Origin of the sequence: Actinopolymorpha rutila (assembly GCF_013407855.1) — a bacterium.
Classification (GTDB): domain Bacteria; phylum Actinomycetota; class Actinomycetes; order Propionibacteriales; family Actinopolymorphaceae; genus Actinopolymorpha; species Actinopolymorpha rutila.
Window position 1 is genome coordinate 4,072,589 of sequence record NZ_JACBZH010000001.1, and the last position, 57,249, is coordinate 4,129,837.

Sequence of the window (57,249 nt, forward strand, 5' to 3'; positions counted from 1 at the left end):
CGGTCCCCTGGTGGCAGGTCTGCCCGACGGACTGGACACCGTCGTCGGCGACCGCGGCTACCGCCTGTCCGGCGGCGAACGCCAGCGGCTCGCCATCGCCCGGCTGCTGCTGAAGGCGCCGTCGATCGTCATCCTGGACGAGGCCACCGCGCACCTGGACTCGGAGTCCGAGGCGGCCGTGCAGGCCGCACTGGCCACCGCCCTGACCGGGCGTACGTCCCTGGTGATCGCGCACCGGCTGTCCACCATCCGCGACGCCGACGAGATCCTGGTGCTCGACGAGGGGCGGGTGCGCGAGCGCGGAACGCACGAGCGGCTGCTGGCGGCCGGCGGGCTGTATGCCGAGCTGTACCGCACGCAGTTCGCCCGACAGGACGGCGAGGACGAACTCGCCGCCGTGCCCTCGGCCTAGCGACAGCCGGACAGCCGGACAGCTGACGCCCACGCCGCGCACACAGATGTGTCGCCGGCTTGGTCCACCGAGGGTGCCGATCACTACCCGGATCTGGGGCTTCTGCGCTCCTTGGCATTGAAGCGCGCCTTCTTCTGACGATTCCCGCACGTGTTCATGTCACACCATTTGCGGGTGCGACTTTGGCTGGTGTCGAAGAAGGCGGCTTGGCAGGTTGGCGATGCGCACAAGGCCATCTTTCCGTCTCGTTCCCCTGCGATGATGCTGATCGCGTCGGCGGCGATCACGCTCAGGGCATCTTCTACGAGGGAAGCCGAGCTGAGCCGCCATTGCCGGTTACTCTCGGGCGTCAGAACAGCCGCGGCCCGCCCCTGAACGCTGCAGTCATTGATGATGTGGACAGCAGACGCAGGAAGAGCGTCTTGGATCGCGGTCGCTGTCGCGGCGGCGTGAATCGCTTCCCTCAGTTCCCGAGCGCGTTCGAGGTCGGCGGTGGTGCAGGAGTCCACGGCGAGGCCGTTCACTGCCAGCCAGTCGACGAGTCGGTGCGGCGTGGGAATGCGCTCCACAGCGTCGCCATGACGCTCCGTCAGGGTCGCCGTGAAGCTGGTCGCCAGCACGCTACCGAGGCGAAAGTCAGGAAACCCAACAGCCATGGAACCACCTTAGCTGGTTGCACGCTGGCACGAGGGCCTGGTAGAACCGTCTTAGCCGGTTCGCCGAAGCTCAGAGCCGGTTCCGCGATGGCCAGGAGGTTTCATGTCCCGTCCAACCAGCGACGTGCAAGCATTCGAAGCCCCCGCAACTGACGCCGACCTCGACGATCTGCGCGCACGACTGGCCGCGGCGCGGCTACCGGAGGCCGAGACGGTCTGTCGCGCCGCGCCCGGCCCTCACCGATGGGAGCAGGGCGTTCCTCTCGCCGACATCGTCGATGTCGTGAACTACTGGCGCACCGGGTACGACTGGCGGTCGTTCGAAGCGCGCCTCGACCAGATCGGCCAGTTCCGCACGACTATTGATGATCTGGGAATCCACTTCCTGCACCGCCGATCCGCGCGCGCGGATGCCACTCCTCTGATCTTGACGCACGGCTGGCCAGGCAGCATTGCCGAGTTCATCGATGTGGTGGACGAGCTGGCAGATCCGAAAGATACGGACGCACCGGCGTTCCACGTCGTGGTTCCATCGCTACCAGGCTTTGGTTACAGCGACAGGCCGGCCACCACCGGGTGGGGAACCGAAAAGATCGCGGCCGCATGGGTGGAACTGATGGGAAGGCTCGGCTACCGCAAGTTCGCAGCCCACGGCGGTGACTGGGGAGGCAATATCACCACGGTCCTCGGCGGCAGGTTCCCGGCGCACATTCTCGGCATCCACACGACCTTCGCGGAGGGACCGCCCGGGTTGACAACCGACGGACTGACGGCGGTCGAGCGTCAATGGGCCGAGGAAACCCGTGATTTCTGGCGGCACCGCGCGGCGTACGCGAAGCAGCAGGCGACCCGACCGCAGACCATCGGCTACTCGCTCGTCGACTCACCGGTCGGGCTTCTTGCCTGGATCCTCGACAAGTTCGCCGAGTGGACCGATACCGAGGACAGCCCGTTCGAGACCATTTCCAGGGACCGCGTTCTGGACGACGTCACCCTGTACTGGCTGACGCGGACCGGCGCGTCGGCGGCCCGCCTTTACTACGAAAGCCACAACTCGCTGGACCCCGAACTCCGGGTCGACCTCCCGTCAGCAATCACCATGTATCCCCGCGACATCGAGAAGTGTCCGCGCGCCTGGGCACAGGAGCGGTACCGGCAGATCGTCCGATGGAGGTCCCCCGAAATCGGGGGACATTTCCCGTCGCTGGAGGTTCCCGAGTATTTCGTCAAGGACCTGCAAGAGGGCCTCGCAACAGTGCTGGCCGCCAATCGGTGAACGCGGCTGGGCGCCGCGAAAAGCAAGCCTAGGAACCACGCCGGGGATTCAACGCCAGGCCGAACTTCGCGGTGAAAGACTTTCCCCTTGCTGCGTTGACATCGACGGCAAGTTTGATGGTCGGACTCAGCTGGGTCACCGTGATGCGGGGATCGCGGGAGACGACCGACCGGGCCTGCCGATCGATCTCGAGGTCTATCGTCCCCGGGTTCTCCATGGTCGGGTCGTTCACCGCGATCTCGAACGTGTCGCCGGCCACCTCCCTCGTCATCACCGACGCCCGCCGGTCGCTGGTGACGTCGCCTGCCCTGGTGGCCTCGTCGGTCCAGAAGTTGTAGCCGGTGACTCCCAGGGTGTTCTCGCGTACGGCGTGCACCGCGGCGGTGTTGGCGAGCACGGCGATGTCCGGGTTCCTCGCGTACTCACGAGTCTGCGCCGGAGTCCGGTTCGGCAACAGCACATAGCTGTAGCCGGCGACGGTGGGATCCACACCATGGTCGATGGTCAGCGTCATGAAGTGATTGGTGTACGCGGGGCCGCCGGAGCCGTTGGCGGTGAGGTCGGACCACCTGCCGGTTCGGGTGTCCCGCAGGCCTTCCACCGTGGCGCCACCCGGAAAGTAGTACCCGATGCCGTCGCTGCCTTCGCTGCCGTCGCCGCTGTGATTGCCGCCGAGGTTGATCCAGCTGACGTCGGCGAGTTCCTTCGACCAGCCGGGCGTGCTCGCTTCGGCCACGCCGTCGACTGTCAGCCGGTTGGTCCCCTCCGCGTTCAGCTTGCGGTTCTCCACCACCGTCTCGACCCGACGACCGGCCGGGGAGGTGGTCTTGATGTCCGAGCCCAGTGCGACCACCTCGTCGTCGAACATGAACCACGACTTCCGCGCGCTCAGCGAGCCACCGAGTGCTCCGCCGACCGGACGCAGGTGAAGTCCGGAGGCGCCGTAGTTACCGAGGACGCTTCCTCCCGACCACGAGTTGGTCGGCCTCCCTTCGCCGTCACCGTTCTGCGGGTGTCCCTCGGGGTTGCCGCGGAAGCGGGGGCGTACCTCCGTGGTGGTCCCGGGCAGCCGCGTCAGGTCGACGGTCGGCCAGAAGTTTCCGGCGTACTGCCCGAGGTCGTCGTTGTAGAGGTACGTCATGCCGTCACCGGTGTACCAGGCCTTGGCGTTCTCGTTGTTCATCTGCTCGTAGTTCTGCACGCGCTTCGAACTCTTGGCGATCGCGAACGCGAAACCCCTTGCACGGTGGACGGTCCGGTCCATGGTGTTGTACGCGAAGTGGCCGATCGGCTCCGGTCGTGGCCTGACGGCCGGGTCGGCCATGATCTGCTTCACGGTCGACACCACGAAAAGCGAGATCCTGGGATCGCCCGAGGCGTAGAAGTTCCGGTAGGCGTCCGCACCCACCCAGGACTTGATCATCGCCCTGAACATCCGGGCCTGCTCGGGTGGCGCGACGGTCGAGATCGTGGCGAGGTTGGCGATGACGGCATGCCCGGCGACGTGATCCTGTTCGATCTCCCGCGCGATCGCCCGGCCGCGCACCAGGTCCATCCCGGCACCCTTGTAAATAAAGGGTTCGTAACCGTTGTGGATGGTGGCGTAGAACTTCCCGGTGTCCCGCGCGGTGAGGTCCCACGGTGATCCGCTGAGCAGATAGACGATGTTCGACAGGCTGTTGAGGTACTCCTTGCCGTACGACAGGTTGTACGCCACGGCGACGTGGTCGAGGTAGGAGCCGTCCTCGCGGAAGCCGACCCCGCTGGTCGCGTAGTCCAGCAACGGCGGGACCAGGTTTCGTGCGTGCGTGATGCGTTCGCCGCTCTTCTGCAGCACCCCGCTGACGAGCTGGTGAACGAGAACGTCCGTGGCGTTGGCTCCTCGCCACTTCCCGATGTCGGACGGCACGAAGTGGTCGAGGGCCGCGGTGTAGTTGTGGACCTGGGCCGGGCTCAGCTCGTCGTACAGCATCACCGTGATGTCCTTGAGCCGGTTGGGAGCGCCGATGTACCACTCCCACCAGTTGCCTCGCGGCACGGTCGTGTCGTTGTACCAGTGGGTGTTCACCCAGTCCAGGGCGGTGATGATGTCGTCTCGCAGGGTGGCGTCGCCGTGCAGGGGCGAACCCACCGTGGAGAAGGCCAACGTCATCGCACGGAGCCGGACGTACGTCGCGTCGATCGCGTAGCCGTTCGTCCTGACGTCGGCGAGGTCGCTCCAGACATAGGTCTGCGGAGTCGTGTCCATCGTCTCCCAGAAGCCCCGCGCCGCTCGGGTGACGGCGGCGATCCGGCGCGCGACGTCGGGGCCCTGGGTGTCCAGGTCCGGTCCGCCGTCCAGGGAGTCCTTCCAGCGTTGCCGCAGAGTGTCGAAGGAGTCGGACGGCCCGGAAGCCCCGGACGAGCTGGGGCCGGAGGGGCCAGAGGGGCCAGGCGGGCCGGAGGGGCCGGAGGGGCCCGACGAGCCGGGGCCGGACGGGCCGGACGCCCCGGTCGAGCCGTCGCCGGCCGAGCGAGGGGGAATGCCCAACCCCAGCAGAGAGAACAGCAGAACCACCATCAGACCGTAACGTGGTGCGCTTCTCCTCAAGGCGTCCTCCCCGTGACGGCCGCGCAGTGGTGGGACGGGGTGAGTACGCCCTAGACGCGGACCGCGCGCAGGACGATGGTGACGAGCGGAACGTCGAACTCGCCGGCGGACGTCTCCGGCCGGGCCCGCAGGTAGCCGCGAACGCGGCCGAGCACCTGCGCCCGGTCCACCTCGTCCATCACCAGGATCCGCGAGTGCGTGGCGAGCATCCCGACCACCTGCTCGCTGGTCCGGCGTTCGTGCGACCCGAACTCCGCGGTCGTCTGGTCGGCGAACGCCACGTGTTCGAACAGCGCCTGCCGCATGGGCGACTCGCGGGTCTCGCGTACCGAACCGAGCGCCTGCGCCACCTCGTTCAGCCCGGCCACCCAGGCGACGCCGTCGTCGTGCAGGTTCCACAACGCGGCGAGTACGCCGCCGGGACGCAGCACCCGGGCGATCTCCGCCAGCGCGCGGTCCCGGTCGAACCAGTGGAAGGCCTGGCCGACCACCACCGCGTCGAACGCGCCGTCGGGTGCGGGGATCGCCTCGGCGGTCCCGGTGAACGCGGGCACGTCAGGCAGCCGCCGGCTCAGCTCGGCCAGCATCGCGGCGTCGGGCTCGACCGCGACCGCATCCATGCCGAGGCCGCGGACCACCTCGGTCAGCTTGCCGGTCCCGGCGGCGAGGTCCAGCACTCGTACGACGTCGTCGCCGGCGACGGGCTCGAGTGCCCAGCGCACGGCGGTCTCGGGGTAGCTCGGCCGGAACTCCGCGTAGGCGGCGGCGCCGGCGCCGAACGACTCCGCGCGCCGTTCGCGTTCGGTCGGGTCGGCCGAGCCGATGTAGTCGCTGGGCGCCGTCGGTCCCGACCCGTTGGGTTCGGCGGACATCGGTTCAGCCCCTCCCATTCGTCGGCGCAGTCGTCGGCCCGGTCGTGGTCAGCCCGCGACGGACGAGTTCGAACGACACCACGGCGGCCGCACTGGCGACGTTGAGCGACTCCACGTCACCCGGCATCGGGATCCGGACCCAGGTGCCGACGTAGGGCCGGATCGCCGGGCTCACCCCGGCCGTCTCGCTGCCCAGCACGAACGCGGCGAACGGCGGCACCTCCGCGTCGAACACCGTCTCCGGCGCGTCCGCGGCCAGCCCGAACACCGCGTATCCCGCCTCGACCAGCAGCTCGACCGCGTCCTGCGCGGTCTCCGCCCGCAGCACCGGCGCCCGGAACGCCACGCCCGCCGACGCCTTCACCACCAGCGGGTCGATGCCGGCCACGCCGTGGTGGGGTACGACGACTCCGGCCAGGCCCGCCGCGGTGGCCGATCGCAGGATCATCCCGACGTTCGACGGCGTGGTGATCCCGTCCAGGACGAGCACCGTGGGCGGCCGCTCATGGTGGCGTACGTCGAGCGCACCGGCGAGGGTGCGCATCCGCGGCGCCACCACGTCGGCCAGTACGCCGTTGTCGTGGCGCCCGTTGCCGGACAGCAGGGTGATCCGGTGGGAAGGCTCCCGACGCACCGGCACTCCCCTGGCGTCGGCGGCGGCGACGATCTCGCGTACCGACGGTCCGCGGGACCCCTCGGCCACCAGCACCTTGTCGATCTGCAGCGCCTCGTCGGCGAGCGCGGCCAGCACCGGCCGGAAGCCGTAGACGGTCACGAACCGGTCCTTGGGCGACACCTCTTCCCGCACGCCGCCCAGTCTTCCACCGCGCGGTTTCCGGCCTGCTTCGGCCACCGCGTGAAACGGCGACGGATCCCACCGCGCGGTGGGATCCGTCGCCGACAACCTGACTGCTCGAATGAGGCGAAGCCCTACGCGAGGCCCTGGGCGATCTCGAGCGGCAGCTTCACCGGCTGGCCGGTCTCTGCCGACTTGTACGCCGCGAACGCGATCTCGGTCGCGCGGTAGCCGTCCCAGCCGTTCGGGTGCGGTGCGGTGCCTTCCCGGATCCCGGTCACGAACGCCTCGACCAGGCCCGCGTCGGCGTTGCCGCCCCACGGCGTCCACGACGCACTCTGCGGACCCTGCCGCCCCGGCCCGTCGGAGTAGACGTTGATGGTCTGGGCGAACGCGTCCGCGGAGGCGACGCCGTCCTCCCCCACGAGTTCCATGGTGACCGCGCCCCACGTCGGGTAGGACTTCGGCTTGCTCCAGCTGCAGTCGATGGTGGCGACGGTGCCGTCGGCGAAGGTGACCGCGATCGTGCCGGCGGTCTCCACCGGCAGGTCGGGGTAGAGGATCCGGTTGTGCTGGGCGTAGACCTCGACGGCCTCGGAGTCGAGCATCCAGCGGAGCAGGTCGGCCACGTGCACGGTGTGGTCCATCACCGCACCGCCCCCGGCGAGCTTGGGGTCGACGAACCAGCCGCCGGGCATGGTGCCCGGGTTGGTGCCGGCCACCGCGTGGATGCGGCCGAGCCCACCGGACCGGACGATCCGCTCCAGTCCGGCGATCGGCTGGGCGAACCGCACCGGGAACGCCGTCATGAGGTGCACGCCGGCCGCGTCACAGGCGTCGATCATCGCCTTGCCGTCGGCCAGCGACGTCGCCAGCGGCTTCTCGCACAGCACGTGCGCGCCCGCCGCGGCGGCCTTCTCCACCAGCGCCCGGTGCCCGGCGTTCTCGCTGCAGACCACCACGCCGTCCGGGCCCCACTCGAGCAGCTCGTCGTAGGAGGTGGTGAACGGAATGCCGAGCCGGTCCGCGAGCGGCTTGCCGCGTTCGGCGTTCTCGTCGGCGGCACGCAGCTCGACGCCGGGGATGCCGGCCAGGACGGACGCGTAGCCCGCTCCGTGCAGGTGGGCGAAGGACAGGATCCCGATCTTGACTGGGGTCGTGGTGCTCATGCCGACGCCACCTCCGCGGCCACTGGTGCGCTTCCTTCGTACGGGGTGGCGCTGACCGGCAGCTCGACGGCCTGCCCGGTCTGCGCCGAGGTGACCGCGGCGAGCGCGACGGCCAGGGCGGCGCGCCCGTCGTGGGCGGTCACCCGTGGTTGTGGGCCGCCTTCGATGGCGGCGCGGAACTCCGCCAGCTCCCGGGTGAACGACGAACCGAAGCTGGATCCGGCGGGAGCGGCCAGCGTCCCCGGAATGGTCTGGACCACCGGCCGCTGGTCGGAGGCGTAGTCGATCATCCCCTCGCTGCCGGCGAGTTCGTAGCTGGTGCGGAACGAGCCGCCCTGCCGGGCCCACGACGCGGTCAGGTGGGAGATCGTGCCGCCGACGTGGGTGAGGATGGCGTACGCGTGGGTGGGGCCGTTCTGGGGTCCGGCGGGACGCATCAGCTTGGCGTACACGCGTACGACGTCACCGGCGAGCCACCGGGCGAAGTCGATGTCGTGGATCATCACGTCGCCGATGATCCCCGCGGAGCGGGCCATGTCGTGGTACCAGCCCTGCGGGTTGGGCATGCCGCCCTCGCGGGTGAACCGCATGACGCCGGGCCGGCCGATCTTCCCCGCGGCCACCGCGTCCCGCGCCGAGGCGTACTCCGGCATGAACCGCACCACCTGCGCGGTGAACAACGGCACCCCGGCCTGCTCCGACGCCGCGATCAGCTCGTCCGCCTCTTCCAGCGTCCGGGCCAGCGGCTTCTCGCAGACGACCGGCTTGCCCGCCCGCAGCGCGGCCAGCGCCAGCGGTGCGTGCGTGTCGGTAGGAGTGCACACGTCCACGACGTCGACCGAACGCAGCAACGACGCGAGATCGGGGTGCACCTGCAGGCCGAGGTCCTCCTGCGCGACCGCCCTGGACTCGGGCAGCTCGTCGAAGCCGTGCAGCTCGGCCCCCAGCTCCCGCCAACCACCGATGTGCACCCGCCCGATGCCGCCGAGTCCGACGACGCCCACTCTGGAGACCTTCACCTGAAGCAAACCCTTCCTTAGCCCGATCTCACCAGATCTGGTGCAGACCATATGCCTATCGGGCGGACCACTCGAACGGAAGGGTTGTCCGATGCGCGGACAGGCGACCGGCCAGATTGGTGGCGCGGGCAGGGGCCGTGCGAATGGCTCAGGCGAGTACGTCGGCCAGGTGGACCCGCGCCCCGTCGGCCGCGGCGGACAGCTCGCCCGCCCGCAGGACGGCGAGAATCTCCAGCGTCTCGGCGGGCGCCACCGGCGGCACTCCGGTACGCACCATCTCCACCACCGCGCGCAACTGGGCGGTGTAGTAGGCGTCGGCGTCCTCGATCGTGATGCTGTGCCGCCCCTTACGGGCGTGCAGAGTGAGATGAAAACCACAGGTCGCGTCGCGCAGAACCTGCACCACGGCGGTCGGGCCGCCGGGGCCGTAGCCGAGCACCGCCACGTCCCGCTCCGGCCAGCTGGCGCGCTGCACCCACTGCACGCCCGGCCCGAGGACGGCGTACACCTGCTCGACCGCGTGCACGCCGTAGTGGAACCACTCACCCGGCCCGACACTGACCACCGACGAGGGCTCGCCAAGGTCGGCGACGTACGCCGCGTCCTCGGCGAGCTCCCGGGCGTACCGCAGCGCCGACGAGCTCGTCACCGGCACACCCCGCTCGGCGGCGAGCCGGAACAGCGTCCGCGCCTCGCCGAGGTCCGGCGTCATCGGCTTGTCCAGGAACGCCGGCACCCCGGCCGCCACGAACGCCCGGGCCTGCGGCACGTGGTGCCGGCCGTGCCCGGCGTCGTCGACGACGAGCACCAGGTCGGTCTGGTGCAGCAGCTCGGTCGGCTCGGCGATCACCCGGTCGATGGCGTAGGTCGCGGCAAGCGTGCGGGCGTCGGGCTGGTCCGCACGAACCACCCCGCCCCACACCCAGGTGATCCGGGCGCCGGGGATGGCGGCCTGGTCGTTCAGGATCCGGGCGTACGCGCCGGCGTGAGAGGTGTCGACGCCGAGCAGGCCGACCCGCAGGTTGCCACCCGCCGCCCCAGACGCTGGACCGCTCATCCGCCGGTACCCCTCCATCCGAAGTCCACCCTGTGCCCGACCGACATTCAACCGAACGTACGTGCGCCGTGACCAAGGAGGCACTGTACGTCGTCAGGGCGTCACGTGCTTGCCCCCGCGTCCGCAGCCGTGGCCCCCGAGGCGGCCAGGCGGGTCAGCACGTCCGGTAGCGGACCGGTGGTGACCACGCCGAGCCGGCGGGTCGCCCGGGTGAGCGCGACGTACAGGTCGCCTGCTCCGTGCTCCCCATGCGCTTCAGGCGCCCCGTGCACCCCGGGCCGGCCGGCCGCGAGGATCGCCGCCGGGTCGACCACGACCACCGAGTCGAACTCCAGCCCCTTCGCCTGCGCCACGGTGAGCAGCGCCACCCGGGCGTCGAGGACGGCGGGGCTGCCGCCGAGCGCGACGTCGGTACGGGCCTCGAGCAGCTGCCGGCCGAGGTCGGCGAACCGGGACTCGGGCACGATCACCGCCAGCCGGCCCGCCGACCCACTCCCGACCGAATGACCGCCGTCGGACTGCGCACCGTCGTGGTTCGCATCGGCAGTCAGCGCGGCGAGTTCCCGGTCCAGCGCGGCTGACACCACCTGGCCGAGCTCCGGCAGCCCACTGCCCTCCTCGACGCCCAGCCACCAGGGCTCGGCGCCCTCGCGGACCGAGCCCGGCGGGGTCGCGTCCGGGTCGATCGTGGCGAGTACGTCGGCGGCGAGCGCCATGATCGGCGCCGGCGTGCGGTAGTTGACGGTGAGGCGTTCGCGGCGCCAGCGTCCCCGCGCCCACAGGTCGAGCACCTCACCCCAGGACCCCGGAGCGCCGGGTGCGCTGGCCTGGGCGAGGTCGCCGACCAGGGTCATCGACCGTGCCGGGCACCGCCGCATCAGCAGCCGCCACGCCATCGCCGGCAGTTCCTGCGCCTCGTCCACGATCACGTGCCCGTACACCCACGCCCGGTCTCCCAGCGCGCCCTCGGCCACCGGCCCGCCGACCTCTCCACCCCGGTAGCGCCGGACCACGCCCTCGGCCAGCGGATCGACGTCGTCGGCAGTGAAGTCGTCGGCGAACTGCTCGTACTGCTGCTGGAGCTCGACCCCGGCCCGGGCGTAGCCGGTCTCCTCCGACACCTCCCCCGCTCCCGCCGCTCGGCCTGCGCGGCGGCGTAGACGGCGCGATCGAGCTCGCCGAGGTGTTCGGCGGCCTCGTCCAGCAGCGGGACGTCGGCCGGAGTCCACCTCTGGGCAGCCGGCGGACCGGGGCGCAGCAACGCTTCCCGCTCGGCCGCGGTGAAGTCCGGCGCGGCGGCGGCCAGCAGGTCGGCCGAGCTATAGAGGTCGGCGAGCAGCTCGGTCGGGGTCAGCTCCGGCCACAGGTCGTCGATCGCGGTCCGCACCTCCGGCGATCCGGCCAGCTCCCGCCGGATGTCCTCAACGTCGGCGTCGCCGAGCAGGTCGGCACCGAGCCGATCGACGGCCTGCCGGGTGAGCGCGCCGAGAATGTCGCGGACGAAGTGCCGGCGGGCGCGGTTGGCAAGCTCGCCGTCGCGGTCGGCGCGGGCGCGGGCCCGCTCCCGCGCCCGCTCGCAGGTGGCCCGGGACAGGAGGTACGGCTCGCGGTCGACGACCAGCTCCAGGTCGTGGCCGGGCACCCGCTGCCGGTCGCGGACGGCTGCTGCCACCACGTCCGCCATCCGCGGGTCGCCCTTCACCCGCGCGGCGAGCGGCTCGTCCCGCCCGGTCGCGCTTACCCCCGGGTACAGCTCTGCGAGCGTGGCGAGCACGACGTCGGTCTCACCCAGCGACGGCAGCACCTGGTCGATGTAGCGGGTGAACGTCGAGTTCGGCCCGACGATCAGCACGCCGCGCCCGGCCAGCCGCGCCCGGTGGGTGTAGAGGAGGTACGCCGCCCGATGCAGCGCCACCACCGTCTTGCCGGTGCCGGGTCCGCCCTCCACCACCAGGATCCCGGCGAGGTCGGAACGGATCACCTGGTCCTGTTCGGCCTGGATGGTGGCCACGATCTCGTTCATCCGGCCGGTCCGTCCGGCGGTGAGCGACGCGAGCAGCGCCGCCTCGCCGGACAGCTGCCGGCGTTCGGTGTCGTCCATGTCGTCGAGGGTCGCCAGGTCGAGCACGTCGTCCTCGATGCCGACCACGGTGCGGCCCCGGGTGCGCAGGTGCCGCCGCCGCCGGATGCCGAGCCGGCGGGCCGGGGTCGCGCCGTAGAACGCCTGCGCCACCGGTGCCCGCCAGTCGATGAGCACCGGTTCGTAGTCGTCGTCGAACAAACCAATCCGGCCGATGTAGAGGCGGGTGTCGTCGTCGTTGTCGAGCCGGCCGAAACACAACCCGCGCTCGACGGCGCGCAGTTGGGAAAGCCGTCCGGTAAGGAGTTCGTGGTAGGACTGGCGTTCGGACATCGACTGGTGGTTGAGCGCGTGCTCGCCGCGGTGAGCGGCGTCGAGCCGGCTATGAGTGCGCTCGCGGAGCGCGTCCAGCCGGTCGTACAGCATGCCGACATGCCCTTGTTCGTAAGCGATCTCGGCGGCGATCGAATTCGCGGCCGAACTTGACGCAGGGCGTGAATTCGGGCTAGAATTCGCGGAGTCGTTCGGTTCGAATTCTTCGACGGACACAGTTGTGTGGGACACGCTGGACACGGCGGAGCTGGAATTCTCGGTCATTTCCCCTGCCGAATCGAAGTGGCGAAAGAAACAGCCCACGCTACCAAGCCTTCCGGCTTTTCCGCCACTCTCGTTTTCCCATCACATCATTCTCCACGCGTACGCCGAATTCCCGGATTCCGCTGCGCCATCCGGGTGTCGCGTGTTAACGACCAGGTGCTGTCGGACGTCGCGTCATCCGCCGAGATTCAGCAGGGCGATCCCGGCCGCGACCACCACGGTCGCCACGGTCCGCCAGCGCCCGAACGGTTCCCGGAAGACGACCGCACCGATCACCGCGCCGACGATGACGCTGGTCTCCCGAAGCGCCGCCACCGTGGCGAGGGTCCCCCGGCTCTGCGCCCAGAGCACGATGCCGTACGCCACCACCGCGCACGACCCCGCGGCCAGGCCGGTGCGCCAGTTCACCCGCAGGTCGGCCAGCAGCGCGGGGCCGCGACGGTGCGCCGCCCAGGCGACCAGCACGCCGCCGTGCAGCAGGAACAGCCAGGCGGCGTACGCGAACGGCGCTTCCGACGCCCGCACCCCGAGGCCGTCCAGCACGGTGTACGTCGCGATCAGCAGCCCGGTGGTCGCGGCCGCGGCCAGCGCGGGGAGTTCGTCCCGGTGCGGCAGCCCGCGGGCGAACACCAGGCAGCCCAGCCCCACCGAGACCACCGCGACGCCGGCCATCCCGACCGCACTCAGCCGCTCACCGACGACCAGCGCCGCCACGATCGCGACCACCCACGGCGACATGCCGCGTGCCAACGGGTAGACCTGGTTGAACGCGCCGAGTCGGTACGACCGCATCAGCGCGACGTTGTAGAGCACGTGCACACAACTGGAGGTGGCGAGGTACGGCCAGCTCGCCCGCGGTGGTACGCCCACCCACGGCAGCGCCGCCGCACCGAAGACCACGAACGCCAGCGACAGCACCGTCACCGCGACCAGCTTGTCGGTGATCGCGTGTGCGAGGGCGTTCCAGGTGGCGTGCAGGACCGCGGCGAGCAGGACGGCGGCGGCGATCGCGGTGGTGGCGGACGTGGCGGGCACGAAGGACGAGCCTGCCAGCAGGTCCGGCCGGCAATTGCCTCGCCCACGGTGTCGGCCTTCTGGTAGGCAGTGGCCCATGACGATCGAGGTACGCCCGCTCGGGGACGACGCGTGGCAACAGGCGTTCACCATGATGGAGTTGTCGTTCGGGGAGACCTGGCCACAGGACGCGGCGGAGGTCGAGCAGGCGAGGTTCGAGCCGGACCGCAGCATCGGCGCCTTCGTCGGCGACACGATGGCCGGGCACGCCGCGATCTACTCGTTCACGATGACGGTGCCCGGCCCGCGGGCACTCGACGTCGCCGGGGTCAGCCTGGTGGGCGTGCTGCCCACCCATCGCCGGCGCGGGGTGCTCACCGCGCTGATGCGTCACCAGTTGCACGACCTGCACGAGTCGGGCCGGGAGCCGGTGGCCGTCCTCACCGCGTCCGAGCCCGCGATCTACGGGCGCTACGGCTACGGCTGCGCCACCCAGTGGGCGTACGCCGAGATCAACCGCGCGAAGCGGGCGATGCGCCCGGTGCCCGGAGCCGACGAGGTGACCGTGAGGTACGCCGACCCGGAGAAGTCGCTGGACGTCTGTGCCGGCGTACGCGAGGCGATCGTGCCCACCCGGCCGGGCTACTTCCGGCACAACGAACCCTGGCGGCGCGGGGAGGTCGCCGACCCGGAGAGCGAGCGCGGCGGTGCGAGCGCCCTGCGCTGTGTCCTGGCCGAACGCGAAGGCGAGGTCACCGGGTTCGCGTACTACCGCAGCAAGTCCAACTGGGAGCCGGGCGGCCCGAACGGCACCACCGTCGTCCAGCGCGTGCACGCGACCGACACCGCGTCGTACGCCGCGCTGTGGCAGTTCCTCGCCGACCAGGACCTGATGGCCAAGGTGACCCACCGCCGGCTGTCCCTCGACGACCCGCTGCTGACCTGGCTGCGGGACTCCCGGGCCGCCATGGTCACCGTGCGGGACGGCATGTGGGCCCGGCTGGTCGACGTCGGCCGGGCGCTGTCGGAGCGGCGCTACACCACGCCGGTCGACCTTGTGCTGGAGGTACGCGACGACCTGTGCCCGTGGAACGCCGGGCGGTGGCACCTGGCCGGTGACGAGTCGGGTGCCTCGTGCGGCCGGGTCGACCGCGAGCCGGACCTGGTGCTGGAGGTGGCCGACCTGGGTGCGGCGTACTTCGGGCGTCCGGTGCTGGCGGCGCTCGGTGCCGCGGGCGTGGCCGAGGAACGTACGCCGGGCAGCCTCACCGCGGCCACGCGGGCGTTCACCTCCGACGCGCTCCCCCTGCTCGACACCCCGTTCTGAGGCGGCCTACGGCTCCGGGACGATGTCGGTGTCCTCGTACTCGCGGAGCATCTCGATCCGGCGCGCGTGGCGGTCGAGGCCGGAGAATCCCGTCCGCAGGAACACCTCGACCATCCGGGTGGCCTCCTCCACCGAGTGCATCCGGGCGCCGACGGAGATCACGTTGGCGTCGTTGTGCTCCCGGCCCAGCCGGGCGGTGTCGAGGTTCCACGCCAGCACGGCCCGGACGCCGGCCACCTTGTTGGCGGCGATCTGCTCGCCGTTGCCGGACCCGCCGAGGACGATGCCCAGGCTGTCCGGGTCGGCCACCACCCCGAGGCCGACCCGCAGGCAGAACGGCGGGTAGTCGTCGTCGGGGTCGAAGGCCGCCGGCCCGTGGTCGACCACCTCGTGGCCCTGCTCACCCAGCCAGCCGACCAGGTGCTGTTTGAGTTCGAAGCCCGCGTGGTCCGAGCCGATGTGCACGCGCATGCCTTCGAGTCTGGCAGCCGGGCCGGGCCGGGCCGTCACCTGGTGCCGGTCAGGCCGAACGTTTCGCGGTGCAGGTGGTCCAGCGCGACCAGGACGGCGCCGCGTACCACCGGGTTCCCGGACACGTCGCTGGCCACCACCTCGGTGGGCAGCGGCAGGCGATCGGCGAGCCGGCGGGCGACCCGCTCGGCGAGTGCCGGCCCGCCGGCCCGGCCGACCTCGCCGGCGAGCACGACGTATCCCGGGTCGAGGACGGCGCACACGGCCGCCGCGCCGGTACTGATCCGATCGGCGAGGTCGTCGAGGAACGCCTCCGCCGCGGGGTCGTGACCCTCGCCCGCGCGGGCGACCGCGCCGCCGACCAGCCCGGCCAGGTCGTCGACCGAGCCGGTGAGCCCGTGCCGCCGGGCGGTCTCGACCACTGCCGCACCACCGGAGACCTTTTGGTACGTACCACCGCCTGCCGGCACGTACGACACCTCGCCCGCGCCGCCGGAGGCACCCCGGTGCAGGCGCCCGCCGAGAACCACCGCGACCCCGATCCCGTCGCCCAGGGAGACCAGTGCGAAGGTGTCCCGGCCCCGGGCGACGCCCAGCCGGTGCTCGGCCAGCCCGACCAGGTTGACCTCGTTCTCCAGCAGCACCCGCGCGCCGAACCGTTCCCGCAGGCCGGGCAGCAGGTTGCCGTGCCAGGTGGGCAGGCTGACCGCGAACGTCACGTCGCCGCTCACCGGATCCACCAGGCCCGGCGTACCCACCACGACCATCGCAAGTGAGTCGGCCGGCCGTCCGGCATCAGCGAGGGCTCCGTCGAGCGCGTCGCGCACCAGCCGGTCCGGGGCGACCCGGGCGTCCTGGGCCACCACGGCGGTGCCGACGGGCTGCCCGGTGAGGTCGGTGACCACCGCGCGTACGTGGTCGGGACGTACTTCCACGCCCGCGACGTGCGCCCGGTCGGCGACCACGCCGTACAGCCGGGCGTTCGGCCCGCGGCGCTCGGCGCCGGCCTCACCGACCGGCGCGACCAGGCCGGCGGACTCCAGCCGCTGCACGAGGTCGGCGACGGTGGGGCCGGACAACCCGGTGAGGGTACGCAGCTGGGTCCGGGTGAGCGGGCCGCGTTCCAGCAGCAGGTCGAACGCCAACCGGTCGTTGATCAGCCGCGCTGTGTGCGGCGAGGCCGTCCGCGGAATGGTTCCACCCCTTTTCATAAGGAACCCTGCCTGTTAATTTCTGTGAAGCTAGCCCGCGCCCGGGCGCCCGGTCAACCTTCGCCCGGCCACGCCCCCGGCGCCCTTCCCCGCCGACCTTCCGACCACCTCTTCCAGCCGCGTCGTATCCCGGAGGCCACGTTGTCAGCACGCCCGCGTGGCGCCGACAGTTCCCTGCCCGCGCAGGAGTCGGCCGCCGCGCTTCCCGATCCCACGCCGAAGACCCGGCATCCGGTGCCGCTGGCGGTGTTCTTCGCGCTGGTCGGCTTCGTCCCGGCCAACTGGCTGGTCCGGGTCCCCGACGTGAAGGCACAGGTCGGCGCGTCGGCCGGTGACCTGGGCCTGGCGCTGCTGTGTGGTTCGCTCGGCAGCCTGGCCGCCCTCACCGTGGCCGCCCGGATCTGCGAACGCTTCGGCACCCGCCGCGTCCTTGTGGTCGCCGGGTTCGCCCTGTGCGCGATCCTCGTGCTGCCCGGCCTGGCCGGTTCGGTCCGCGCGCTCGGCGCGGCACTGGCGTTCTTCGGCATGGCGCAGAGCACGTTCAACATCGCGCTCAACAGCACCGCGGTGGAGGTCGCCACCGCCAGCGGCAACCCGCTGATGCCCACCCTGCACGGCATCTTCAGCGTCGGCGGACTCGTCGGCGCCGCGCTCGGCGGCCTGCTCGCCGACCACCTCAGCCCGGTGGTGCACCTCGGGCTCACCGCGCTCCTCGGCCTGGCGGTGACCGCGACGGCCGGCCCCGCCCTGCTCCGCTCAGGCCGGGCGACGGCGGCCGCGACGGCCGCGGCCGCGGCAACCGCCCCCGGCACCGCTGCCCCGGACGGATCCTCCGACGCCGACCGGGCGAACTCCTGGCGCCGCGTCCGGTGGATCGTCCTCGCGTTCGGGCTGGTCGCGGCCTGTACGGCGTTCGGCGAGTACGCCTCGAACAACTGGGCCGCCCTGCACCTGCGGCAGGACCTCGGCGCCACCGCCGCGGTCGCGGGGTACGGCTACGCCACCTACGCCTGCGCCATCGCCGGCGGCCGGTTCCTCGGCGCCCGGCTGATCAGGCGGCTCGGCGAGACGGCCGTCCTGTCCGGTGGATTCGCGCTCGCGGCGGTCGGCGTCCTCGTCGCCAGCTGGGCGGGCCACCTGCCCGGCGCCGGCCTGCCGGTCGCGTTCGCCGGCTACGTCGTCCTCGGCCTGGGACTGGCCAACGTCTACCCGGTCTGCATCAGCCGGGCCGGCGCACTCGGCGGACCGCGCGGGGTGAGCCGGATCTCGATGTCGGCGAGCCTCGGCATCCTCAGCCAGGGACCGCTGATCGGGTTCGTCGCCGACCGGCGCGGCCTGCCGCTGGCCCTGTCCACCGTCGCCGTGCTCGCCGTCCTCGCCGCCGGCGTCGCGTTCGCCCTGCGCGGCTGGACCCGCCCCAGAACCCCGGCCCCCGCCACGTCCGGCCCACCCACCGCTGCAGCCGCCACGTCCGGCACGTCCGCCACACCCACCACACCCACCACGTCCGCCACGTCGTCCGAACGGAGCAAGCCGTGACCGACCGCTACCTGACCCTGCTCCCCCGACCCGGCTCGGCGACCGCCGCCACCGGCACGTACGAACTCACCGCCGGCACGGGAGTGGTGGAGACGCCGGGAGCGGAAGGCATGTCGCAGGTGGTCCGCGAACTCCTCACCTCGCTGCGGCTGCCGCTGCCCACCGTCGCCCAGGCCGGGCCGGTCGGTGCGGTGACCATCCACCTGGAGCCCACCTCGGGTACCGCGGAGAGCTACCGGCTGCGCGTCCACGAGCGGGGCGTCGACATCGTCGTCGCCACCGTCGACGGGCTGGTCAACGCGCTCCACACGCTGCGCCAACTGCTCCCCGACGACACCTGGCGGGCGGCACCGCGCGCCGGCACCCGCTGGGTGGTCGAGTGCGGCGAGGTGACCGACGCGCCGGCACTGACCTGGCGGGGCGCGATGCTCGACGTGGCCCGGCACTTCTTCCCCAAGCGCACCCTGCTGCGGTACGTCGACCTGCTCGCCATGCACCGCTACAACCGGCTGCACCTGCACCTCACCGACGACCAGGGGTGGCGGATCGAGAGCCGCCGGCATCCCGAGGTGCACCAGGTCGGCAGCCACCGGCCGGCCACCCAGCTGAGCCGGCACCGTAGGGCCGGCCGCCACGACGGTACGCCGCACGGTGGCTACTACACCCTCGACGACCTCGCCGAGATCCACGCGTACGCACAGGAACGCGGCGTCACGCTGGTGCCCGAGATCGACCTGCCCGGCCACTCCTCCGCGCTGCTCGCCGCCCGGCCGGAGCTCGGCGTCGGCGAGCACCGGGTCCTCACCGGCTGGGGCATCTCCGCCGGGGTGGTGAAGCCGCTGCCGGCGACGGTGGAGTTCATCGGCGAACTGCTGGACGAACTGCTGGAGGCGGTGCCCACGCCGTACGTCCACCTGGGCGGGGACGAGTGCGTGATCACCGACTGGGCGAGCGACCCGGAGATCTCGGCGTACCAGAAGGAACTCGGGCTGGCCGCGCCGATCGACCTGCACGGCCACTTCCTTCGCGCGCTCGGCTCACACCTGAAGCGGCGCGGCGCCCGGATGGTGGTGTGGGACGAGGCATTCGTCACCGGCGGGCTGCTGGACGACTCGATCGTGATGGCCTGGCGCGGCGACTCGGTGGCCCGCCGGGCGGCCGGCGCGGGCTACGACGTGGTGCGTACGCCGGTGTACCCGACGTACCTCAACTATGACCAGTCCGACCTGCCGGAGGAGCCGATGTCGCAGGGTGGGCCGATCACGGTGCCCGAGGTGGCGGCGTTCGAGCCCGTGCCCGCGGACTGGTCGCAGGCGGAGCGGTCGCGGGTGCTGGGGCTGCAGTTCCAGGCGTGGTCGGAGTACATCGCCTCCGAGCGGCACCTGGACTACCTGATGTTCCCGCGCGCGAGCGTGCTCGCCGACGTGGCGTGGAACGCCCGGCCGTCGACCAAGGACGCCTCCGACGAAGGGACCGGCGCGCTCGCCGCGCACCTGGACCGGCTGGCCGCGGCCGGCGTGGAGTACCGCCCGGCGGCCGGCCCGCACCCGTGGCAGGGCGGCGGCACCGGCGACCGGCGCCGCCAGTCCGGCTCGACGATGGCCGCCGAACGCGACCTGCACGAGCGGATCTCCGAGCACGGCGACGTGGACACCGCGTCCACCTGAACGACCCGAACCACCGACCGCACCACCGCGAGGAGTTCCCCCCGTGTCACCCCGCCAGTTCCTGACCGGCGGCCGCCACCCGGTCACCCGGCTGTACCCGTTGACGGTGTTCTTCGCCGCCGACGGCGTGCTGTTCGCCAGTTGGATCGTCCGCATCCCCGAGATCAAGAACCAGGTCGGGGCGTCCGCGACGGCGCTCGGGCTGGCGCTGTTGTGCATGACGGTGAGCTCGGCGGCGTCGATGTACTTCGCGGGCGGACTGTGCGAACGCCTGGGCACCCGCACGGTGCTCGTCGCGTCGTTCCCGCTGGTGTGTGCCGGGCTGGTCACGCCGGCGCTGGCGCGTTCGGTGGTCGCGCTCGGCGCCATCCTGTTCGTGTTCGGCGCGATCTACGGCGTTCTGCTGGTCGCGCTCAACAGCGCGGCGGTGGAGATCGAGTCGACGTCCGGCCGGGCGATCATGTCGCCGATGCACGGGCTGTGGAGTGTCGGCGGGCTGGTCGGCGCGGTGATCGGCGGGCTGCTCGCCGCGCACCTCACCGCCGTCGAGCACTTCGCCGTGGTCGCGGTGGCGGGCGTGGTGGTCGCCGTCGGGTTCGCCCGGCCGATGCTGCGCACCGGCACCGATCAGCCCGTACGCACCGACGGCACGGCCGGCCCGGCCACGGCAGCGCGAGGACAGGAGCAGAAGCAGGAGCAGGAGCAGGAGCAGAAGCAGAAGCAGGAGCAGGAGACGGTACGCCGGACCGCGCGCAGGCCGATCAGCCTCGCCGTCGTACTGCTCGGCGTGGTCGCGTTGTGTACGGCCTACGGCGAGGGAGCCATCGGCGACTGGGTGGCCCTGCACCTGCGGGAGAACCTCGGCGCGGCGGCGGGGGTGGCGGCGTACGGCTTCGGCGTCTACTCGGTGGCGATCGCGACCGGGCGGCTGACCGGTGGGCGGCTGATCGAGCGGCTCGGCGAGACCTGGGTGCTCAGCGGTGGCGCGGTGCTCGCCGCCGCCGGCGTTCTCACCACCGCGTGGGCGGGCAGCCTCGCGGTCGCCTTCGCCGGGCTGCTCGCGGTGGGGCTGGGCCTGGCGAACATGTTCCCGGTGGCGATCGCCCGGGCCGGCGCGATCGGCGGGCCCCGCGGCGTCGGCCTGGCCTCCACCATCGGCAACACCGGGATGCTGGCCGGGCCGCCGCTGATCGGGTTCCTCGCCGACCAGGTGGGGCTGCGGACGGCGTTGAGCACGGTGGCGGTGACGGCTCTGGTCGCGGCGGTCATCGGACTGGTGCAACGGTCGCTGCGGGTCCGGACCGAAGGCGCGGCCGACTCCCCCGTCGGGACCGTCGCGGCCGAGCCCGCCCACCGGGTCTGAGCCCCAGACCCTCTCCTGGACACATTTCGGTCACGCTGCGTACACTTTTCGGCGTTTCAACCTCGTAGAGTGACGTAGTCGTGAAATCTTCGTCCGCGTAGGCAGTCGATCTCTTCCCCATTCGGCTCACCGAAGCCGGTACCACCCAGAGGGCTGGTACCAGGAGGAGTGCCATGCGCGCGTCGCGCCGCCGAGCCGCCCCGACGGGCCGGCTCGCCCGGATGGTCCGAAGGACTGCGCTCGGGCTCGGGCTGCCCGCGGTCGCGATCAGCGGCCTGAACCTGCCGTCGTCGGCCGTGGCCGCCGAGGAGTCCGCCGGTGAGTCCGCGGACAGACCCGGCTCGGCCGGCGTGCTGGCTCTGGACCGGCCGCGGGGCAGTGAGGACCTCGACGTACGCCACGGCCGGCTGACCCCCTCGCCCGCACAGGTACGTGCGGCCCGCCGGCTGGCGGCGACGGTGCGGTGGACGCAGTTCGCCACGCCAGCCGAGCTCACCCGGCCGGATGGTCCGCTGGCGACCGGGCTGCCCGGCTCCCGGGTCGAGGTTGCCCGCGGCTTCCTGACCGCCAACCGCGTGCTGTTCCGGATGTCCGCGGACCGGGTGCGCGACCTCGAGGTGGTCCAGGACGCCGGGCTCACCGACGGCCGGCGATCCGACGCTCCGGCCGTACGGGAAGCGGGCCGGCCGGGTGTGGTGACCTTCCGGGAGCGGTTCGGCGACCTGCCGGCCGGGGCCGGTGGCCTGGTCACCGTCGCGGCGTCCGGTGACCAGGTCGTCTACGTCACGTCCTCGGCGTACGGCGACGCCTCTCCCCCGGTGCCCGCCCGCCTGACCCCGGTCCAGGCCTGGCTGCGGGCGGCAGCCGCCGTCGGGCGCGGGGTCGATCCGAGCTCGGTCGGCGTGCTGGAGCGCCCCCGCGACCCGCGCCTGTGGACGACGTTCACCGTGGTCGGGATGGCGCAGGCACAGCAGACCAGGCTGGTGGCGGTGGGCGTGCCGCGCCGGGGCGTCCGACCGGCGTACGAGGTGAACGTCGTCGACGTCCAGGGCGGCGAGGCGTACGCCTCCACCTCGTTCGTGGACGCGGTCTCGGGTGCGGTGCTGGTACGCCAGCACCGGGTCGACCACCTGGGGACCGAGGACGCGGCCCCGGAGGAACTGCGCACAGGGGACGCGGCCACAGGGGCCGGCACAGGTGTGGCGGAGAACAACGCCGCCCGCACCACGTCCGCGTGGTACGACCTGCTCCGCCCTCCGGCCGGCATCCAGCCCACCGCCACCGGTTCGAGCACCGGCTTCACCGACAGCTGGCATCGGTCCCGGTGCGCGTCGACGGCGCTCGCGCCCGGCGGCAACGACGTCGGCGCGGCCGTGGCGACTGTCTTCTCCCTGCACTCGCGCCTGTACGACTGGACGTACGGACTCGGTTTCGTCGAGGGCCGGGCCAACCTCCAGCAGGTCAACCACGGCACGCGCGGCGGCCTGGACGGCGACCGCGAACTCGGGCACGTGCAGACGGCGGCGGTCAGCGGCGGCTTCCCCACCTTCACCGGCCGCAACGGCGCCTACCAGGTGACCCTGCAGGACGGGCTGCCCGGGATCGCCGGACACTATCTCTTCCAGCCGGTGGCCGCGCGGTGGTACGGCCCGTGCGTGGACGGGGCGTTCGACGCCGGCGTGGTGGCGCACGAGTACGCGCACGCGATGGCCAACCGGCTGGTCGGCGGGCCGGACGCCGGCATCACGACCGCCTCCGGCCGGGCGGTCGCGGAGGGATGGGCCGACCTGGTGGCGGCGGAGTTCCTGGCCGAGACGGGCCGGAGCCCGAGCCCGAGCCCGCAGACCGGTCCGGAGCTCGGCGCGAAGACCGGCCCGACGGTGACGGGCCCGACGGAGAGCACGGCGATCGGGGCGTACGTCGCGGGCAACGGGTGGCGCGGCGTCCGCAACTACCGGCTCGGCACCGCTCCGCTCAACTACGGCAACGTCGGCTACGACCCGGCCGGCGGGCCGGCCGCCGACGGGGAGATCTGGTCGGCGGTCAACTGGGACCTCCGGCGGGCGCTGGTCCGCAAGTACGCAGCCACCGCGCCGTCCGGCGACCGGGCGCTCCAGCACGCCTGTGCCACCGGCGGGCTGCCCGTGAGCAGGTGCCCGGGCAACCGGCGCTGGATCCAGCTCGTCGTGGACTCGATGTCGCTGCAGCAGAGCAGCGTCTCCATGCTGGCCGCCCGCGACGCCCTGCTGGCCGCGGACCGGCTGCGGTTCGGCGGCGTCGACCTGCCCGAGCTGTGGGAGGCGTTCGCACGGCGCGGGCTCGGCGCCCGGGCCACCGCACCGAGCGGGGACCGTCGCGGCCGGCCCGACTTCACGGTGCCGGGGTTCGTCCGTCCCGTCACCGCGCACGGGCAGCTGGTGATGGCGGCGATCTCCCGGCCGTACGGCAGACCGGTCGCCGGTGCGCGGATCCACGTCGGGAGGTTCGCCGACCCGTCCACCCCGGTCGCCGACACCGATCCGGCTACCGCGCGTGGGATGACCGCACGGCTGCTGCCGGGACACTACGAGCTCACCTGGAGCGCGCCGGGCTACGGCATGGGGCACACGAACGTGACGGTGAACGCCGGCCGCACGCGCTACCTCACCCTCTACCTGAACCCGAACCTTGCCTCGGCGGCCAACGGCGCGCGGGTCCTGTCAGGCGATCTTCCTCCCGGACGAATGACCGGCGAGGTGTCCGCGCTCGTGGACGACCGGGAGGCCACCGCGTGGTCGGTCACCAACCGGCGGCCGGCCGCCCGCGGCACGACGGTCACGGTCGACCTGGCCGGTTCGTCACCGCGCTGGGTGCGTTCGGTGCGGGTCAGCGCGGTGACCGCGGACAGGTTCGCGGCCCTGCGAAGGTTCGCCGTGGAGACCTGCACGCAGGTGCGCGGCGGCTCGCCGTGCACCGGCCGCGGCGGCCGCTGGACCCGGATCTACACGTCTCCGGCCGGCGCGTTCGCCGCGGCCCGGCCCCGCCCGGTGCGGCCCGACCTCGGCTTCCGTGACTTCGACGTACCCGATCGGCGGGCCACCCACCTGCGACTGGTCGTCCTGGACACCCAGTGCACCGGGAACCCGGCCTACCGCGGCGAGCAGGAGGCCGACCCACTGGCCACCTCGGACTGCCTGGCGTCCCCCGAGGTCGGCGACGTCGCGGTGGCCGAACTGATGGTGTACGGCGCGGATCGGCACACCCGGCACGCCCCCACCCGGTCGGCGGTGTGGAACTGATGACGGACCTGACGATGGAACCGAGGGTGGACCTGAAGCTGAACCCGAGGGTGAAGCTTCAGCCCCGATAGACGCTCCCGGGGCCCTGGCCTGCGCTCGGACGCCCAGGGCCCCGGGAGGCTCCAAACCAGCTCAGTCGAAGACCGGCCCGCGGGTACGGCTGCGCTTCAGCTCGAAGAACCCGTCGGTCCCGGCGACCAGGCGAACGCCGTCCCAGAGCCGGCCGGCGTCCTCACCGCGCGGAATCGGCGAGACGACCGGGCCGAAGAACGCCGAGCCGGCCACGCTGATCACCGGCGTACCGACCTCGTACCCCACCTGGTCCATGCCCTCGGCGTGGCTCTTGCGCAGCGCCTCGTCGTAATCGGTCGACTCGGCGGCCTCGACCAGATCTGCCGGCAGCCCGGCGGCCTCCAGCGCCTCCTTGTACGTCGCGCGCTCGCGCGGCTTCTTCTCGTGGTGGAAGCGGGTGCCGAGTTCGGTGTAGAGGCTGCCGAGCACCTCGTTCACGTCGGCGCCCTCCTGCTCGGCCCGCTGCTCCGCCGCGATAGCGATCCGCACCGGTCCCCAGGAGGTGTCCATGGACTTCTTGTAGTCCTCGGACAGGTCCCGGCCGGAGTTCAGGACGGCCAGGCTCATCACGTGCCAGCGCGTCCGCACCGGCCGTACCTGCTCGACCTCCAGCATCCAACGGGACGTGATCCACGCCCACGGACAGATCGGGTCGAACCAGAAGTCAGCGGTCTCGCGCTGCTCGGCCATGCGTACTCCTCCTCGTGTTCTGCCGATCACGGTGTGCAGCCGGTCGCGGTGTTCTACCGTTCTCGGCGACGATCAGCCCCGGACCAACTCAAACCGGCCCGGGCCCGTCGGCATTCCCGGTCGCGCTCGCCTGCCCGGTGTCGGCCACCCCGCCCGGCCGGAGAGCCGATGGCCAGCCAGCTCCACGTCCGCTCCACGTCCGCTACTCGGTCGCCGCCGCCGCGCCGCGCGTGGAAGGATGGCCGGCATGCCAGGCACGAACCTCACCCGCGACGAGGCCCGTGAGCGCGCCCGTCTCCTGTCGGTCGACGGTTACGACGTACACCTCGACCTGACCACCGCCACCGACCAGCAGGCCAGGACGTACTCGTCCACGACGGTGCTCCGCTTCACCAGCGCCGAGTCCGGCGCGAGCACGTTCGTCGACCTGATCGCCCCCACGGTCCGCGAGGTCACCCTCAACGGCCGTTCGCTGGATCCCGCCGAGGTCTACGACGGGTCCCGGATCACGCTGACCGACCTCGCCGCCGAGAACGAGCTGCGGGTGGTCGCCGACACCGCGTACATGAACACCGGTGAGGGACTGCACCGGTTCTTCGACCCGGTGGACGGCGAGGCCTACCTCTACACCCAGTTCGAGGTGCCGGACGCGCGCCGGATGTACGCGACGTTCGAGCAGCCCGACCTCAAGGGCACGTTCGCGCTGACGGTCACCGCGCCCAGCTCCTGGCGGGTGGTGTCCAACTCACCCACCCCCGAGCCGGAGGCCGCGGGCGAGGGCGTGGCGGTGTGGCGGTTCGCGGCGACACCGAGGATCTCGACCTACATCACCGCGCTGGTGGCCGGGCCCTACCACGTGGTCCGCGACACCTACGCCGGTACGCACGCCGAGATCCCGATGGACGTCTACTGCCGCGCCTCGCTGGCCGAGCACCTGGACGCCGAGGAGATCTTCGACGTCACCAAGCGCGGGTTCGCGTTCTTCGAGGAGCTGTTCGACTACCCCTACCCGTTCGCGAAGTACGACCAGCTGTTCGTGCCCGAGTACAACATGGGCGCGATGGAGAACGCCGGCTGCGTGACGATCCGGGACGAGTACCTGTATCGCAGCCGCACCACCGACGCGTCGTACGAGGCCCGGGCGGTGACGATCCTGCACGAGCTGGCGCACATGTGGTTCGGCGACCTGGTCACCATGCGCTGGTGGGACGACCTGTGGCTGAACGAGTCGTTCGCGACGTACGCCAGCGTGCTGTGCCAGGCCGAGGCGACCCGGTGGACGCACGGCTGGACGACGTTCGCCAACACCGACAAGACCTGGGCCTACCGCCAGGACCAGCTCCCCTCGACGCACCCGATCTCCGCCGACATCCGCGACCTCGAGGACGTCGAGGTCAACTTCGACGGCATCACCTACGCCAAGGGCGCGAGTGTCCTGAAGCAGCTGGTGGCCTGGGTCGGGCGGGAGGAGTTCTTCGCCGGGCTGCGGCACTACTTCAAGGCGTACGAATGGCGCAACGCCTCGCTCGCCGACCTGCGTGAGGCGCTGGAGGAGACCAGCGGCCGCGACCTGGACGCGTGGAGCCGGGAGTGGCTGGAGACGGCCGGCGTCAACACGCTGCGCCCGGAGTTCGACGAGGACGCCGAAGGCCGGTTCGGCTCGTTCGCGGTGCTGCAGTCCGCGATCGCCGAGCAGCCCACACTGCGCTCGCACCGGGTGGCGGTCGGCCTGTACGACCGCACCGACGAGGGCCTGGTCCGCCGCGACCGGGTGGAGCTGGACGTCGTGGGCGAGCGCACCGAAGTGCCCCAGCTGGTGGGTGCCCGGCGCCCGGACCTGATCCTGCTCAACGACGACGACCTCACCTACGCCAAGATCCGGCTCGACGACCGGTCGCTTTCGACCCTGGTCGACCACATCGGCGACCTGACCGACTCGCTGCCCCGGTCGCTGTGCTGGACCGCCGCGTGGGACATGACCCGTGACGCGGAGCTGGCGGCCCGCGACTACCTCGCGCTGGTGCTGAGCGGGGTGGGCAAGGAGCCGGACATCAACGTCGTCCAGCTGCTGCTGCGCACCGCCGCCACCGCGGTGGAGATGTACACCGCGCCGGACCGGCGGGAGGAGGCGCGCCGGGCGTTCGCCGCTGGCGTGCTCGCCCTGGCCCAGGACGCCGAGCCCAGTAGCGACCACCAGCTCGCGCTCGTACGATCGTTCGCCTCGGCGGCCATCGACGAGCACGCCGGTTACCTCGGTGACCTGCTCGAGGGCGCGGTCGTCCTGGACGGCCTGGCCATCGACGCCGAGCTGCGCTGGCTGCTGGTGCAGAACCTCGCCCGGCTCGGTGCCATCGGCGACGAGCGGATCAACGCCGAACTCGAACGCGACGCCACCATCAAGGGTCAGGAGGCCGCCGCGCACGCCCGGGCCTCGCTGCCCACGGCGGAGGCCAAGGCCCGCGCCTGGGAGATCGCCGTCGACCGCGACGACGTACCCAACCAGACGCAGTTCCGTACCATCCGCGGTTTCTGGCAGCCCGCCCAGGAGGAGCTGCTCGCGGAGTACGTCGACCGCTACCTCGACGCGGCCGGCTGGGTCTGGGACCGCAAGGCCAACGAGATGGCGCAGTACGTCCTGATCGGCCTGTTCCCCCGCCAGCTGGCCACCCAGGACACGGTCGACCGGGTGCGTGCCTGGCTGGAGCAGAAGCAGCCGGTGCCCGCCGTACGCCGGCTGGTCGAGGAGGGCGTCGCCGACATCGAGCGGGGCCTGCGGGCGCAGGAGCGCGACGCGCAAGCCTGAGTTGACACCCGCGCCGGACGGATTCCTTGCTGGGCTGAGGAGTTCGGGCCGCTGATCGAACGGAAGGGCCGGTGCCAGGTGACCTGGCACCGGCCCTTCCGTCTCAGGGACGAGCGTCAGGCGCCGAGGTCGCCTCGAGGAAGGAGGGGACCTCGCGGTCGAAGTACGCGCCGACAGTGCGGTCCAGTTCCTCCGGCCACGGCACTCCGGCGGCGGCCAGAGCCTGCCGCCCGACGTACCGCCAGGCCAGCGCGGTCGCCCGCATAGCGGTGATCACCGAGGCCGGCTTGTTCGGCGAGGGAGCGGGCAGGCTCTCCAGCACCGCACGCTGTTCCGGGGTGAGCTTCGCGCTCCACCGCTTGATCCCCATCGGGGGCAGCGGCTGGTTGGCCTGGACGAACACGTCGTACAGCATCTGCTGGGCCTGCTGCACGCCGACACAGCCACACAGCCAGTCGCCGCGCGCCACCACGGCCGCCGGAAAGATGGCCTGCTGCCGGAAGAACTCCTCGACCAGCCGGGCCATCTGCTCGGTGTCGGGGCCCCGGCCGGGCTCGCGGGCCGGCACCGCGGCGTCCAGCCCGTCGCGGTCCAGGACGACGAGCCGGCTGCGGTGCGGCGTCTCCGCCAGGCCGGAGACCCGCTCGGTCACCACGTCCAGCCGCAGGCAGTCCGTCGTCGTGGAGTAGAAGGCGCCTGGGGCGAACGGCAGTGCCCGGGCGACCAGCGTCGGCGTGATGGTAGCGAGCCAGTCCCGCCACGACTCGACGAAGGCATCGAAGTCGTCGTCGCGTACGGCGAGGAGAACGTCCAGGTCCGACCCGGCGTCGGCATCACCACGGGCCAGCGACCCGGACAGCCACATCGCCCGGATCCGTTCGTCGGCATCGGCCACGTGGTACAGCCGCCGGTAGAGATCGGCGTACCCGGCGGGCAGCGGAGCAAGTGCTGAGGGAATCGACATGCCAGGGGCGACCATGGGGATGGCTCCTCGCTGGGTCAATCGCGGGGGGGTGAGGCGGATCCTACGGCTCGTCGGTGTGCACCGTGCGGGGGTGGCGAGCGTGGTCGCCGAGCTGCTGTACGCCGGACACCAGGCCACCCACCAGGTCACCGTCGGCGAACGCCGACCGCATACCCAGCACCACCAGCTGGCAGTCGGTGTCGCGGAGGTGGCGACGGGCTTCCGTGCCGGTCACGATCTCCAGCTGGCGCCGGCCGGGGTCGACCATCACCAGAACGCTGTGTTCGGGGACCGCGAGCTCGGCGTGCAGGCTTTCGGCGTACCCGCGAGCGGGAGTCTCAGCTGGGCCGACGTAGACGGAGAAGCTCAGGCCGGAGAGTTGCTCGGCGACGCGTACCGCGCGTTCGATGTCGGCGCGCTCACGCGGGCTGAGCGTGTCACCACTGGCCACCCGCGCCCCCTCGTCCGGCGCCGGTGGGGCCTTCGGGACCGCCTGTGGACCGCCCGGTGCGGTCGGCCTCCGCGCTCTCCTCGTCGCCCGGCCGGTCGCCGAACCACTCCGGCTGGCCGCTCCAGGAGGCGCCGGACTGCACGCGCGAACCACGGATCAGCGACGGCGTCAGCACCAGCAAGGTGATCAGCGCGAACAGCCCGATCGGGATGCCGCCGTAGATGCCGAGCACCTCGATCATCGGCATCGGCGGTTCCTTGGTCCAGGTGTCGGGAGTCCCCGCCAGCGCGACAGCCGCCGAACCGACGGCACCGACGGTCGCGAGGGAACCCACGACGAGAACACGCGGCAAAGCCCGACCGATCATCGCCCTACCCTTCGTCACGGAGCACAACCGTACTCACCCTCGCCCGCACTCGCGCGAGTGCCCCGCCGTCGAACCCCGGGGCACACCACGGCGCAACCATCGGGGCACACCACCGGGCATGGATGGGGCAACCACCTGGCAACCGTCGAACCGGGCGGACCACCCATCCGGGGACGAACCGCCCGCGAACCGAACCACCTCGTGCGCCCGGGCAACACCCGCCATCACACGGGCTGGTGCCTGTCCGCTCAGGGCACCCTCTTAGGCTCGGGACGGTCCGACGTCCCCGCGCCACCTGGGAACCCACTGATGTCCCTCGCTCTCACCTGGGAACGATTCACCGCGCTCGCCGACGTGCCCGCACACATCGCGTTCCTGATCGTGCTGGGTGTCGCCGTCCGGTTCGCCCTTGCCCGGCTGATCGACCGGGTGGTCGGAACGACCGCCGGGCTGCCCAGGCCGAAGAACTTCCTCGGCAGCCAGAAGGCGGCGGCCCTGCTGGCCAGTCCCGGCGGGCTCTACCACGAGCGCCGGGCCCAGCGCGCGCACGCACTGGGATCGCTGTTCAAGAGCATCAGCACCGCGGTGATCTTCGGCGTCACCTTCCTGATGGTGCTGGAGCAGCTCGGCTACAACCTCGCGCCGATCATCGCCAGCGCCGGCGTCGTGGGTGTCGCGATCGGCTTCGGCGCCCAGAACCTCGTCAAGGACTTCATCTCCGGCGTGTTCATGCTGCTGGAGGACCAGTACGGCGTCGGCGACGTCATCGACATGGGCCAGGCCACCGGCACCGTGGAGGGCATCGGCCTGCGGGTGACCCGGCTGCGGGACGGCGACGGTGTGCTGTGGCACGTCCGCAACGGCGAGATCGTACGCGTGGGCAACAAGAGCCAGGGCTGGTCCAGCCTCGTCCTCGACGTCTCGGTCGCCTACGACGAGGACGTCGCGCAGGTCGAGGAACTCATCAACGAGACCGCTCGCACGCTCAGCGACGAGGACGAGTTCCGTGACCGGATCCTGGAGGCGCCGCACGTCGTCGGGATCGAGGAGGTCAACGGCGCCGCGCTGACCCTGCGGGTGATCGGCAAGACCCGGCCCAACGAGCACTTCGGCGTACAGCGGGAACTGCGGCTGCGGCTGAAGGCACTCTTCGACGCCAAGGGCATCCGGGTGCCCGCGCCGATCTGGCCCGGGCAGCCGGGCCAGGCCGCCGGGGTGTGACCCCCGGCCGGCCCGTTCCGGTGTGACGTTCAGACCAGCGCGGCGTCGAGGGTGATCTTGGTGCCGGCGAGCGCCTTCGACACCGGGCAGTTCTCCTTGGCGGTCTCGGCCGCGGTCGCGAACCCGTCGGCGTCCAGACCGGGCACGGTGGCGCGCACGGTCAGGTGGATGCCGGTGATGCCCTCGCCGGGCTGGAACGTCACGTCCGCCTTCGTGTCGACCTTCTCCGGCGGCGTACCCGCACCGGCGAGCCCGTGCGAGAGAGCCATCGAGTAGCAGGTCGAGTGTGCGGCGGCGATGAGCTCCTCCGGGCTGGTCCGCCCGCTGGCGGCGTTCTCGGCCCGCGACGCCCAGGTGACGTCGTAGGTGCCGATGCCCGACGAGTCCAGCGAGACTCGGCCGGCCCCCTCCATCAGGGAGCCCTCCCAGTGGGCGTTCGCCGTACGCGTGGTGGCCATGGATCCTCCGGTCGTTCGGTGGTCGTTCGGGTGGTTTCGTCCTACCACGCCATCCTGCCCTGCGATCGGCCCGTCCCACCCGCGGCCCCGCCGCTGTCATCCGCCGCTGTCATCTGCCGCTGTCATCTGCCGCCGTCATGCGCCGATGGCTCACCGCAGCGTCACTCGCGTTACGGCTCGGTGTCCGATCCGCCCCGCCCCTTGACCCGGCCCACCGCCGGACGTCAGCATTCGTCGACGATCTTCGTCAGTTACTTGCCTGGCACACAGCTCGGCAGCAACTTTCTTGTGGGATCGCGTTCGTGACAGCCCACTTCGTGGATCCCGTGCACCGCACCGTCGCGGGGACCCTCGTGGTCGTCTCAGGAGGAGCCCATGCGGACAGTCACCCGATCGCGGACGAGAGCCCTCGCCGTCCTGGCGGCGGTGTTCGCCGTGGTCGCGCTCGTACTCCCGGCCGGCGTCGGGCACGCCGAGGAGGCGCCCGCGCAGAAGCAGCCGAAGCAGCTGGTCGTGGCCGCATCGCAGTCGGTGGACACGTTCAACCCGTTCATGTCGTTCTTCGCGATCGGCTACACCGTCGCCGGGCTGACGTACGACTCGCTCATCGACTGGAGTGCGAAGGACTTCAGGCCGATCCCCGGCCTGGCCACGAAGTGGGAGGAGTCGGCGGACCACCTGACCTGGACCTACACGATCCGCAAGGGCGTGAAGTTCTCCGACGGCAAGCCGCTGACCGCGCACGACGCGGAGTTCACCTACCGCCTGATGATGACCGACAAGGCGGCCCGGGCGTCCTCCTCCGACCTGGTGGAGAACTTCGCCAGCGTGAACGCGCCGAACGACACCACCCTGGTCATCAAGCTCAAGCAGCCGACCAACCAGATGCTCGCACTCGACAACGCGATCGTGCCCGAGCACATCTGGTCCAAGGTGAAGAACATCGGCGACTACAAGAACTTCGACTTCCCGCTGGTCGGGTCCGGGCCGTTCCAGGTGGTGGAGTTCAAGACCGACCAGTACATCCGGCTGAAGGCGAACAAGGACTATTGGGACGGCGCGCCCGCCTACGACGAACTCGTCTTCCGCTACTACAAGACCCCCGACGCCAGTGTGCAGGCGCTGCTCGCCGGTGAGGTCGACCTGGTGAGCGGCCTGACCCCCGCGCAGTACAAGGCGCTGCGGAACAAGCCCGGGATCACCCTCAACCAGGCGCAGAACCGCCGGTTCGGCTCCATCACGTTCAACGTCGGCGCGCGCACCAAGGACGGCAAGGCGTTCGGTGACGGGCACCCCGCACTGAAGGACGCCCGGGTGCGGCAGGCGATCCACCACGCCATCGACAAGGACGAGCTGATCAAGAAGGTCAACGACGGCCTCGCCCAGCCCGGTGTGAGCTACATCCCGCCGATCTTCAGTACGTACTTCTGGCAGCCCAGTGCGTCGGAGAAGGTGAAGTTCGACATCGCCGAGGCCAACCGGATCCTCGACCAGGCGGGCTACAAGCGCGGCCCCGACGGCATCCGGCGGATGCCCGGCAACGGCCGGCCGCTGAAGTTCCGCCTGCTCAACCACGCCGACACCCCGTCGGAGGCCACCGACTCCGAATATCTCAAGGGCTGGTGGAAGCAGATCGGCATCGACACCAAGATCGAGAGCGCGGACTTCACCAAGCTCAACGACCTGCTCTACCTCGGCAAGTACGACATCATCTTCTCCGGCTGGGGTGTCGGGCCCGACCCGACGTCGATCCTCAGCCTGCACACGTGCGGGGTGCTCCCCGACGACGCCTCCGGCACCCAGCGCGACACCGACACGTTCTACTGCAACCCCGCCTACGACAGGCTGCACGAGCAGCAGAAGCGGGAGAGCGACCTCGCCAAGCGGGCGCAGCTCGTCAGGCAGATGCAGCAGATCCTCTACACCCAGGCGCCGGTCATCACCCTGCGGTACGCCGACACGCTGGAGGCCTACCGCAGCGACCGGTGGACCGGCTTCGTCAAGCAGCCCGCCAAGCAGGGCATGATCTCCGGCCAGCAGGGCAACTGGGCCTACGTCTCGGCCAAGCCGGTGGTGAAGGAGGAGCAGAAGGAGTCGCGCACCGGCCTCTACCTCGGCGGCGGAGCGGTCGTCGTCGTGGTCGCCGCGGCCGCCGCGCTGGTCGCGGTGCGCCGCCGCCGGACCGCCGACGAGCGGGAGTAGCCGCCACGCATGAGCATGGACCCCTCGCTGCTCGCGGAGTCGCCGGGCGCTGCGCCGAACAGCTCGAACGGTAGGAACGACCCGGGCCGCGGCGGCGCCGGCTTGGGCCCGGCTGCTGCCGGCCGCGGCTTCGCGAAGTACGCCCTGGCCAAACTGGGCGGCGCCGCGGTGTCGCTGCTGATGGTGGTGTTCTCGGCGTTCTTCCTGTTCCGCATCCTCGGCGGCGATCCCGTCGACGCGCTGACCAGGGACGTGCCGACCACCCCCGCCGAACGCGCCGCGCTGCGGCACCGGCTCGGCCTGGACCAGCCGCTGTCCCTGCAGTTCGTGCACTACCTGCAGGGAGTGCTCACCGGAGACCTCGGCCAGTCGTACCAGTACCAACAGCCCGTCACCTCGCTGATCGGCGCCCGGCTCGGCGCCACGGTGCTGCTCACCGGCACCGCACTCGTGCTGGCCGTGTCGCTCGGGCTGTGGATCGGCACCCGCGCCGGCTGGCGGCAGGGCAGCACGTTCGACAAGGTGCAGGTGGGCGTGTCGCTCACGCTGTGGTCGGCACCGACGTTCTGGTTCGGGATGATCGTCATCATGGTGTTCGCCCGGTACCTCGGGCTGTTCCCCATCAACGGCATGGTCTCCCCGTACACCCCGGACGGCTTCTGGCCGCAGGCCCTCGACACGCTGCACCACCTGGTGCTGCCGGTGCTCACCATGACCGCTGTGATCTACGCGCAGTACGTCCTGGTGATGAGGTCGTCGATCCTGGACGAGAAGGACGCCGACTATCTCGTCACGGCCCGCGCCAAGGGACTGCGGGACGACGACGTCCGCCGCCGGCATGCCGTACCCAACGCACTGCTGCCCACGGTCACCCTCGTCTTCCTCCAGCTCGGCGGCGTGGTGGGCGGCGCGATCCTCACCGAGACGGTGTTCAGCTGGCCGGGGCTGGGGCTGCTCGCCTACCAGGCGCTGCGCATCCCCGACCTGCCGCTGCTGCAGGGGACGTTCCTGTTCTTCTCCACGGCGGTGATCCTGGCCAACACCGCGGCCGACGTCGTGTACCGGTTCCTCGACCCGAGGGTGCGCCACTCATGACCACACCTCCCGACACCGGGACACCCGCCGGCTCCGGCGGGATGCCGGCCGACACCGAGGGGACGGGTGCCGGCGCCGGGACGCTGCGCTCGGTGCGTTCGGTGGTCCGCGATCGCCGCAGGGCCGCCCTGCTCCGGTTCTGGGCCGGCTACCGGCGCCAGCCCGCCGGGCTGGCCGGCCTGGCCGGGATGGCGGTCATCGTCGTACTCGCCCTGGCCGCTCCCCTGATCACCGACAGCGCCGGGCTGGACGTCACCCAGGCCACCGGCGACCGGCTGCAGCCGCCGAGCGCCGCGTTCCCGCTGGGCACCGACGAGACCGGCCGTTCGGTACTGCTGCTCACCCTGTGGGGTGCGCGGATCTCGCTCCTGGTCGGGGTGACGGCCACCCTGCTGGCGATGGGCATCGGCACCCTGGTCGGCATCGCCGCCGGGCACTTCGGCGGCTGGTTCACCGGCCTGCTGATGCGGGTGACCGACTGGTTCATCGTGCTCCCCCGCCTGGTGCTGGCGATCGCGCTGGCCGCCGTACTCGGTCCGAGCCTGACCACCATCGTGATCGCGATCGGGGTGACGTCCTGGCCGGGGACCGCGCGACTGATCCGGGCGCAGACGCTCGCGGTGGAGGCCCGTCCGTACCTCGAACGCGCCCGTGCGCTCGGTGCCGGCCACTGGCACCAGATGACCCGGCACGTGCTCCCCAATGTCATGCCGCTGGTGCTGGCCAGCACCACGCTGGAGGTCGCCAGTGCCGTGCTGGCCGAGGCCACGCTGTCCTTCCTCGGGCTCGGCGACCCCGCCCGGGTGTCGTGGGGCAGCATGCTCAGCCGGGCGAACTCCTCCGGCGCGGTGACGTTCGGCGCCTGGTGGTACCTCCTCACCCCCGGCCTGGCCATCCTGGTCGTCGTCCTGTGCTTCACGTTGTGCGGGCGCGCGCTGGAAGCGGTGTTCAACCCGAGACTGCGGGGGCGGTAGATGTCGCTGCTGGAGATCCGCGACCTGGCGGTCACCTACCACGGCTCGCGCGGCGACATCCCCGCCGTCCGCGGTGTCAACCTCGCCTTGGCGCCGGGAGAGACGCTGGGCATCGCCGGTGAGTCCGGATGCGGCAAGTCCAGCCTCGCGCTGGCCATGCTCCGGCTGCTGCCGGCCGGCACGACCGTCGACGGGCAGGTGCTGGTGGACGGCGAGAACGTGCTGGGCATGTCCTGGGGGAAGCTGCGCGCGGTCCGCTGGGCCGGCGCGTCCATCGTCTTCCAGGGCGCCATGCACGCGCTCAACCCCGTCCACCGGATCGGCCGGCAGGTCGCCGAACCCATCCTGGTGCACGAGCGCGTCGGCGTGGCGGCCGCGCTGCGCCGCGCGGAGGACCTGCTCACCCAGGTGGGGCTGCCGGCGTGGCGGGCCCGCAGCTACCCGCACGAACTGTCCGGCGGGCAGCGCCAGCGGGTGATGATCGCCATGGCGCTGGCCTGCTCGCCGCGACTGGTCATCGCCGACGAGGCGACCACGGCGCTGGACGTGATGATCCAGGCGCAGGTGCTGGAGCTGCTCGGCCGGCTGGTCGCCGAACGCGACATCGCCCTGCTGATGATCAGCCACGACCTGTCGGTGCTGTCGGCGCACTGCCGGCGGCTCGCGGTGATGTACGCCGGCAAGGTCGTCGAGCTCGGCCCGGCCGGCAGCGTCTTCGCCGACCCGCGGCACCCGTACGCCGCCGCGTTGTCCTCGGCGTTCCCCACCGTCGGCGACCTCGCCTCGCGTGGGCGCCCGCGCGGCCTGGGCGGCGACCCGCCGGACCCGACCGACATCCCCGGCGGCTGCCCGTTCCACCCGCGCTGCCCGGTCGTACTCCCCGAGTGCTCGTCGACGCCGGTGGAGCTGTGGCCGGCCGGGCCGGAGCGGGCGGCGGCCTGCGTACGCGTCGAGGGGTATCCGGGGGCTCGCGTCTATGTCGACGGGGCCGACGAGGCGGACGAACGTTCGAGGAGAACGCGATGACCGACCAGGCGGCCGAGCAGCGGTCCGGTCAGCCCGCCGAGCAGCCGGCCGAGCGGCCGGCAGGGCCGGTCCTGTCCGCCCGCGGCCTGCACGTCGACTTCGGCGTACGCGGCGGCCGCCGGGCCCGGGCCGTGGACGGGGTCGACCTCGACCTCGCGCCCGGGGAGATCCTCGCCCTGGCCGGTGAGTCCGGCTGCGGCAAGACGACGTTGGCGCGGGCCATGCTCGGCCTGGTCAAACCCAGCGCCGGCACGCTCAGCTACGCCGGTGCGCCGATGGCCACCTCCGGCGCGGGGCTCAAGGCGTACCGGCGAGCGGTCCAGCTCGTCCTGCAGGACCCGACCGGCGCGCTCAACCCCCGGCACACCGTCTACGAGGCGGTCGCGGAGGGCCTGCGCATCCACGGCATCACCGACAACGAACGCGACCGGGTCGCACAGGCGCTCTCCCGGTGCGGGCTGCGGCCGGCCGAGCGATTCTTCCTCGCCTACCCCCACGAGCTGTCCGGCGGGCAGCGGCAGCGGGTGGTGATCGCCGGGGCGCTCGTCCTCGAGCCGAAGGTGATCATCGCCGACGAGCCGGTGGCCTCCCTGGACGCCTCGGTGCGCGGGGAGATCCTGGCGTTGCTGCTGCGGCTGCGGGACGAGTTCGGGCTGGCGGCGCTGGTGGTCACCCACGACCTGGGGCTGGCGTGGAGCATCGCCGACCGGCTGGCGGTGATGTACCTCGGCCGGATCGTGGAGTCCGGGCCCACCGAGGAGGTCCTGTCCGCGCCGCGCCACCCCTACACGCGGGCGCTGGTGTCCGTGCTGCCCGACTCGCCGGTCCCGGGACCGATGGTGCTGTCCGGTGAACCGCCGGACGCGACGTCGATCCCCGCGGGGTGCCGGTTCCACCCGCGGTGCCCCGCCCTGGCCTCCGGGGCGTCCGAGGCGGCCGGGGTCGCGCCGTCGTGCCTGCGTACTCCCCTGCCGGTGCTCGGCGCCGAGCAGGACCGCCATCACGTCGCCTGCCACCTGGCGACTGCCACGCCGCCGCCTGTTGTCACAATGGAACGCGATGAGTGAGACGTTCTACGAAGCGGTCGGCGGCCACGCCACCTTCGAGCGGCTGGTGGCCCGGTTCTACGCCGGGGTGGCGACCGACCCCGAGCTGCGGGCGCTCTACCCCGAGGAGGATCTCGCCGCCGCCGAGGTGCGGCTGCGGATGTTCCTCGAGCAGTACTGGGGCGGCCCCCGCACCTACTCCGAGCAGCGCGGTCACCCACGGCTGCGGATGCGGCACGTACCGTTCGCGGTGACCGAGGACGCCCGCGACCGCTGGCTGCGGCACATGCGGACGGCCCTGGACGAGCTGGGCCTGGACCCCGAGCACGAGCACCAGCTGTGGACGTACCTCGTGATGGCCGCCAACTCAATGGTCAACACCGTCGAGGGGCAGCGGCCCAACCTGTTCTAGGGAGCGCCGCACCCTCGCCTGGCCTTGCCGAAAACCCTCTCGACCGGGAAGCTACCCCTCCATGAGCAATTCCTCGCCCCACTGGTGGCGTACCGCCGTCATCTACCAGATCTACATCCGCAGCTTCGCCGACGGCAACGGCGACGGCATCGGCGACATCGCCGGCATCCGCTCCCGTCTGCCCTATCTCGCAGAGCTGGGGGTGGACGCGATCTGGATCACCCCGTGGTACGTCTCGCCGATGGCCGACGGCGGGTACGACGTGGCCGACTTCCGCGCGATCGCACCCGAGTTCGGCACCCTCGCCGAGGGCGAGGAGATGATCGCGGAGGCGCACCAGCTCGGCCTGCGGGTGATCCTGGACATCGTCCCCAACCACACCTCCGACCAGCACGCGTGGTTCAAGGAGGCGCTGGCCGCCGATCCGGATTCGCCCGAGCGGGCGCGGTACTGGTTCCGTCCCGGCCACGGGCCCGACGGCGCGTTCCCGCCCAACGACTGGCGTTCGGTCTTCGGCGGTCCGGCGTGGAACCGCCTGCTGGACGAGGAGGGCGTGCCGGAGGACTGGTACCTCCACCTGTTCGCGCCCGAGCAGCCCGACCTGAACTGGTCCAACCCGGAGGTTCGCCGGGAGTTCGAGGACATCCTGCGGTTCTGGTTCGACCGGGGCGTGGACGGCTTCCGGATCGACGTCGCGCACGGGATGGACAAGCACCCGGCGCTGCCCGACATCGGCTGGGACGACGAGGAGCTCCTCGCCGAGCCGGAGCTCGCCGACCACCCGCACTGGGACCGCGACGGCGTGCACGAGATCTACCGCTCCTGGCGGGCCGTGGCCGAGTCCTACGCCGGCACCCCGGAAGGTGCTCGGGTGTTCGTCGCCGAGGCCTGGGTGCGTACGGAGGCCAACCGGCTGGCGCGCTACCTGCGCCCGGACGAGCTGCACACCGCGTTCAACTTCGACTTCCTCAAGCGCGGCTGGGACGCCGCCCAGATGCGTGCCTCCATCGACCACACGCTTGGCTCGCTCAGCGAGGTCGGCGCGCCGCCCACCTGGGTGCTGTCCAACCACGACGTCATCCGGCACGTGACCCGCTACGGCCGGGCGGCCGCGGACATCGCCAAGCCGGCCGGCACCGTTCCGGTCGACCTCGAGCTGGGACGCGCGCGGGCCCGGGCCGCCACGCTGCTGATGCTGAGCCTGCCCGGCGGCGCGTACGTCTACCAGGGTGAGGAACTCGGCCTGGCGGAGGTGGAGGACCTCCCGATCGCGTCGCTGCAGGACCCGATCTGGGAGCGGTCCGGAAACAAGCACCGCGGCCGCGACGGCTGCCGGGTCCCGCTGCCCTGGAGCGGCGAGGGACCCGCGCTCGGCTTCGGTGACGCGCAGCCGTGGCTGCCCCAGCCGACCGAGTGGAAGGAGTTCAGCGTGCAGGCACAGACCGGCGACCCGAACTCCGTCCTCTCGCTCTACCGCGAGGCGTTGTCGGTGCGGCGTTCGCTGCCCGAGCTGTCCGGGCTGTCCGGGCCTCGCGAGACCGAGGCCGAGCTGGTGTGGCGCGACAGCGACGCCGACGTGCTGATGTTCGACCGTGGCTCCTCGTTCCGGTGCGTGGTCAACCTCGGCCAGGAGCCGGTGGAGTTGCCCGCGGGCGCGGAGGTTCTGCTGGCCAGTGCCCCGCTGCCGGACGGCAAGCTGCCCACCGACACCTCGGTGTGGTTGCGCCTGTCCTCCTGACAGCTCGCGTGACGCGACGGCCGCCGGGCGGTGGTTCCCACGGGGACTTCACCGCCCGGCGGCTTCGTTTCGCCTGTCCTACTTCGCTCATCACGAGTGACGCTCTCTTCCTGACACGACCGAAATCGCGGAGGTACGATCAAGGACTAGCTCGAGCCCGTTCCCGACCTCAACCGTCAGGAGGCTCGCCATCACGTCCTCACGATCGGCTGCCGACCCCTCGATTCCCGATGCCGTCGACGCGTCGACGCTGTGGTACGAAGCGCCGGCCGACGACTGGGAGCGCGAGTCGCTGCCGATCGGCAACGGCGGTCTTGCCGCGTCGGTGTTCGGCGGAGTCGCCACCGAACGCCTTGCCCTGAACGAGAAGTCGTTGTGGACCGGCGGACCGGGCGCGGTCGACGACGGCCGGCCCTACCGCTTCGGCCTGTGGGAGCAGCCCCGTCCCGACGCGCTGAACGAAGTGCGCCGGGAGATCGCCGCCTCCGGGGCGGTCGAGCCCGCTCGGCTCGCGGCCGCACTCGGCCAGCACGCCACGGCGTTCGGCGCGTTCCAGCCGTTCGGCACCCTCGTGCTCGACCTGCACGATCCGGGCGCGGCTCCGCTCGACTACCGGCGAGGTCTCAGCCTGTCCGAGGGAGTCGCCTGGGTCGACTACCACCTGGACGGCGTGCACTTCACCCGCGAGCACTTCGCCAGTTATCCCGCCGACGTGCTGGTCACCAGACTGCGCGCGAGCGAGCCGCGCAACCTGTCGTTGACAGTGTGCCTGGAGTCGCCGCATCCGGGTGCGCACGTGCGGGTGCACAACGGCCGGATCACCGTCCGCGGTTCACTTCCCGACAACCAGCTCGGCTACGAGGCGCAGGTGCTGGTCATCGCCGAGGACGGAATGCTCTTCGACTGCGAGGAATCCGTGCTCGTCCGGGAGGCGCACGCGGTCACCGTCATCCTCGGCGCCGGCACGTCGTACTCCCCCACGTTTCCCGACTATCGCCGCCGCGACCCGCACCGTCGGCTCACCCGCCGGGTCAACGCCGCCGCCGCACAGCCGTACGCGAGTCTGCGCGCCGCACACGTCGCCGACCACGCGAACCTCTTCGGCCGCGTACACCTCGATCTCGGCCAGCCCGCGCGCTCACCGATGCCCACCGACGAACTCCTCGCCCGCTACGACGGAAGCGGTCCGGACGCCCGCGAGCTGGAGACGTTGTTCTTCCAGTACGGCAGATATCTGCTGATCGCCTCGTCCCGGCCGGGTTCGCTGCCGGCCAACCTGCAGGGCGGCTGGAACACCTCGACCACACCGCCGTGGAACAGCGACTACCACGTCAACATCAACCTGCAGATGAACTACTGGCCGGCCCACGTCACCAACCTCGCCGAAACCGTCGGGCCGCTGGTGGACTACATCGACGGCCTGCGGCCCCCTGGCCGGGAGGCTGCGCGCCGGATCTGCGGCGTCGGCGGCTGGATGGTCCAGAACCAGACGAACGTCTGGGGATTCACCGGCGTGCACGACTGGCCGACGGCGTTCTGGTTTCCCGAAGCCGGCGCGTGGCTGTGCCGCCATCTGTGGGAGCACTACGAGTTCGGTGGCGACGTGGAGTTCCTGCGCGAACGCGCCTACCCGGTCATGGCCGAGGCGGCGCGGTTCTGGCTCGGGTTCCTCGTCGAGGACGCCGACGGGACGCTGGTCGTGTCCCCGAGCTACTCACCCGAGCACGGTCCGGTGACTGCCGGCGCGTCGATGTCGCAGCAAATCGTGTGGGACCTGCTGACGAACACAGCTGCAGCCGCGCAGGTGCTGGACACCGACGACGAACTCCGTCAACGCCTGGTTGACACTCTGGCCCGCCTCGATCCCGGCCTGCGGGTCGGCTCCTGGGGACAGCTGCAGGAGTGGAAGGGCGACCTGGACGTCGCCACCGACGACCACCGGCACGTATCCCATCTCTACGCGCTGCACCCGGGCGGTCAGGTGTCCCCGCTCACCACACCGGAGCTCGCCAAGGCGGCGCAGGTGTCCCTGCGCGCCCGTGGAGACGGCGGCACCGGCTGGAGCAAGGCCTGGAAGGTCAACTTCTGGGCGCGCCTGCTCGACGGTGACCACGCCCACCTGATGCTGCGCGAACTCCTGCGCAACTCCACCTTGCCCAACCTGTGGGACACCCATCCGCCGTTCCAGATCGACGGCAACCTCGGTGCCACGGCCGGGGTGGCCGAGATGTTGCTGCAGAGCAGGCTGGAAGGCCGGACGGCGTTCGTGCACGTGCTTCCGGCCCTGCCCGCGGTGTGGTCCCGAGGGCGGGTGTGCGGGCTGCGGGCCCGTGGTGACATCACCGTGGACGCCACCTGGGTGGACTGCCGGGCGGATCGCATCGACCTGTTGCCCGGGCAGACCCGCGACCTGCGCCTGTCCACGAACCTCGTGGGTGCGGCGTACTCCCTGTGCGACCGCACCACCGGCGAGGTCGTGCCGCACAGCCGCGACGGTGTCGACGACGTGATCGGCTTCACCGCACAGGCCGGCCACCGTTACCGGCTGCGGGCCGCCTGACCCCTGGCCCGCAGCCTCGACTTCCTTCGCTGCGGCGGGGTTACCTCGACTCTGCTCCGCCGCTGGGGAACGCCACGAGGTCGGCGATCTCGACCGGAGCTCCGGTGGCGAACGAACGGTTGGCGGCCGCGCCGACGAGCATCGCGTACGCCCCGTCGACGTGGGTGGCCGCGCGGCCCAGCGGGTCCGCCTCGGCGTCGCCGAGCAGGTCGTTCAGCAGCCGCCGGTCGCCGCCACCATGGCCGCCGCTGCCCTCCTCGACCTCCACCCGGCGGGGGACGTCCCACAGCGGACGTAGCGTCAGCCGCGCCGCGTCGATCGGCTTGACCGGCGGCCTGTCCGCGCTCTGCTCGGGGTTCGTCGGGTCGGTGTCGTCCGCGCCACCGGCACCCGGCTTGTTCGGATCCTGCGCGGCGCCGCTGACGTAGGAGCGTTCCTCCACGTCGAGTTCGAGCCGGCCCCTGGTGCCGTTGAACATGACGCGGTAGCCCTCCCACGGCGAGTACGCCGTGAGGTGGTAGGTCAGAGTTGCGCCGGAGCGGTACTTCACCAGCACCGCCATGTCGTCCTCGATGCTGATGCCGTCGGTGAAGACACTGCGGTCACGGATGTAGCCGTCCTCGTGCTCGGCGTCGAGGTAGAGCGCGCGCAGCGTCGGTTCTCCGGCGATGTCGATCGCCCACGGGTCGGATTCCAGGTCGGGGCTTCCGTGGCTGCGGTAGGGGCGGGGCGCCTCGCCGCGGCTCTCGGCATTGTCACGGCCGTAGAACTTCAGGTCGCCGAAACCGAAGACGGTCCGCGGGGTCTCGCCCAGCCACCAGTTGACCAGGTCGAAGTGGTGGCTGGCCTTGTGGATCATCAGGCCGCCGGAGTTGCGCTTGTCGCGGTGCCAGCGACGGAAGTAGTCCGCTCCGTGCTTCGTGTCCAGCACCCACTCGAAGTGGACGGACAGGACGTCGCCGATAGCGCCGGACTGGATGATTTCCTTGACCGCGGAGTTGCGCGGCGCGTAGCGGTAGTTGAACGAGACGGTCAGCTTGCGGCCGGTGCGCGCCTGGGTGTCAAGGATGCGTTGGCACTTGTCGGCGTCGGTGGTCAGCGGCTTCTCGCTGATGACGTCGCAGCCGTTCTCCATGGCGGTGACGATGTAGTGGTCGTGCGTACGGTCCATCGACGTCACGATCACCACGTCCACGCGTTGCTCGGCAAGCATCGAGACGAACTCGTCCGGACGGTACGTCGGGATCGGCTGGGTGCCGTGCTCATCGGCGAACGACTTGTTGTGGAAGCTCATCCGCGTCTCGTTCGGGTCACACAGGGCCACCAGCTCGCCCCGGTCCCGGTACTCGGTGAGCAGCGCGGTGGTGAACATCCGCGAGCGCGAGCCCAGCCCGACCACGGCGTATCTGGTCCGCCCGCCGCCGGACCCGGCCATGGTGGTTCCGGCGGCGACGGCGCTCTCCTCGGTGGACGGCTGCTCCGTGGTCATCGAGACTCCCTCTCGGCGGTCTGCACTACACCTGCTCGGCGAAACTACCCGGCGAACTGCTGGCGATCCACGCCAGCCGAACGGCGCTCCTGCCGGCCCGGGCACCTGCCTTCGCGGCAGGGGCGTTCGGGCAGGCGGGTAAGCGCTTGCTCGGAACGTAGACCACGGCGGCGGCGAGTGGCAAGGCGACGTCGGCCTGCGGACGTACGGAGTCCGGACTCTGCCGCCCGGTAGGCAATCGCCCGTGATCGGCGGGCCAGACCCTAAACTTGCGCCGTGAGCCAGCTTCCCGAACCCACCGGCCCGAGCCACCTGCGGGCCTCGGACGCCGACCGGCAGCGTGTCGCCGACGTCCTCCGCGACGCCGCCGGGGAGGGCCGCCTCACCCTGGACGAACTCGACGAGCGACTAGAGGGCGTCTACGCGGCCAAGACCTACGCCGAGCTTGAACGCTTCACCACCGACCTGCCCGGCGTGGGGTCGACCGTCGAGCACCCGCCCCGGCCGGCCTCGGCCCCCTCGGGTCTCGACTCGCGGATCACCGGCGGCGCCGCCGGCCAGTCGTTCTCGATCGCGGTGCTGTCGGGAGCCACCCGGCGCGGCGCCTGGCTGGTGCCGCCCGCCTACACCGCGTTCGCCATGATGGGCGGCGTCCAGCTCGACCTGCGCGAGGCGCGGTTCACCCAGCAGGAGACGACGATCCGGGCCTTCGCGGTGATGGGCGGCATCGAGATCGTCGTCCCCGATGACGTCGCGGTCATCATCGACGGCGTGGGCATCATGGGCGGATTCGACGGCACCTCCCAGCACGCCGATCCGCAGGATGGCAGGCCGATCGTCCGCGTCACCGGGTTCGCGTTCTGGGGCGGGATCGACGTGAAGCAGAAGCGCCGCAAGGGCGGCGACCCGCAGCGCGCCGAGGCCGAGCCGGCGTAGGGCCTGTCCTAGGGCCCTCTTACCCCGTCGGCGCGGCGTCGTCGCGGAACTTCTCCAGCCAGGCGCGCTCGGGGTCGTTCAGCCGGCGGGCGTGGCCGGCCTTCGCGTCGTAGGCGGCGAGCACACTGCGCGCCTCGGCGTACACCAGGTCGTAGTTCCTGACCTCGTAGCGCAGCGAGCAGGACGAGTTCCGGATGTCGGTCACCCAGGTCTCGACCACGATCGGCTCGGGCCCGAACACGAGCGGGCGGCGGTAGTCGATCTCGTGCCGGACGACGACGAGCTCTCCCTCGAACGTGCTCACACCGGCGGTCCGCGCGCCCTCGAAGAACATCGCGACCCGCGCCTCCTCCAGGTAGCGGAGGTAGACCACGTTGTTCACATGCCCGTATGCGTCCATGTCGGACCAGCGCAGCGGGCAGCGGAAGAGGAAGCGACTCACGGTAGCGATCCTCTCAGGCCACCGGCAGGCCGGGTCTGCCCGGTCCACGCCGGGCGCTTGGTCCACGCACGGGCCCGGGGCCCCGCGTATGGCACTCGCTCCACGTAGGGCGCCGCGCCTGCTCCCGACCGGTTCGGCTGACCCGCGCGCCGGTGGACAGCCCAGCGCCGAGTACGCACGCAAGTACTGAAGACGAGCAACGGGTGGCTCGAGCAATACCCGAGCCACCCCGCTGCTGCCGTGGGACGTACGGGCCGTGCTTACTTCTGCAGGACCGCCTGGACCGAGAGCTGGACGGCGATCTCGTTGCCGATCAGGAACTTCTCACCGCCGAGCGGGACGTTGGCGTCGACGCCGAAGTCCTTGCGGTTGATGGTCGTGCTGGCGTCGAACCCCGCGCGGGTGTTGCCGTAGGCGTCGTCCTCGACACCGAGGTACTCGCCGACCAGCTCGACCTGCTTGGTGACGCCCTTGACGGTGAGGTCACCGACCAGGACGAATCCGTCGTCGTGCGGACGCACGCCGGTGGACACGAAGGTCATCGTCGGGAACTTCTCGATGTCGAAGAAGTCACCGGAGCGAACGTGGTCGTCGCGCTGCTGGTTTCCGGTGTCGATCGAGGCCAGCTGGACCTGAACGTTGACCTTGGACACGGCCGCGTCGCCGGCGATCTCGAGGTTTCCTTCGAAGTCGCGGAACGAACCACGCACCTTGGTCATGAGGTGACGGACAGTGAAGCCGACCTCGGAGTGAACGGGGTCGATGGTCCAGGTGCCGGCGGTCAGCTCGGTCGGGGTCGTCAGGGTGCTCATGGGATAGCCCTCCACAGCAGTATGTTGAAGGTTCAACCTTCCTACGTCCGCCATGATGCCAGGATGGTGGTTGAAATGTCAACCATCCAGTATGCTGAACGCATGGGATCAACGAAGTGGCTCAGCGCTGATCAGCAGCGAGCCTGGCGCGCCTACCTCCTCGGAAGCGCGCAGTTGATGGAGCGCATCGACCGCGATCTGCGGGTTCTGGGGCTGTCGATGCCGGAGTACGAGATCTTGGTTCGGCTGTCGGAGTCACCGGGGCGCACTCTCCGGATGGCCGAGCTCGCCCAGTCGGTGCATCACTCCCGAAGCCGGCTCACGCACACCATCGCCCGGATGGAGTCAGCTGGCATGGTCGAGCGCGAGGCCTGCCCGTCCGACCGGCGCGGTGTCCTGGCCCGGCTCACGGACAAGGGCTACGCCCGGCTGGTGGAGACTGCCCCGCACCACGTGGCAGGTGTGCGGGACGGGCTGATCGACCTGGTGAGTGAGGATGATCTGGCGGCGCTCGGCCGGGTGTTCGCCGCGGTGAGCGCCCGGAACACGGCGGCGTTGGCAGGCAAGCCGCGCGACCGTGTGAATGACGTGGCTGCGGCATACCCGGGCGAGGAAAACGACAACGGGGTGGCCGATGCCGATGCACCTGCCACCCCGGAGACGTCAACAGCTGACTGAGCCCGGGCCGCCCGGAACAGCGCGCGGCCTGGGCAATCGCGCCGCGATCACGAGAGGGCCGCTGTCAGCCCGTCACTCACCGAGTGACGGGCTGACTGCCTGACCACGTCAGTCGCGGGTGAGCCGGCGGTAGGTGACCCGGTGAGGCCGGGCCGCCTCGGGTCCGAGCCGCTCGATCTTGTTCGCCTCGTAGTCGGCGAAGTTGCCTTCAAACCAGAACCACTTGCCGGGGTTCTCGTCCGTACCTTCCCAGGCGAGGATGTGGGTCGCCACCCGGTCGAGGAACCACCGGTCGTGGGAGGTCACGACTGCACAGCCGGGGAACTCCAGCAGCGCGTTCTCCAGTGACTGGAGCGTCTCGACGTCGAGGTCGTTTGTGGGCTCGTCGAGCAGGAGCATGTTGCCGCCCTGCTTCAGCGTCAACGCGAGGTTGAGCCGGTTGCGCTCGCCGCCGGAGAGGATGCCGGCGCGCTTCTGCTGGTCAGGCCCCTTGAATCCGAACGACGCGACGTAGGCACGGCTCGGCATCTCGAAGCTGGCAACCCGGATCCAGTCCAGGCCGTCCGAAACGGTCTCCCACACGTTCTTCTCCGCGGGGAGCTTGGCGCGGGTCTGGTCGACGTAGGAGATGCTGACCGTCTCCCCCACCCGCAGATCGCCGGCGTCGGCCTTCTCCTCGCCCACGATCATGCGGAAGAGGGTCGTCTTGCCGACACCGTTGGGGCCGATGACACCGACGATGCCAGCCCTGGGGAGCGAGAACGACAGGTCGTCGATGAGAACGCGGTCACCGAACCCCTTCTTGAGGCCGTGCGCGTCGAGGACGACGTTGCCGAGGCGCGGGCCCGGCGGGATCTGGATCTCCTCGAAGTCGATCTTCTTGACCCGCTCGGCTTCGGCCGCCAGCTCCTCGTACCGCTGCAGACGAGCGCGGTTCTTAGCCTGACGGGCCCTGGGGTTGGACCGCACCCACTCCAGTTCCTGTTCGAGGATCCGGCGACGCTTGGCGTCCTTTCGGCCCTCGACGGACAGCCGCTGCTGCTTGGTCTCGAGGTAGGTGGAGTAGTTGCCCTCGTACGGGTGGGCCTTGCCCCGGTCGAGCTCGAGGATCCAGCCCGCGACGTTGTCCAGGAAGTACCGGTCGTGGGTGACGGCCAGCACGGTCCCGGGGTAGGCGGCCAGGTGCTGCTCCAGCCACTGGACACTCTCGGCGTCGAGGTGGTTGGTGGGCTCGTCGAGCAGCAGCAGGTCGGGCTGGGACAGCAGCAGCTTGCAGAGCGCGACCCGGCGCCGCTCGCCACCGGACAGGCGGGTGACGTCGGAGTCGCCGGGCGGACAGCGCAGTGCGTCCATCGCCATGTCCAGCCGGGAGTCGAGGTCCCAGGCGTCGCGATGGTCGAGCTGGGTCTGCAGCTCCCCCATCTCGGCGAGGAGCGTGTCGTAGTCGGCGTCGGGGTCGGCGAGCTCGGCGGAGATCTCGTTGAAGCGGTCGAGCATCTGTTTGGTCTCGGCCACCCCTTCCTGGACGTTCTCCAGGACGGTCTTGTCCTCGGTCAGGGGTGGCTCCTGAAGCAGGATGCCCACGGACGAACCGGGCGCGAGCAGCACGTCACCGTTGGAGACGTTCTCCATCCCGGCCATGATCTTGAGCAGAGTGGACTTACCCGTCCCGTTGGGACCAACCACACCGATCTTCACACCGGGTAGGAAGGAGAGCGTCACGTCGTTGAGGACGACCTTGTCGCCGAGCGACTTGCGGACGCCCCGCATCGTGTAGATGTACTCCGGCACGCGATTCCACCTCGGGGTCGGGGGCAAACAAGACAACTACCATCCTGCAACACCGACGACGTGGGGGTGCTGCCGGGCGGCGTCCGGGGGCACGTCCGCGGTGGGGGGTGGGTTACACCGCGAGCGAGGTCGCCGCCCGGCAGCTAGAGAGGCGGGCACTCAGGAAGCCCGCACCCTCTGCTGGCGGGCTGGTCAGGCAGCCCGCCGATCGGCGCCGTCCGAGGTGGCGGCATCGGCCAGGGGGCTTTGGCCGCTGCCGCGCCGGCGCGTGGGCATCGCGCCGTCCTCGGGGTGATCGACGCCGACGTCTGTGTGCCCGTCGGGGCGGTCGGTGTCGCCGGATGTCGCTTCCTCGCCTGCCGCGTCGGAGCCGTCGGCGGTCTCGCCGGTGTCCCAGCTCCTGGCCAGTTCCTCGGCCAGCGAGGTGTCGGAGGTGACCTCACGCTGCTCGCGGCGGGTTCGCCGGAACGCCGAGGTCCCCCTCGACAGATCGTGACCGAGCGCCTGGGCCTCGATCTCGACGGTCGTGCCCGTCTTGCCGTCGCGCTCCCAGTTCTCCACCCGGAGCCGGCCGAAGACGACCACCGGGTCTCCCTTGTGGAGGCTGCCCGCGACGTTCTCGGCGAGGGTGCGCCAGCACACGACCGTGACGTAGGTCGTTTGGCCGTCCACCCAGCCGCCCTGGTTGCGGTCGTACCGCCGCGGGGTCGATGCGAGCCGGAAGGACACGAGCGACGTGCCGCGGTCTGAGCGGACGAAGCGCAGCTCGGTGGCGACGTTGCCGGCGATGGTGATCATCGTCTCGTTCATGGGGCGACCCTTCTTCGTGATCTGTGGTCACCACCTTGGCCCGGATCGCCGGCGGCTCGACCCGCCCAAACCCCGCCTGTGGACAAAGGCGCCGAACCGCGACCTGTGGACAGAAAACTGGCACGCCCGAGGCGGGTACTAGTCTGTCCGCGTCCGGCATGGCCACTACGCTCTTGCCGCGACGAAGTAGCACGCGGTCATATGCACGCAGACCAGCGCCCGTAGCTCAGCGGATAGAGCACCGGACTTCTAATCCGGGTTGTCGGAGGTTCGAATCCTCCCGGGCGCACCATCTGACCTGCAGATATGCAACTCTGAAGCCTTCCAAGTGGCCTGCACTCTCGGCCTCTAGACATCCCACGGCTCTTAGCTGTCAAGCGGCGATGGTTTCTTGGGTTGGCCAGGCGGTGGTCTCGTTGTAGCTGGTGCGGTGGGTGGGGCATCCGTGGAGGATGCCGACGAGCCGGTTGGCCAGCGTCGCCAGCCCGCGCGGGGCAGCGTGGCGCCCGATCGCTGCGACCAGGCCGGCGTGGGCGTCGGAGGTCACCAGGGCCACACCGGACAGGCCGCGGGCGACCAGACCGCGCAGGAACCCCAGCCAGCCGGCACCGTCTTCGGCGCTAGTGGCGTCGACGCCGAGGATCTCCCGGTGTCCGTCGGCGTTGACACCGGGTGGCAACGAGTGCGTGCACGCTGACGACCCGGCCGCCCTCTCTGACCTTCAGTACGAGGGCGTCCATCTCGACGAACGTGTACGGGTCGGCGTCCAGGGGCCGGGTGCGGAACGCATCCACCTGCTCATCCAGCTCCGCTGCCATGACGCTGACCTGGGACTTGCACAGGCGGGTGATGCCGAGTTGTTCGACGAGTTTCTTCATCGCCGGGTCGACGCCCTGAGCAGGTACCAGGTCGCCACCGCTGATGTCAGGGCCCGTTCAGCCCGGCTGCGCCGCTCCAGCGACCAGTCCGGGAAGTACGAACCCGAACGGAGCTTGGGGGAAAGCCAGGTCGATCGTGCCCGCACGAGTGCTGAAGTCACGGTGGCTGTAGCCGTTGCGCTGATTCGTCCGGTCCGGGCTGGACGCCCCGTACGGTGCGCCGCAGACCGCGTCGGCTTCCGCCGACATCAGCGCGTAGATGAACGTGGTCAGCGGTTTGCGCAGCAAGTTCCGCGACGCGGCCGACAGCTGTTCGTGCAGGAACCGGCCAGGGGTCATACTGGTCGTGGCGGTCACCGCGTAGGTCTCCTTGAGCTTGAGCGGAACTCAGTCGAAGGATCACGCGATGACCGCACTACGTCTACCACACGCCCTTAACGAGCGCCTGCGGTACACCACTTTGATGAACGCCACTCTGGCCTCGCGCTTGTTCACTAAACTATCCGCATCCTGACCGTGTACAAGATTCCGGGGGAAGAGCCGTGGCAACTGCCATAGAAGTCATCTGCGTGCTGGTCACGGTCATTACCGTGCTCCGAGTAGAACACCTCTTCGCCTCCAACGTGTGGATCGCGCGACACGGCCCAGAATTCATACGCAAGCTGAGAAAAAAGGATCAGGCTTTTATCGACGATCCAACTCGCGTCTGGCCGCTCTATCTAAGTTGTGGAGCGCACAATGTCTTCCTATTCTTCGGGATCAAATCGTACCTACTGCTGTACTGGTCAATCCAGTCCGGGCCGTTCGGAAAGCGCGTACGCGCTTTCACTGCCAGGACGGTTCGATTTTGGTGGAGGTACTTCGTGTATCCAGTTGTCCTGTCAGCCGCGATCTCTGTATTCGCCCTTTTTCCTGAGGCGGCTCCCTACCGGTCGTTCATGCTTACGATCGCTTTCCTGCTTAACCTGGGAAGCATTGCGATCGCTGCGGAGTCAGTCCTTTCGGCGCAAAAGATGGATACCTGGGCCAACTGGTATCACCGGTGGCCGGAGAAGCCGCACAAGAAGGCCGAAAAACGGCGAACCTCGGAACTAAAGGTCTACGTTGGCAGCGGACTGATATCCCTATTCAGCGCTTTCGCGCTCATAGTGCTGGTTGGAACACAATTCTCCGGATTTCGAGACTTTCCCGCTCGTCCACAATCCGGACTGACCGCCGGATATATCGTGGACGTTTATGTCGTGGGATTGCGATCGACAATTCTAAGCTTTCTCAGTATCGCATTGAATGAGCCGACCGGCACTATCGGATCGTTGACAATCATACTTGTCGGACTAATCGAATTCTCCTATGTAACGTTCGCTTTTACTATTGTGGGCAGATTGTGGTCATGAGAAACTTGCCGGTCGCGTCAAGGCGGTTACCTGAGACCGGCCGCGCCCTCCGGGGACTCCGCACGAGGTGCAGGGCGACTTCTCAGGTGATCGGTCGAGGCGGGTGCGTGTCTGGTGAACGACGTGTCTGGTGGACTCGCCGACCCCAGCTACTCGCTGATCCAGTGACCGGTCACCCCCGGCCGGCCCACGAACGAGACGCAGCTACGGCCGCCATCTCCGCTGCTCGCTACCTCCGACAACCTGTGGTGCATACGCGTCCACGACGTCAGGTCGACAATGGACGCGATCAACGTCGCCGTCTGACTCGGGCAGTTCGCCAAGCGAGCGTGACCGCTTCGCAGTGGTGAGGGCTGTGCGAGTAGGCCGACCAGGCCCGTGCGCTCCTAGTGCCTGCGCCCCACCGGCTCCGCATCTCCACGCTGGTGCCCGTGAGGAGTCGCAGTTCGGCAAAGGCTTTCCCAGCACACGGCAGCTCGGAAGGGATGCTCGTTCGTCACAATGCGGTTGACCAGGTTGCCGCCGTAGCTGTGCCCGATCACATAGGCCCGTTCCAGGTCGACCAGGCCGGTTTCGGGGTGCCGGACGGGGTGCGAAACGACGTCCACCACTGCTCGCCGAGGGGCTGGGGAGGGTAAAGATGCAGGTGAGGGCGCTGTAGACGCTGCGTGTGATTCTTCTAGTCCGGGTTGTCGGAGGTTCGAATCCTCCCGGGACACTCCCGGGCGCACCCGCTCTGATCTGCGGATATGTCATCCGAGCCATGTGCACCAGATCTCCGAGGCGAAGCCCGCGGTTCACTCGCGCTCACTGCGGTGTGGCCGCTGACCGGCGTGGTTGTCCTACGTGGCAGGCGGCTGGATGGTCAGTTGCCGTTGGTGGAAGTCGAAGTGCTGGGTACCGAAGTGGTAGACGTCGAACAGCCTCATCTTGTCTGCGAAGAACGGGTCCCAGTCGACGGGGAAGTGCGTGCCCCGCGCCAGGGCGTCGTCGGTCTCGTGGTCGAGGTTGCGGTGTAGCACCGCCACCGTTCGATCGAACTTCCTGGTCAGGCGCGTGCCGCGGAACACCAGCGCGCCGCCACAGGAGCCGAGGTAGTTCACGGCGTGGAAGGGTTTCGTGGTGGCGTTGAGTATCCAGGCGAACCGTCGGCTGAACCCGACCGGTAGACGTCCGAACGCCCGTACCAGCGGCAGAAGTCTGCGGACGATCATGTAACCGAACAGCATGTGGAACAGCAACTGCTGGTTCGTCCACCGGGTGCCCTCCGAGGCGCGTTCGAGGGCGGCCGGCGACGCCTGCGACACCAGCGCGTGGAAGGTCATGCGGGCCTGCTCCATCTCCGCATGTATTGCCTGCCGGTCCATCTGCGGCTCACGCACCCATCAGGTCCAAGCCCCGCCGGCCGCAGGGCTGACCTCAGTCTGCGCCGGCGGGCTGCAGTGTCAAGCGCCCTCGGTCAGGCGGTGACCGGGGCGAGGATGGCGGCGAGGCCGGTCAGGGCGTCGCTCACCACTCGGTAGTAGGTGAAGTTGCCGACCCGTCGTTCGGGGACGACCAGGCCCGCCGCGGTGAGCTTGCGCAGGTGGTGGGTGATCGTCGGCTGGGTCAGCCCGAGGGGTTCGGTCAGGTCGCAGGTGCATGCCTGCATGCCCGGGCTGGCCAGCATCAGGGACAGCAGCCGTAGCCGGGTCGGATCCGCGATCGCCTTCAGCCGTACGGCGAGATCCTCGGCCTGCTCGGCGGTCAGCGGCGCGTCGGCGAGCGGGGCGCAGCAGGCGCCTCCGGCAGACGCCAACTCGATCACGGGCAGCGGCTTCGGCATGCCACCCATAGTGCCACGAGATAGGCGGCTGTCTATCAACCCTGGCTTGACGACCCCGGGCACCCCCGGCGTCAGATCAGCAGAGGAAAGTTCAGATAGATACTTGTCAATGCGCTTCGCATAGACCATCATCTATCTCGTGGCCACCGGGACGGTCCGGCGGACGATGGAGGAGAAGGCTCATGCACCCGATCATGATCGAAGCAGTGGCACAGGCCCACCGGGACGATCTGCTCCGCGCCGCGGAGGCTCGGCGCCGCGCAGCACACCACGCCCGTCGCGACGGTTACCTCCTTGCCGGGTACGCCGGGGCTGTGAGCGGCCTCCTGCAGGCCGTGGCGGCACGACCGCACCGGTCCTCGGTAGCCGGAAAGTCCCCCGCCCCCTGCTGCTGACGCCAACGGCGTTCACCAGTTCGGCCGACCTTGCCGACCTCACTCAGGAGGATTCATGTCTCGTCTTCAGCTGGCCCTCAACGTCGCCGACATCGACGCGGCCGTGGAGTTCTACTCCACGCTGTTCGACACCCAGCCGGCCAAGCGCCGTCCTGGGTACGCCAACTTCGCGGTCGACAACCCGCCGCTGAAGCTGGTGCTGTTCGAGAACCCCGAAGCCACCGGCACCCTCAACCACCTCGGCGTCGAACGGGAGTCGATGGAGGAGGTCGAGGCGCAGGCCAACCGGCTCGAGGCCGCGGGCCTGACCCTGGACACCGAAGGCGACGTCGTTTGCTGCTACGCCCGGCAGGACAAGCACTGGGTCACCGGCCCGGACGGGCAGCGCTGGGAGAACTACGTCGTTCTCGCCGACGCCGGAGCCGAACTGGAGGGCAAGACGACGGACGACCTCGCTTCCGGCGACCGGGCCGCTGAGGCGGCCGAGCCGCTCAAGGCAGGCGACGGCGGTTGTTGTGGCGGTGTCGGCAATACCTCCAAAACCGAAGGCCAGTTGGCCGTTGCGCCGGCCGGCGGCGCCGGAGCGTGCTGCGCCGGCTAGCGTCTCGGATCGGCTCCTCGTAGTCGACCGCCAAGCCACAACGGGTCTGCCTCCCGCGAGGTGGGCCCGTTGTCTGCGTCAAGCTCGCACCACGACCGGCGGTCAGCAGGGCCGCTTACGGGTCAGCGCGGCGTCGGCGTGGGCCGCGAGCTGGGCCACTTCGCCGGCCAGGGCGTGCAGCACCTCAGGGCGCAGCCGGTAGTAGGTGAACCGGCCGCAGGGTTCGGTCTCGACGACCCCGGCCTCCCTAAGCAACCGAAGGGCGTTGCTGATCGTCGTCTGGCCGGCACCTGTCTCCTCGACCAGGTGGCAGGTGCACAACTGCTCCCGCGCGAGCAGGTCGACGATGCGGCGGCGCAGCGGATCGGCCAGCACCTTGAACAGCGGGCCGACCGAGGTATCAGTGCTTGGTGATGTCATCATCGGTTGATATGTTATCGGCCGCCGACCGGCTCGCCAAGCGCTGAGGAGAACGATGAGCCAGCCTTCTACCGCCATCGACGCACGTTCGACGGGCGCCGCCCCGCATGGGGTGGTGGGCGGGCTGTCTCGTCTGGACCGGTTCCTGCCGGTCTGGATCGGGTTCGCGATGGTCGCGGGTCTCCTGCTCGGACGGTGGGTGCCCGGCATCGCCGGCGTCCTGGACGCCATCAAGGTGAGCTCGGTGTCGCTGCCGATCGCACTGGGCCTGCTGGTGATGATGTATCCCGTACTCGCGAAGGTCCGCTATGACGAGGTGGGCCACGTCGCCCGCGACCGGCGCACGATGGTCTTGTCGCTGGTGCTCAACTGGGTGGTCGGTCCGGCGCTGATGTTCGCCCTGGCCTGGACGTTCCTCGCCGATCTTCCGGAGTACCGAACGGGTCTGATCGTCGTCGGCCTCGCCCGCTGTATCGCCATGGTGATCATCTGGAACGACCTGGCGTGCGGTGATCGCGAAGCCGCGGCGGTCCTGGTGGCGTTGAACTCCGTCTTCCAGGTCCTGGCGTTCGGACTGCTCGGCTGGTTCTACCTGAACCTGCTCCCCGGGCTGCTCGGCCTGGACACCACCGGCATCGACGTGTCCCCGGGGCAGATCGCCGGCAGTGTCGTCGTCTTCCTCGGCATCCCACTGCTCGCCGGCTACCTGACCCGCCGATTGGGCGAGCGCCGTCGAGGCCGCGAGTGGTACGAGTCACGGCTGCTCCCCCGGCTGGGACCATGGGCGCTGTACGGGCTGCTCTTCACCATCGTCATCCTGTTCGCGCTCCAGGGCCGGGCGATCACCTCCGAACCCCTCGACGTCGCCCGCATCGCCATACCCCTCGTGGTGTACTTCGCGCTCACGTGGGGTGGGTCCATGGTCATCTCCCGCACCGTCGGCCTGGGCTACAGCCGTTCCACCACCGTGGCGTTCACCGCCGCCGGCAACAACTTCGAACTCGCCATCGCGGTCGCGATCGCGGTGTTCGGCGTGACCAGCGGCCAGGCTCTCGCCGGAGTCGTCGGACCGCTGATCGAGGTTCCGGTCCTGGTCGGCCTGGTCTACGTGAGCCTGTGGGCACGCCGATACTTTCCCGACCAGACCCCCGAGCCGGGAGCGTAGGGATGTCATCGTCGATGCCGGGTGACCGCCGCCGTGAGCCGGGCCGGCGTGTTCACCTGGCGTTCCGAAACCGGTCGCCAAGGCGCCACCCACTGGCGGTAGCGTCCAGACGCATCAGCGTTTGATGATGAATCAGGATGAGCTGCCGATGACGACCGTTGACCCACCCGCGCACGATGAGCGACTTGATGCGGCGCTGAAGGATCTGGCCGCGGAGTTCGCCGGCGTTTTCGGTTCGGAGACTGTCGGGGCGTGTCTGACTGACAGCTACCGCGCTCTGCTTCCGGCCCGAATCCACGGCTACCTGCCCGTACTGGCGTACCGGTTCGCCCGCGAACGGCTCACGGCCGCCGCGCGAGCAGTGGCCCCTGAAGCGCACCCGCAGCCACTGGTGCTGTTCGTGTGCACCGGTAACTCCGGCCGTTCGATCATGGCCGCGGCCCTCATGGCGCAGGCCGCCTCTGGCCGGGTCCACGCTGTGTCCGCCGGCACCAGCCCGGCAGCCGAGGTTCAGCCCGAGGTGCTCACCGCGCTGCAGGAACTGGGAGCAGGCGCGGGTGAGGCGTTCCCGAAACCTCTGTCCGATGAGGTGGTCACCAACGCCGACATCGTGGTCACCATGGGTTGTGGCGATTCCTGTCCCGTGGTGCCCGGCCGCCGCTACCTCGACTGGGACGTCGCCGACCCGGCAGGGCACGACCTGCAGACCATCCGAAGCATCCGCGACGACATCGCCCACCGCGTCACCGCGCTCCTGGCCGAACTCGTCGACGGCCCAAGCCACACGACGATCCGCGAACAGTGAAGGAAGCCGCATGAACGACCGTCCCCAGATCGTGTTCGCGTGCGTGCGCAACGGCGGCCGGTCCGTCGCGGCCCGGGTGCTCACCGAGCACTACGCGGCCGGCCGCGTCACCGCCGTTTCGGCCGGTACCCAGCCCGGCGAGCACATCCACCCCGAGGTCGCCGACGTCCTCAACAAGCTCGGGCTGGACACCTCCAAGGAGCACCCCAAGCTGCTCACCCGCGAGACGATCGCCGCCAGCGATCTGGCCATCACCCTCGGATGCGGGGAGGAATGCCCCTACGTACCAGGGGTGAAGTACGTCGACTGGCCCGTCGACGACCCCGGCGGCCAGG

Annotated in this window: 49 protein-coding genes, 1 tRNA gene and 1 pseudogene (2 of these 51 only partly in view); 25 read left to right on the plus strand and 26 right to left on the minus strand. The window is 70.5% G+C overall.

Annotation, left to right across the window (positions count from 1 at the left end; all coding sequences use genetic code 11):
* A protein-coding gene (locus F4554_RS18165; protein ID WP_238341334.1) for an ABC transporter ATP-binding protein crosses the window boundary here: on the plus strand, nucleotides 1-412 show its 3' portion. The gene continues 1,463 nt to the left of window position 1, outside the view; the window shows 412 of its 1,875 coding nt (coding positions 1,464-1,875); its start codon lies off the left edge, out of view; its stop codon occupies nucleotides 410-412.
* Nucleotides 413-495: 83 nt separating this feature from the next.
* On the opposite strand, the gene F4554_RS18170 is transcribed toward F4554_RS18165, so the two are convergent.
* Nucleotides 496-1,032 carry a CGNR zinc finger domain-containing protein gene (locus F4554_RS18170; protein WP_337796090.1) on the minus strand — a complete coding sequence of 179 codons (537 nt, stop codon included), beginning with the start codon at nucleotides 1,030-1,032 and terminating at the stop codon, nucleotides 496-498.
* Between the two features lie 139 nt (nucleotides 1,033-1,171).
* Between F4554_RS18170 and F4554_RS18175 the strand changes: the two genes are divergently transcribed.
* Entirely contained in the window at nucleotides 1,172-2,344 is a 1,173-nt protein-coding gene (locus tag F4554_RS18175) for an epoxide hydrolase family protein (protein WP_179788677.1), read from the plus strand.
* Between the two features lie 28 nt (nucleotides 2,345-2,372).
* Here F4554_RS18175 and F4554_RS18180 read toward each other — a convergent pair whose 3' ends face one another.
* The 8 genes from F4554_RS18180 to F4554_RS33665 form a co-directional block, all read right to left on the minus strand.
* Nucleotides 2,373-4,904, minus strand: a complete 2,532-nt coding sequence (locus F4554_RS18180; protein WP_179788678.1) for a polysaccharide lyase 8 family protein — start codon at nucleotides 4,902-4,904, stop codon at nucleotides 2,373-2,375.
* Between the two features lie 80 nt (nucleotides 4,905-4,984).
* Nucleotides 4,985-5,806: a class I SAM-dependent methyltransferase gene (locus F4554_RS18185; RefSeq protein WP_179788679.1), complete on the minus strand. Its 822-nt coding sequence runs from the start codon at nucleotides 5,804-5,806 to the stop codon at nucleotides 4,985-4,987.
* Between the two features lie 4 nt (nucleotides 5,807-5,810).
* Entirely contained in the window at nucleotides 5,811-6,614 is an 804-nt protein-coding gene (locus tag F4554_RS18190; protein ID WP_179788680.1) for an RNA methyltransferase, read from the minus strand.
* Between the two features lie 122 nt (nucleotides 6,615-6,736).
* Nucleotides 6,737-7,771, minus strand: a complete 1,035-nt coding sequence (locus F4554_RS18195; RefSeq protein WP_179788681.1) for a Gfo/Idh/MocA family protein — start codon at nucleotides 7,769-7,771, stop codon at nucleotides 6,737-6,739.
* Nucleotides 7,768-8,790 (minus strand): Gfo/Idh/MocA family protein, encoded by a 1,023-nt coding sequence (locus tag F4554_RS18200; RefSeq protein WP_179788682.1) that lies wholly within the window; start codon nucleotides 8,788-8,790, stop codon nucleotides 7,768-7,770. The genes F4554_RS18195 and F4554_RS18200 overlap by 4 nt, the downstream gene beginning before the upstream one ends.
* A 148-nt stretch (nucleotides 8,791-8,938) precedes the next feature.
* Nucleotides 8,939-9,847: a Gfo/Idh/MocA family protein gene (locus tag F4554_RS18205; protein ID WP_179788683.1), complete on the minus strand. Its 909-nt coding sequence runs from the start codon at nucleotides 9,845-9,847 to the stop codon at nucleotides 8,939-8,941.
* Nucleotides 9,848-10,772: 925 nt separating this feature from the next.
* Nucleotides 10,773-12,353 (minus strand): HelD family protein, encoded by a 1,581-nt coding sequence (locus F4554_RS31525; protein ID WP_202889340.1) that lies wholly within the window; start codon nucleotides 12,351-12,353, stop codon nucleotides 10,773-10,775.
* A gap of 345 nt (nucleotides 12,354-12,698) precedes the next feature.
* Nucleotides 12,699-13,559 (minus strand): EamA family transporter, encoded by an 861-nt coding sequence (locus F4554_RS33665; protein ID WP_202889341.1) that lies wholly within the window; start codon nucleotides 13,557-13,559, stop codon nucleotides 12,699-12,701.
* Nucleotides 13,560-13,635: 76 nt separating this feature from the next.
* Between F4554_RS33665 and F4554_RS18220 the strand changes: the two genes are divergently transcribed.
* Nucleotides 13,636-14,865, plus strand: a complete 1,230-nt coding sequence (locus F4554_RS18220) for a GNAT family N-acetyltransferase (protein WP_179788685.1) — start codon at nucleotides 13,636-13,638, stop codon at nucleotides 14,863-14,865.
* 6 nt (nucleotides 14,866-14,871) lie between these two features.
* Here the strand turns inward: F4554_RS18220 and F4554_RS18225 are convergent, their stop codons facing one another.
* Complete coding sequence (locus F4554_RS18225; protein ID WP_179788686.1) at nucleotides 14,872-15,336, minus strand: ribose-5-phosphate isomerase; 465 nt, start codon at nucleotides 15,334-15,336, stop codon at nucleotides 14,872-14,874.
* Nucleotides 15,337-15,371: 35 nt separating this feature from the next.
* Nucleotides 15,372-16,547 carry an ROK family transcriptional regulator gene (locus F4554_RS18230; protein ID WP_179788687.1) on the minus strand — a complete coding sequence of 392 codons (1,176 nt, stop codon included), beginning with the start codon at nucleotides 16,545-16,547 and terminating at the stop codon, nucleotides 15,372-15,374.
* A 141-nt stretch (nucleotides 16,548-16,688) separates the two neighbouring features.
* Between F4554_RS18230 and F4554_RS18235 the strand changes: the two genes are divergently transcribed.
* The 4 genes from F4554_RS18235 to F4554_RS18250 all read left to right on the plus strand — a co-directional run bounded on the left by F4554_RS18235 (nucleotide 16,689) and on the right by F4554_RS18250 (nucleotide 24,394).
* Complete coding sequence (locus tag F4554_RS18235; protein WP_179788688.1) at nucleotides 16,689-18,086, plus strand: MFS transporter; 1,398 nt, start codon at nucleotides 16,689-16,691, stop codon at nucleotides 18,084-18,086.
* Nucleotides 18,083-19,753: a family 20 glycosylhydrolase gene (locus F4554_RS18240; RefSeq protein WP_179788689.1), complete on the plus strand. Its 1,671-nt coding sequence runs from the start codon at nucleotides 18,083-18,085 to the stop codon at nucleotides 19,751-19,753. Before F4554_RS18235 ends, F4554_RS18240 begins: the two co-directional genes overlap by 4 nt.
* A gap of 43 nt (nucleotides 19,754-19,796) precedes the next feature.
* Complete coding sequence (locus F4554_RS18245; protein ID WP_202889342.1) at nucleotides 19,797-21,116, plus strand: MFS transporter; 1,320 nt, start codon at nucleotides 19,797-19,799, stop codon at nucleotides 21,114-21,116.
* A gap of 173 nt (nucleotides 21,117-21,289) precedes the next feature.
* On the plus strand, nucleotides 21,290-24,394 hold the full coding sequence (locus tag F4554_RS18250; RefSeq protein WP_179788690.1) for a M36 family metallopeptidase: 3,105 nt from the start codon (nucleotides 21,290-21,292) through the stop codon (nucleotides 24,392-24,394).
* A 132-nt stretch (nucleotides 24,395-24,526) separates the two neighbouring features.
* Here the strand turns inward: F4554_RS18250 and F4554_RS18255 are convergent, their stop codons facing one another.
* A complete protein-coding gene (locus F4554_RS18255) occupies nucleotides 24,527-25,156 on the minus strand; it encodes a mycothiol-dependent nitroreductase Rv2466c family protein (RefSeq protein ID WP_179788691.1) in 630 nt (209 codons plus the stop codon).
* 247 nt (nucleotides 25,157-25,403) lie between these two features.
* On the opposite strand from F4554_RS18255, the gene pepN reads away from it, so the two are divergent.
* A complete protein-coding gene (pepN, locus tag F4554_RS18260; RefSeq protein WP_179788692.1) occupies nucleotides 25,404-27,959 on the plus strand; it encodes an aminopeptidase N in 2,556 nt (851 codons plus the stop codon).
* A gap of 103 nt (nucleotides 27,960-28,062) precedes the next feature.
* Here the strand turns inward: pepN and F4554_RS18265 are convergent, their stop codons facing one another.
* From F4554_RS18265 to F4554_RS18275, 3 genes are all read right to left on the minus strand, one after another.
* Complete coding sequence (locus F4554_RS18265) at nucleotides 28,063-28,923, minus strand: nucleotidyltransferase domain-containing protein (protein ID WP_179788693.1); 861 nt, start codon at nucleotides 28,921-28,923, stop codon at nucleotides 28,063-28,065.
* 61 nt (nucleotides 28,924-28,984) lie between these two features.
* Entirely contained in the window at nucleotides 28,985-29,374 is a 390-nt protein-coding gene (locus tag F4554_RS18270; protein ID WP_179788694.1) for a DUF5130 family protein, read from the minus strand.
* Entirely contained in the window at nucleotides 29,361-29,759 is a 399-nt protein-coding gene (locus tag F4554_RS18275; protein ID WP_179788695.1) for a hypothetical protein, read from the minus strand. The genes F4554_RS18270 and F4554_RS18275 overlap by 14 nt, the downstream gene beginning before the upstream one ends.
* A 291-nt stretch (nucleotides 29,760-30,050) precedes the next feature.
* On the opposite strand from F4554_RS18275, the gene F4554_RS18280 reads away from it, so the two are divergent.
* The gene (locus F4554_RS18280) at nucleotides 30,051-30,962 is read left to right on the plus strand and encodes a mechanosensitive ion channel family protein (protein WP_179788696.1); all 912 of its coding nucleotides are present in this window, start codon (nucleotides 30,051-30,053) and stop codon (nucleotides 30,960-30,962) included.
* A 29-nt stretch (nucleotides 30,963-30,991) separates the two neighbouring features.
* On the opposite strand, the gene F4554_RS18285 is transcribed toward F4554_RS18280, so the two are convergent.
* Nucleotides 30,992-31,420: an OsmC family protein gene (locus F4554_RS18285; protein ID WP_179788697.1), complete on the minus strand. Its 429-nt coding sequence runs from the start codon at nucleotides 31,418-31,420 to the stop codon at nucleotides 30,992-30,994.
* Nucleotides 31,421-31,795: 375 nt separating this feature from the next.
* Between F4554_RS18285 and F4554_RS18290 the strand changes: the two genes are divergently transcribed.
* The 8 genes from F4554_RS18290 (at nucleotide 31,796) to F4554_RS18325 (ending at nucleotide 42,473) form a co-directional block, all read left to right on the plus strand.
* The gene (locus F4554_RS18290; protein ID WP_179788698.1) at nucleotides 31,796-33,622 is read left to right on the plus strand and encodes an ABC transporter substrate-binding protein; all 1,827 of its coding nucleotides are present in this window, start codon (nucleotides 31,796-31,798) and stop codon (nucleotides 33,620-33,622) included.
* 9 nt (nucleotides 33,623-33,631) lie between these two features.
* Nucleotides 33,632-34,717, plus strand: a complete 1,086-nt coding sequence (locus tag F4554_RS18295; RefSeq protein WP_179788699.1) for an ABC transporter permease — start codon at nucleotides 33,632-33,634, stop codon at nucleotides 34,715-34,717.
* Entirely contained in the window at nucleotides 34,714-35,691 is a 978-nt protein-coding gene (locus tag F4554_RS18300) for an ABC transporter permease (RefSeq protein ID WP_238341336.1), read from the plus strand. Before F4554_RS18295 ends, F4554_RS18300 begins: the two co-directional genes overlap by 4 nt.
* Entirely contained in the window at nucleotides 35,692-36,717 is a 1,026-nt protein-coding gene (locus F4554_RS18305) for an ABC transporter ATP-binding protein (RefSeq protein WP_179788700.1), read from the plus strand. It begins immediately after the preceding gene.
* Nucleotides 36,714-37,784, plus strand: a complete 1,071-nt coding sequence (locus F4554_RS18310; protein WP_179788701.1) for an ABC transporter ATP-binding protein — start codon at nucleotides 36,714-36,716, stop codon at nucleotides 37,782-37,784. Before F4554_RS18305 ends, F4554_RS18310 begins: the two co-directional genes overlap by 4 nt.
* Nucleotides 37,777-38,175, plus strand: coding sequence for a globin (locus tag F4554_RS18315; protein WP_179788702.1), 399 nt, complete (start codon nucleotides 37,777-37,779; stop codon nucleotides 38,173-38,175). The genes F4554_RS18310 and F4554_RS18315 overlap by 8 nt, the downstream gene beginning before the upstream one ends.
* Before the next feature lie 61 nt (nucleotides 38,176-38,236).
* Nucleotides 38,237-39,913 (plus strand): glycoside hydrolase family 13 protein, encoded by a 1,677-nt coding sequence (locus F4554_RS18320; protein WP_179788703.1) that lies wholly within the window; start codon nucleotides 38,237-38,239, stop codon nucleotides 39,911-39,913.
* Between the two features lie 298 nt (nucleotides 39,914-40,211).
* Nucleotides 40,212-42,473: a glycoside hydrolase family 95 protein gene (locus tag F4554_RS18325; RefSeq protein WP_420360754.1), complete on the plus strand. Its 2,262-nt coding sequence runs from the start codon at nucleotides 40,212-40,214 to the stop codon at nucleotides 42,471-42,473.
* A gap of 40 nt (nucleotides 42,474-42,513) precedes the next feature.
* Here the strand turns inward: F4554_RS18325 and F4554_RS18330 are convergent, their stop codons facing one another.
* Nucleotides 42,514-43,962, minus strand: coding sequence for a Gfo/Idh/MocA family oxidoreductase (locus F4554_RS18330; protein ID WP_179788704.1), 1,449 nt, complete (start codon nucleotides 43,960-43,962; stop codon nucleotides 42,514-42,516).
* Between the two features lie 276 nt (nucleotides 43,963-44,238).
* Between F4554_RS18330 and F4554_RS18335 the strand changes: the two genes are divergently transcribed.
* Nucleotides 44,239-44,898 carry a DUF1707 domain-containing protein gene (locus F4554_RS18335; protein WP_179788705.1) on the plus strand — a complete coding sequence of 220 codons (660 nt, stop codon included), beginning with the start codon at nucleotides 44,239-44,241 and terminating at the stop codon, nucleotides 44,896-44,898.
* Nucleotides 44,899-44,917: 19 nt separating this feature from the next.
* On the opposite strand, the gene F4554_RS18340 is transcribed toward F4554_RS18335, so the two are convergent.
* Nucleotides 44,918-45,340, minus strand: coding sequence for a thioesterase family protein (locus F4554_RS18340; RefSeq protein WP_179788706.1), 423 nt, complete (start codon nucleotides 45,338-45,340; stop codon nucleotides 44,918-44,920).
* A gap of 260 nt (nucleotides 45,341-45,600) precedes the next feature.
* Nucleotides 45,601-46,152 (minus strand): YceI family protein, encoded by a 552-nt coding sequence (locus tag F4554_RS18345; RefSeq protein WP_179788707.1) that lies wholly within the window; start codon nucleotides 46,150-46,152, stop codon nucleotides 45,601-45,603.
* Nucleotides 46,153-46,227: 75 nt separating this feature from the next.
* Between F4554_RS18345 and F4554_RS18350 the strand changes: the two genes are divergently transcribed.
* Nucleotides 46,228-46,830, plus strand: coding sequence for a MarR family winged helix-turn-helix transcriptional regulator (locus F4554_RS18350; protein WP_337796091.1), 603 nt, complete (start codon nucleotides 46,228-46,230; stop codon nucleotides 46,828-46,830).
* 108 nt (nucleotides 46,831-46,938) lie between these two features.
* Here the strand turns inward: F4554_RS18350 and ettA are convergent, their stop codons facing one another.
* Nucleotides 46,939-48,621 carry an energy-dependent translational throttle protein EttA gene (gene ettA / locus F4554_RS18355; protein WP_179788708.1) on the minus strand — a complete coding sequence of 561 codons (1,683 nt, stop codon included), beginning with the start codon at nucleotides 48,619-48,621 and terminating at the stop codon, nucleotides 46,939-46,941.
* 192 nt (nucleotides 48,622-48,813) lie between these two features.
* Complete coding sequence (gene ssb, locus F4554_RS18360) at nucleotides 48,814-49,431, minus strand: single-stranded DNA-binding protein (RefSeq protein WP_179788709.1); 618 nt, start codon at nucleotides 49,429-49,431, stop codon at nucleotides 48,814-48,816.
* A 215-nt stretch (nucleotides 49,432-49,646) separates the two neighbouring features.
* Here ssb and F4554_RS18365 point away from each other — a divergent pair.
* A tRNA-Arg gene (locus tag F4554_RS18365) sits at nucleotides 49,647-49,723 on the plus strand.
* Between the two features lie 158 nt (nucleotides 49,724-49,881).
* On the opposite strand, the pseudogene F4554_RS18370 reads toward F4554_RS18365, so the two are convergent.
* Nucleotides 49,882-50,648: pseudogene (locus tag F4554_RS18370) on the minus strand (IS256 family transposase); the annotation flags it as partial.
* 203 nt (nucleotides 50,649-50,851) lie between these two features.
* On the opposite strand from F4554_RS18370, the gene F4554_RS18375 reads away from it, so the two are divergent.
* The gene (locus F4554_RS18375; RefSeq protein WP_179788710.1) at nucleotides 50,852-51,703 is read left to right on the plus strand and encodes a hypothetical protein; all 852 of its coding nucleotides are present in this window, start codon (nucleotides 50,852-50,854) and stop codon (nucleotides 51,701-51,703) included.
* A gap of 386 nt (nucleotides 51,704-52,089) precedes the next feature.
* Here F4554_RS18375 and F4554_RS34040 read toward each other — a convergent pair whose 3' ends face one another.
* The 3 genes from F4554_RS34040 to F4554_RS18390 all read right to left on the minus strand — a co-directional run bounded on the left by F4554_RS34040 (nucleotide 52,090) and on the right by F4554_RS18390 (nucleotide 53,528).
* Entirely contained in the window at nucleotides 52,090-52,434 is a 345-nt protein-coding gene (locus tag F4554_RS34040; protein ID WP_420360726.1) for a prolyl oligopeptidase family serine peptidase, read from the minus strand.
* A gap of 111 nt (nucleotides 52,435-52,545) precedes the next feature.
* Complete coding sequence (locus F4554_RS18385) at nucleotides 52,546-53,085, minus strand: DinB family protein (protein ID WP_337796092.1); 540 nt, start codon at nucleotides 53,083-53,085, stop codon at nucleotides 52,546-52,548.
* 77 nt (nucleotides 53,086-53,162) lie between these two features.
* A complete protein-coding gene (locus tag F4554_RS18390; RefSeq protein WP_272955887.1) occupies nucleotides 53,163-53,528 on the minus strand; it encodes an ArsR/SmtB family transcription factor in 366 nt (121 codons plus the stop codon).
* A 450-nt stretch (nucleotides 53,529-53,978) separates the two neighbouring features.
* On the opposite strand from F4554_RS18390, the gene F4554_RS18395 reads away from it, so the two are divergent.
* Nucleotides 53,979-54,524, plus strand: a complete 546-nt coding sequence (locus tag F4554_RS18395; RefSeq protein ID WP_179788713.1) for an ArsI/CadI family heavy metal resistance metalloenzyme — start codon at nucleotides 53,979-53,981, stop codon at nucleotides 54,522-54,524.
* Between the two features lie 102 nt (nucleotides 54,525-54,626).
* On the opposite strand, the gene F4554_RS18400 is transcribed toward F4554_RS18395, so the two are convergent.
* Nucleotides 54,627-54,947, minus strand: coding sequence for an ArsR/SmtB family transcription factor (locus F4554_RS18400; RefSeq protein ID WP_179788714.1), 321 nt, complete (start codon nucleotides 54,945-54,947; stop codon nucleotides 54,627-54,629).
* A gap of 52 nt (nucleotides 54,948-54,999) precedes the next feature.
* Here F4554_RS18400 and arsB point away from each other — a divergent pair, with 52 nt between their 5' ends.
* The 3 genes from arsB to F4554_RS18415 form a co-directional block, all read left to right on the plus strand.
* A complete protein-coding gene (gene arsB / locus F4554_RS18405; protein ID WP_202889343.1) occupies nucleotides 55,000-56,109 on the plus strand; it encodes an ACR3 family arsenite efflux transporter in 1,110 nt (369 codons plus the stop codon).
* Between the two features lie 148 nt (nucleotides 56,110-56,257).
* Nucleotides 56,258-56,914 (plus strand): arsenate-mycothiol transferase ArsC, encoded by a 657-nt coding sequence (locus F4554_RS18410; RefSeq protein ID WP_179788715.1) that lies wholly within the window; start codon nucleotides 56,258-56,260, stop codon nucleotides 56,912-56,914.
* A gap of 10 nt (nucleotides 56,915-56,924) precedes the next feature.
* A protein-coding gene (locus tag F4554_RS18415) for an arsenate-mycothiol transferase ArsC (RefSeq protein WP_179788716.1) crosses the window boundary here: on the plus strand, nucleotides 56,925-57,249 show its 5' portion. The gene runs 113 nt beyond the window's last position; only the first 325 of its 438 coding nucleotides appear in the window; it begins with the start codon at nucleotides 56,925-56,927; its stop codon lies beyond the right edge, outside the window.

What these genes read in the sequence shown, in the direction of transcription:
- F4554_RS18175 (WP_179788677.1), top strand. Translation starts at nt 1,172, where the DNA reads ATGTCCCGTCCAACCAGCGACGTGCAAGCATTCGAAGCCCCCGCAACT.
- F4554_RS18180 (WP_179788678.1), bottom strand. Translation starts at nt 4,904, where the DNA reads ATGGTGGTTCTGCTGTTCTCTCTGCTGGGGTTGGGCATTCCCCCTCGC.
- F4554_RS18185 (WP_179788679.1), bottom strand. Translation starts at nt 5,806, where the DNA reads ATGTCCGCCGAACCCAACGGGTCGGGACCGACGGCGCCCAGCGACTAC.
- F4554_RS18195 (WP_179788681.1), bottom strand. Translation starts at nt 7,771, where the DNA reads ATGAGCACCACGACCCCAGTCAAGATCGGGATCCTGTCCTTCGCCCAC.
- F4554_RS18205 (WP_179788683.1), bottom strand. Translation starts at nt 9,847, where the DNA reads ATGAGCGGTCCAGCGTCTGGGGCGGCGGGTGGCAACCTGCGGGTCGGC.
- F4554_RS31525 (WP_202889340.1), bottom strand. Translation starts at nt 12,353, where the DNA reads ATGCTGTACGACCGGCTGGACGCGCTCCGCGAGCGCACTCATAGCCGG.
- F4554_RS18220 (WP_179788685.1), top strand. Translation starts at nt 13,636, where the DNA reads ATGACGATCGAGGTACGCCCGCTCGGGGACGACGCGTGGCAACAGGCG.
- F4554_RS18225 (WP_179788686.1), bottom strand. Translation starts at nt 15,336, where the DNA reads ATGCGCGTGCACATCGGCTCGGACCACGCGGGCTTCGAACTCAAACAG.
- F4554_RS18230 (WP_179788687.1), bottom strand. Translation starts at nt 16,547, where the DNA reads ATGAAAAGGGGTGGAACCATTCCGCGGACGGCCTCGCCGCACACAGCG.
- F4554_RS18250 (WP_179788690.1), top strand. Translation starts at nt 21,290, where the DNA reads ATGCGCGCGTCGCGCCGCCGAGCCGCCCCGACGGGCCGGCTCGCCCGG.
- F4554_RS18255 (WP_179788691.1), bottom strand. Translation starts at nt 25,156, where the DNA reads ATGGCCGAGCAGCGCGAGACCGCTGACTTCTGGTTCGACCCGATCTGT.
- pepN (WP_179788692.1), top strand. Translation starts at nt 25,404, where the DNA reads ATGCCAGGCACGAACCTCACCCGCGACGAGGCCCGTGAGCGCGCCCGT.
- F4554_RS18265 (WP_179788693.1), bottom strand. Translation starts at nt 28,923, where the DNA reads ATGTCGATTCCCTCAGCACTTGCTCCGCTGCCCGCCGGGTACGCCGAT.
- F4554_RS18280 (WP_179788696.1), top strand. Translation starts at nt 30,051, where the DNA reads ATGTCCCTCGCTCTCACCTGGGAACGATTCACCGCGCTCGCCGACGTG.
- F4554_RS18285 (WP_179788697.1), bottom strand. Translation starts at nt 31,420, where the DNA reads ATGGCCACCACGCGTACGGCGAACGCCCACTGGGAGGGCTCCCTGATG.
- F4554_RS18290 (WP_179788698.1), top strand. Translation starts at nt 31,796, where the DNA reads ATGCGGACAGTCACCCGATCGCGGACGAGAGCCCTCGCCGTCCTGGCG.
- F4554_RS18295 (WP_179788699.1), top strand. Translation starts at nt 33,632, where the DNA reads ATGAGCATGGACCCCTCGCTGCTCGCGGAGTCGCCGGGCGCTGCGCCG.
- F4554_RS18300 (WP_238341336.1), top strand. Translation starts at nt 34,714, where the DNA reads ATGACCACACCTCCCGACACCGGGACACCCGCCGGCTCCGGCGGGATG.
- F4554_RS18305 (WP_179788700.1), top strand. Translation starts at nt 35,692, where the DNA reads ATGTCGCTGCTGGAGATCCGCGACCTGGCGGTCACCTACCACGGCTCG.
- F4554_RS18310 (WP_179788701.1), top strand. Translation starts at nt 36,714, where the DNA reads ATGACCGACCAGGCGGCCGAGCAGCGGTCCGGTCAGCCCGCCGAGCAG.
- F4554_RS18315 (WP_179788702.1), top strand. Translation starts at nt 37,777, where the DNA reads ATGAGTGAGACGTTCTACGAAGCGGTCGGCGGCCACGCCACCTTCGAG.
- F4554_RS18320 (WP_179788703.1), top strand. Translation starts at nt 38,237, where the DNA reads ATGAGCAATTCCTCGCCCCACTGGTGGCGTACCGCCGTCATCTACCAG.
- F4554_RS18330 (WP_179788704.1), bottom strand. Translation starts at nt 43,962, where the DNA reads ATGACCACGGAGCAGCCGTCCACCGAGGAGAGCGCCGTCGCCGCCGGA.
- F4554_RS18345 (WP_179788707.1), bottom strand. Translation starts at nt 46,152, where the DNA reads ATGAGCACCCTGACGACCCCGACCGAGCTGACCGCCGGCACCTGGACC.
- F4554_RS18350 (WP_337796091.1), top strand. Translation starts at nt 46,228, where the DNA reads ATGTCAACCATCCAGTATGCTGAACGCATGGGATCAACGAAGTGGCTC.
- ssb (WP_179788709.1), bottom strand. Translation starts at nt 49,431, where the DNA reads ATGAACGAGACGATGATCACCATCGCCGGCAACGTCGCCACCGAGCTG.
- F4554_RS18390 (WP_272955887.1), bottom strand. Translation starts at nt 53,528, where the DNA reads ATGCCGAAGCCGCTGCCCGTGATCGAGTTGGCGTCTGCCGGAGGCGCC.
- F4554_RS18395 (WP_179788713.1), top strand. Translation starts at nt 53,979, where the DNA reads ATGTCTCGTCTTCAGCTGGCCCTCAACGTCGCCGACATCGACGCGGCC.
- F4554_RS18400 (WP_179788714.1), bottom strand. Translation starts at nt 54,947, where the DNA reads ATGATGACATCACCAAGCACTGATACCTCGGTCGGCCCGCTGTTCAAG.
- arsB (WP_202889343.1), top strand. Translation starts at nt 55,000, where the DNA reads ATGAGCCAGCCTTCTACCGCCATCGACGCACGTTCGACGGGCGCCGCC.
- F4554_RS18410 (WP_179788715.1), top strand. Translation starts at nt 56,258, where the DNA reads ATGACGACCGTTGACCCACCCGCGCACGATGAGCGACTTGATGCGGCG.